This window comes from Kitasatospora sp. NPDC059646, assembly GCF_042734615.1.
In the GTDB taxonomy this organism is placed as follows: Bacteria; Actinomycetota; Actinomycetes; order Streptomycetales; family Streptomycetaceae; genus Kitasatospora.
The window spans coordinates 1-55513 of sequence record NZ_JBHWDS010000024.1 but is presented as its reverse complement, the minus strand read 5'-3'; the positions used below and the strand labels follow the sequence as shown (position 1 = coordinate 55513).

50 protein-coding genes (1 of these 50 cut by a window edge) are annotated in these 55513 nt (G+C 74.9%); 21 read left to right on the top strand and 29 right to left on the bottom strand.

The genetic code is table 11. The annotated features are described in order from the left end of the window. From ACFV1L_RS19030 to ACFV1L_RS19020, 3 genes are all read left to right on the top strand, one after another. Positions 1–562, top strand: the 3' portion of a protein-coding gene (locus ACFV1L_RS19030; protein WP_380367229.1) for an EamA family transporter. The gene continues 395 nt to the left of window position 1, outside the view; 562 of the gene's 957 nt are visible here — the last part of the coding sequence; the start codon falls outside the window, past its left edge; it ends in the stop codon at positions 560–562. Between the two features lie 161 nt (positions 563–723). Then, positions 724–1812, top strand: coding sequence for a sugar ABC transporter substrate-binding protein (locus tag ACFV1L_RS19025; protein ID WP_380367228.1), 1089 nt, complete (start codon positions 724–726; stop codon positions 1810–1812). 190 nt (positions 1813–2002) lie between these two features. Then, positions 2003–2527, top strand: a complete 525-nt coding sequence (locus tag ACFV1L_RS19020) for a hypothetical protein (protein WP_380367226.1) — start codon at positions 2003–2005, stop codon at positions 2525–2527. Between the two features lie 177 nt (positions 2528–2704). On the opposite strand, the gene ACFV1L_RS19015 is transcribed toward ACFV1L_RS19020, so the two are convergent. Next, positions 2705–3346 (bottom strand): TetR/AcrR family transcriptional regulator, encoded by a 642-nt coding sequence (locus ACFV1L_RS19015; protein WP_380367225.1) that lies wholly within the window; start codon positions 3344–3346, stop codon positions 2705–2707. Positions 3347–3383: 37 nt separating this feature from the next. Between ACFV1L_RS19015 and ACFV1L_RS19010 the strand changes: the two genes are divergently transcribed. Next, positions 3384–3710 carry a rhodanese-like domain-containing protein gene (locus ACFV1L_RS19010; protein ID WP_380367223.1) on the top strand — a complete coding sequence of 109 codons (327 nt, stop codon included), beginning with the start codon at positions 3384–3386 and terminating at the stop codon, positions 3708–3710. A gap of 24 nt (positions 3711–3734) precedes the next feature. On the opposite strand, the gene ACFV1L_RS19005 is transcribed toward ACFV1L_RS19010, so the two are convergent. Then, positions 3735–4652: a DMT family transporter gene (locus tag ACFV1L_RS19005; RefSeq protein WP_380367221.1), complete on the bottom strand. Its 918-nt coding sequence runs from the start codon at positions 4650–4652 to the stop codon at positions 3735–3737. 44 nt (positions 4653–4696) lie between these two features. Between ACFV1L_RS19005 and ACFV1L_RS19000 the strand changes: the two genes are divergently transcribed. Continuing rightward, complete coding sequence (locus ACFV1L_RS19000; protein WP_380367220.1) at positions 4697–6112, top strand: PLP-dependent aminotransferase family protein; 1416 nt, start codon at positions 4697–4699, stop codon at positions 6110–6112. A gap of 113 nt (positions 6113–6225) precedes the next feature. Here the strand turns inward: ACFV1L_RS19000 and ACFV1L_RS18995 are convergent, their stop codons facing one another. Next, entirely contained in the window at positions 6226–7074 is an 849-nt protein-coding gene (locus ACFV1L_RS18995; RefSeq protein WP_380367219.1) for an EamA family transporter, read from the bottom strand. 191 nt (positions 7075–7265) lie between these two features. Between ACFV1L_RS18995 and ACFV1L_RS18990 the strand changes: the two genes are divergently transcribed. Together ACFV1L_RS18990 and ACFV1L_RS18985 are read left to right on the top strand one after the other, a co-directional pair. Next, positions 7266–8120 carry an Fpg/Nei family DNA glycosylase gene (locus ACFV1L_RS18990; protein WP_380367218.1) on the top strand — a complete coding sequence of 285 codons (855 nt, stop codon included), beginning with the start codon at positions 7266–7268 and terminating at the stop codon, positions 8118–8120. A 149-nt stretch (positions 8121–8269) separates the two neighbouring features. Beyond that, positions 8270–9202 carry a 1-phosphofructokinase family hexose kinase gene (locus ACFV1L_RS18985; protein WP_380367216.1) on the top strand — a complete coding sequence of 311 codons (933 nt, stop codon included), beginning with the start codon at positions 8270–8272 and terminating at the stop codon, positions 9200–9202. A gap of 244 nt (positions 9203–9446) precedes the next feature. On the opposite strand, the gene ACFV1L_RS18980 is transcribed toward ACFV1L_RS18985, so the two are convergent. Both ACFV1L_RS18980 and ACFV1L_RS18975 read right to left on the bottom strand, forming a co-directional pair. Next, a complete protein-coding gene (locus tag ACFV1L_RS18980; RefSeq protein WP_380367214.1) occupies positions 9447–10439 on the bottom strand; it encodes a YdcF family protein in 993 nt (330 codons plus the stop codon). A gap of 122 nt (positions 10440–10561) precedes the next feature. Then, positions 10562–12619: an MDR family MFS transporter gene (locus tag ACFV1L_RS18975; protein WP_380367212.1), complete on the bottom strand. Its 2058-nt coding sequence runs from the start codon at positions 12617–12619 to the stop codon at positions 10562–10564. A gap of 122 nt (positions 12620–12741) precedes the next feature. On the opposite strand from ACFV1L_RS18975, the gene ACFV1L_RS18970 reads away from it, so the two are divergent. The 3 genes from ACFV1L_RS18970 to ACFV1L_RS18960 are packed head-to-tail and all read left to right on the top strand — an operon-like array spanning position 12742 to position 14978. Further along, positions 12742–13269, top strand: a complete 528-nt coding sequence (locus tag ACFV1L_RS18970) for a SigE family RNA polymerase sigma factor (protein ID WP_380367211.1) — start codon at positions 12742–12744, stop codon at positions 13267–13269. A 32-nt stretch (positions 13270–13301) separates the two neighbouring features. After that, complete coding sequence (locus tag ACFV1L_RS18965) at positions 13302–14510, top strand: hypothetical protein (protein WP_380367209.1); 1209 nt, start codon at positions 13302–13304, stop codon at positions 14508–14510. A 60-nt stretch (positions 14511–14570) separates the two neighbouring features. Continuing rightward, positions 14571–14978 carry an HIT family protein gene (locus ACFV1L_RS18960; protein WP_380367208.1) on the top strand — a complete coding sequence of 136 codons (408 nt, stop codon included), beginning with the start codon at positions 14571–14573 and terminating at the stop codon, positions 14976–14978. Positions 14979–15054: 76 nt separating this feature from the next. On the opposite strand, the gene ACFV1L_RS18955 is transcribed toward ACFV1L_RS18960, so the two are convergent. Further along, positions 15055–15978: a helix-turn-helix domain-containing protein gene (locus tag ACFV1L_RS18955; RefSeq protein WP_380367207.1), complete on the bottom strand. Its 924-nt coding sequence runs from the start codon at positions 15976–15978 to the stop codon at positions 15055–15057. Between the two features lie 103 nt (positions 15979–16081). On the opposite strand from ACFV1L_RS18955, the gene ACFV1L_RS18950 reads away from it, so the two are divergent. Beyond that, positions 16082–17080: a LacI family DNA-binding transcriptional regulator gene (locus ACFV1L_RS18950; protein WP_380367306.1), complete on the top strand. Its 999-nt coding sequence runs from the start codon at positions 16082–16084 to the stop codon at positions 17078–17080. 62 nt (positions 17081–17142) lie between these two features. Further along, positions 17143–18306 carry an alpha-hydroxy-acid oxidizing protein gene (locus tag ACFV1L_RS18945; protein WP_380367205.1) on the top strand — a complete coding sequence of 388 codons (1164 nt, stop codon included), beginning with the start codon at positions 17143–17145 and terminating at the stop codon, positions 18304–18306. 154 nt (positions 18307–18460) lie between these two features. On the opposite strand, the gene ACFV1L_RS18940 is transcribed toward ACFV1L_RS18945, so the two are convergent. Both ACFV1L_RS18940 and ACFV1L_RS18935 read right to left on the bottom strand, forming a co-directional pair. After that, the gene (locus ACFV1L_RS18940) at positions 18461–18895 is read right to left on the bottom strand and encodes an ATP-binding protein (protein WP_380367203.1); all 435 of its coding nucleotides are present in this window, start codon (positions 18893–18895) and stop codon (positions 18461–18463) included. 218 nt (positions 18896–19113) lie between these two features. Further along, on the bottom strand, positions 19114–19596 hold the full coding sequence (locus tag ACFV1L_RS18935; RefSeq protein WP_380367201.1) for an Lrp/AsnC family transcriptional regulator: 483 nt from the start codon (positions 19594–19596) through the stop codon (positions 19114–19116). A 112-nt stretch (positions 19597–19708) separates the two neighbouring features. On the opposite strand from ACFV1L_RS18935, the gene ACFV1L_RS18930 reads away from it, so the two are divergent. Together ACFV1L_RS18930 and ACFV1L_RS18925 are read left to right on the top strand one after the other, a co-directional pair. Further along, the gene (locus ACFV1L_RS18930; RefSeq protein WP_380367200.1) at positions 19709–20860 is read left to right on the top strand and encodes a trans-sulfuration enzyme family protein; all 1152 of its coding nucleotides are present in this window, start codon (positions 19709–19711) and stop codon (positions 20858–20860) included. Positions 20861–21010: 150 nt separating this feature from the next. Beyond that, the gene (locus ACFV1L_RS18925; protein WP_380367199.1) at positions 21011–22345 is read left to right on the top strand and encodes an erythromycin esterase family protein; all 1335 of its coding nucleotides are present in this window, start codon (positions 21011–21013) and stop codon (positions 22343–22345) included. A gap of 13 nt (positions 22346–22358) precedes the next feature. On the opposite strand, the gene ACFV1L_RS18920 is transcribed toward ACFV1L_RS18925, so the two are convergent. From ACFV1L_RS18920 to ACFV1L_RS18905, 4 genes are all read right to left on the bottom strand, one after another. Continuing rightward, positions 22359–23165, bottom strand: a complete 807-nt coding sequence (locus tag ACFV1L_RS18920; RefSeq protein WP_380367197.1) for a DUF1028 domain-containing protein — start codon at positions 23163–23165, stop codon at positions 22359–22361. 122 nt (positions 23166–23287) lie between these two features. Then, the gene (locus tag ACFV1L_RS18915; protein ID WP_380367304.1) at positions 23288–23674 is read right to left on the bottom strand and encodes a GNAT family N-acetyltransferase; all 387 of its coding nucleotides are present in this window, start codon (positions 23672–23674) and stop codon (positions 23288–23290) included. Then, positions 23655–24263 carry an FMN reductase gene (locus ACFV1L_RS18910; protein WP_380367302.1) on the bottom strand — a complete coding sequence of 203 codons (609 nt, stop codon included), beginning with the start codon at positions 24261–24263 and terminating at the stop codon, positions 23655–23657. The genes ACFV1L_RS18915 and ACFV1L_RS18910 overlap by 20 nt, the downstream gene beginning before the upstream one ends. 5 nt (positions 24264–24268) lie before the next feature. After that, positions 24269–25360: an LLM class flavin-dependent oxidoreductase gene (locus ACFV1L_RS18905; protein WP_380367195.1), complete on the bottom strand. Its 1092-nt coding sequence runs from the start codon at positions 25358–25360 to the stop codon at positions 24269–24271. 248 nt (positions 25361–25608) lie between these two features. Here ACFV1L_RS18905 and ACFV1L_RS18900 point away from each other — a divergent pair, with 248 nt between their 5' ends. Then, on the top strand, positions 25609–26262 hold the full coding sequence (locus ACFV1L_RS18900) for a TNT domain-containing protein (protein ID WP_380367193.1): 654 nt from the start codon (positions 25609–25611) through the stop codon (positions 26260–26262). Between the two features lie 7 nt (positions 26263–26269). Here the strand turns inward: ACFV1L_RS18900 and ACFV1L_RS18895 are convergent, their stop codons facing one another. After that, positions 26270–26791, bottom strand: coding sequence for a PadR family transcriptional regulator (locus ACFV1L_RS18895; RefSeq protein ID WP_380367192.1), 522 nt, complete (start codon positions 26789–26791; stop codon positions 26270–26272). Between the two features lie 228 nt (positions 26792–27019). Here ACFV1L_RS18895 and ACFV1L_RS18890 point away from each other — a divergent pair, with 228 nt between their 5' ends. Continuing rightward, positions 27020–27886, top strand: a complete 867-nt coding sequence (locus tag ACFV1L_RS18890) for a S1 family peptidase (RefSeq protein ID WP_380367190.1) — start codon at positions 27020–27022, stop codon at positions 27884–27886. 96 nt (positions 27887–27982) lie between these two features. Here the strand turns inward: ACFV1L_RS18890 and ACFV1L_RS18885 are convergent, their stop codons facing one another. Genes ACFV1L_RS18885 through ACFV1L_RS18870 form a run of 4 tightly spaced genes read right to left on the bottom strand, consistent with a single transcriptional unit; the run spans position 27983 to position 33878 of the window. Beyond that, positions 27983–30793 (bottom strand): AAA family ATPase, encoded by a 2811-nt coding sequence (locus ACFV1L_RS18885; RefSeq protein WP_380367188.1) that lies wholly within the window; start codon positions 30791–30793, stop codon positions 27983–27985. Beyond that, positions 30793–31833: an effector-associated domain EAD1-containing protein gene (locus ACFV1L_RS18880; protein ID WP_380367187.1), complete on the bottom strand. Its 1041-nt coding sequence runs from the start codon at positions 31831–31833 to the stop codon at positions 30793–30795. The genes ACFV1L_RS18885 and ACFV1L_RS18880 overlap by 1 nt, the downstream gene beginning before the upstream one ends. After that, positions 31830–32939 carry an effector-associated domain EAD1-containing protein gene (locus ACFV1L_RS18875; protein ID WP_380367186.1) on the bottom strand — a complete coding sequence of 370 codons (1110 nt, stop codon included), beginning with the start codon at positions 32937–32939 and terminating at the stop codon, positions 31830–31832. Before ACFV1L_RS18875 ends, ACFV1L_RS18880 begins: the two co-directional genes overlap by 4 nt. 27 nt (positions 32940–32966) lie before the next feature. Further along, positions 32967–33878, bottom strand: coding sequence for a hypothetical protein (locus ACFV1L_RS18870; RefSeq protein ID WP_380367185.1), 912 nt, complete (start codon positions 33876–33878; stop codon positions 32967–32969). A gap of 140 nt (positions 33879–34018) precedes the next feature. Between ACFV1L_RS18870 and ACFV1L_RS18865 the strand changes: the two genes are divergently transcribed. Continuing rightward, positions 34019–34564 (top strand): hypothetical protein, encoded by a 546-nt coding sequence (locus ACFV1L_RS18865; RefSeq protein WP_380367183.1) that lies wholly within the window; start codon positions 34019–34021, stop codon positions 34562–34564. 75 nt (positions 34565–34639) lie between these two features. Here ACFV1L_RS18865 and ACFV1L_RS18860 read toward each other — a convergent pair whose 3' ends face one another. After that, on the bottom strand, positions 34640–35542 hold the full coding sequence (locus ACFV1L_RS18860; RefSeq protein ID WP_380367181.1) for a S1 family peptidase: 903 nt from the start codon (positions 35540–35542) through the stop codon (positions 34640–34642). Positions 35543–35712: 170 nt separating this feature from the next. Continuing rightward, positions 35713–37719, bottom strand: coding sequence for an FAD-dependent oxidoreductase (locus ACFV1L_RS18855; RefSeq protein ID WP_380367179.1), 2007 nt, complete (start codon positions 37717–37719; stop codon positions 35713–35715). A 131-nt stretch (positions 37720–37850) separates the two neighbouring features. On the opposite strand from ACFV1L_RS18855, the gene ACFV1L_RS18850 reads away from it, so the two are divergent. After that, complete coding sequence (locus ACFV1L_RS18850; RefSeq protein WP_380367177.1) at positions 37851–38243, top strand: RNA-binding S4 domain-containing protein; 393 nt, start codon at positions 37851–37853, stop codon at positions 38241–38243. 7 nt (positions 38244–38250) lie between these two features. Here ACFV1L_RS18850 and ACFV1L_RS18845 read toward each other — a convergent pair whose 3' ends face one another. After that, complete coding sequence (locus ACFV1L_RS18845) at positions 38251–38739, bottom strand: hypothetical protein (protein WP_380367176.1); 489 nt, start codon at positions 38737–38739, stop codon at positions 38251–38253. A gap of 178 nt (positions 38740–38917) precedes the next feature. On the opposite strand from ACFV1L_RS18845, the gene ACFV1L_RS18840 reads away from it, so the two are divergent. After that, positions 38918–39331: a YchJ family protein gene (locus tag ACFV1L_RS18840; protein WP_380367175.1), complete on the top strand. Its 414-nt coding sequence runs from the start codon at positions 38918–38920 to the stop codon at positions 39329–39331. On the opposite strand, the gene ACFV1L_RS18835 is transcribed toward ACFV1L_RS18840, so the two are convergent. Together ACFV1L_RS18835 and ACFV1L_RS18830 are read right to left on the bottom strand one after the other, a co-directional pair. Further along, on the bottom strand, positions 39318–40355 hold the full coding sequence (locus ACFV1L_RS18835; RefSeq protein ID WP_380367173.1) for a GNAT family N-acetyltransferase: 1038 nt from the start codon (positions 40353–40355) through the stop codon (positions 39318–39320). The genes ACFV1L_RS18840 and ACFV1L_RS18835 overlap by 14 nt on opposite strands. Before the next feature lie 13 nt (positions 40356–40368). Then, positions 40369–41301: a polysaccharide deacetylase family protein gene (locus ACFV1L_RS18830; protein ID WP_380367172.1), complete on the bottom strand. Its 933-nt coding sequence runs from the start codon at positions 41299–41301 to the stop codon at positions 40369–40371. A 256-nt stretch (positions 41302–41557) separates the two neighbouring features. Here ACFV1L_RS18830 and ACFV1L_RS18825 point away from each other — a divergent pair, with 256 nt between their 5' ends. Next, the gene (locus tag ACFV1L_RS18825) at positions 41558–44065 is read left to right on the top strand and encodes an ATP-dependent Clp protease ATP-binding subunit (protein ID WP_380367171.1); all 2508 of its coding nucleotides are present in this window, start codon (positions 41558–41560) and stop codon (positions 44063–44065) included. On the opposite strand, the gene ACFV1L_RS18820 is transcribed toward ACFV1L_RS18825, so the two are convergent. From ACFV1L_RS18820 to ACFV1L_RS18810, 3 genes are read right to left on the bottom strand one after another with little or no spacing between them, the layout of a single operon-like run. Beyond that, positions 44052–44237, bottom strand: a complete 186-nt coding sequence (locus ACFV1L_RS18820; RefSeq protein ID WP_380367170.1) for a response regulator transcription factor — start codon at positions 44235–44237, stop codon at positions 44052–44054. The two genes, ACFV1L_RS18825 and ACFV1L_RS18820, sit on opposite strands and share 14 nt — an antisense overlap. After that, positions 44234–46150, bottom strand: coding sequence for a hypothetical protein (locus tag ACFV1L_RS18815; protein WP_380367168.1), 1917 nt, complete (start codon positions 46148–46150; stop codon positions 44234–44236). The genes ACFV1L_RS18820 and ACFV1L_RS18815 overlap by 4 nt, the downstream gene beginning before the upstream one ends. 50 nt (positions 46151–46200) lie before the next feature. Beyond that, the gene (locus ACFV1L_RS18810; protein ID WP_380367167.1) at positions 46201–46326 is read right to left on the bottom strand and encodes a hypothetical protein; all 126 of its coding nucleotides are present in this window, start codon (positions 46324–46326) and stop codon (positions 46201–46203) included. A 337-nt stretch (positions 46327–46663) separates the two neighbouring features. On the opposite strand from ACFV1L_RS18810, the gene ACFV1L_RS18805 reads away from it, so the two are divergent. Further along, a complete protein-coding gene (locus tag ACFV1L_RS18805) occupies positions 46664–47305 on the top strand; it encodes a hypothetical protein (protein WP_380367166.1) in 642 nt (213 codons plus the stop codon). Here the strand turns inward: ACFV1L_RS18805 and ACFV1L_RS18800 are convergent. The 4 genes from ACFV1L_RS18800 to ACFV1L_RS18785 form a co-directional block, all read right to left on the bottom strand. Continuing rightward, positions 47302–48645 carry a DUF2252 domain-containing protein gene (locus tag ACFV1L_RS18800; RefSeq protein WP_380367164.1) on the bottom strand — a complete coding sequence of 448 codons (1344 nt, stop codon included), beginning with the start codon at positions 48643–48645 and terminating at the stop codon, positions 47302–47304. The genes ACFV1L_RS18805 and ACFV1L_RS18800 overlap by 4 nt on opposite strands. A 110-nt stretch (positions 48646–48755) precedes the next feature. Next, positions 48756–50162 carry a dihydrolipoyl dehydrogenase gene (gene lpdA / locus ACFV1L_RS18795; protein WP_380367162.1) on the bottom strand — a complete coding sequence of 469 codons (1407 nt, stop codon included), beginning with the start codon at positions 50160–50162 and terminating at the stop codon, positions 48756–48758. A 71-nt stretch (positions 50163–50233) separates the two neighbouring features. Continuing rightward, positions 50234–51541, bottom strand: a complete 1308-nt coding sequence (locus tag ACFV1L_RS18790; protein ID WP_380367161.1) for a M1 family metallopeptidase — start codon at positions 51539–51541, stop codon at positions 50234–50236. Then, positions 51538–55377: a Pls/PosA family non-ribosomal peptide synthetase gene (locus ACFV1L_RS18785; RefSeq protein ID WP_380367159.1), complete on the bottom strand. Its 3840-nt coding sequence runs from the start codon at positions 55375–55377 to the stop codon at positions 51538–51540. The genes ACFV1L_RS18790 and ACFV1L_RS18785 overlap by 4 nt, the downstream gene beginning before the upstream one ends. Between the last annotated feature and the right edge of the window lie 136 nt (positions 55378–55513).

Genomic DNA, 55513 nt, shown 5'->3' with positions numbered 1-55513 from the left:
GCTGTGGGTGGTGCTGCTGCGGCGGGCGTTCGGCACCCGGACCGGGCCGGCCACCCTGGCGGGCGTGCTGGTCGGCCTGGTCGGCCTGGCGGTGCTGACCGCGCCGGGCCTGACCGGCGAGGTGGAGCTGTCCGGGATGCTGCTGGTGGTGGCGGCCGCGGTGGTGTGGGCGCTCGGCTCGGTGCTGGCGGGTCGGCTGCCGATGCCGGCCGACCCGTTCGTGGCGAGCGTGTACGAGATGCTCGCGGGCGGCGTGGGTGCGCTCGCGCTGTCGTTCCTGCGGGGCGAGCCGGGCGGCTTCCACCCGGCGGAGGTGTCCACCGCGTCCTGGCTGGGGCTGGCGTACCTGGTGCTGTTCGGCTCCATCGTCGCCTTCACGTCTTATGCCTGGCTGTTGCAGCGCGCGCCGCTGCCGCTGGTCGCCACCTACGCCTACGTGAACCCGGTGGTGGCGGTGTTCCTCGGGTGGCTGGTCCTCTCCGAGTCGCTGACCTGGCCGATCCTGCTCGGCGGCGCGATCGTGGTCGGCGGTGTGTTCCTGGTGGCCCGCAACGAGCGCTGAACGCACACCGCGTCGACCTTCCGACTTGCCTTCAAGAAGGTAACGACTTGGTTCCGCCCCCCCGACCAATGATTTACTTCTTGACGACACATGATGGGTGGGCTTGACTCCCCTTCACCTCGCCGCAGGGACGCGGCGCTGTCAGGGAGGCACCACCCACCATGAATTCGATGACGCGTCGACTCGTCATCGGCACAGCCGCCGTGTCGATGACGATGTCGCTCGCCGCCTGCGGGAACGACAACTCCGCGTCGGCCTCGGGCAACCAGGCGATCGGCCTGCTGCTGCCCGAACGCGCCTCGTCCACCCGGTACGAGGCGTTCGACAAGCCGCTGATCGAGGCCGCCGTCACCGGCCAGTGCACCAAGTGCAGCATCGACTACGCGAACGCCGACGGCGACGAGACGACCCAGAAGAAGCAGTTCGACGCGCTGCTCGCCCGCAAGGTCAAGGTGATCCTGCTCGACCCGGTGAACGCCGCCGTCACCGCGCCGTGGGTGGACGAGGCCGCCAAGAAGGGCACCAAGGTCATCGCGTACGACCGGCTGGCCGCCGGCAAGGTCGCCGCGTACATCTCCTTCGACAACCAGCGCACCGGTGAACTCCAGGGCCAGGGCCTGCTGGAGGCGCTCGGGCCCAAGGCGTCGAGCGCCGAGATCGTGATGATCAACGGGGCCGACACGGACCCGAACGCGGCCGACTTCAAGACCGGCGCGCACCGGGCGCTGGACGGCAAGGTCAAGCGGATCGCCTACGAGCAGTCCGGCGAGTGGAAGCCCGAGGTGGCCGCCGCCAAGGTCAACGAGGCGATCGCCAAGCTGGGCAAGAACGGCTTCCAGGCCGTCTACTCCGCCAACGACGGCATGGCCGGCGCGATCATCGACGCCCTGCACAAGGCCGGCCGCACCGACGTGCCGGTCGGCGGGCAGGACGCCTCGCTGGACGCTGTCCGACGGGTCCTCACCGGCGAACAGGCGTACACCATCTACAAGCCGTACCAGCCGGAGGCGGAGGCCGCCGCCAACATGGCGGTCTACCTGGTCAAGGGCATCGACGTCACCTCGGTGGCCTCCACGATGACCAATTCGGGCGACAACCAGATCCCCTCGATGCTGCTCAGCCCGGTCGTCGTCACCAAGGCGAAGGTCGCCGAGACCATCGTCGCGGCCGGCCTGTACAAGGCCGAGGAGATCTGCAGCCCGCAGTACGCGGCGGCCTGCCGGGCCGCGAACATCCCCGGCTCCTACTGACCGGGGCGGGCCGCGCGCCGCGCCTTGTGCGGGGGCGTCGCGCGCGGTCCGTTCCCCCGGCTCCGCGACGGGGGCGGCTGCGCAGGGTGGCCGGGAGATCACAGGACGGCGGCGAACCGGTGGCCCGGTACCCAAGCGTCCGCTCCGCGTGGTCCACTGGGCACCTTGCCGAGCGAGGGGAGCGTGCGACATGACCCAGAACCTGACCCTGGACCTTGACCTGCAGACCGACTACTTCCGGGCCGCCGACGCGACGGCCGTGCAGAAGGTGATGGCCGCCAAGGACGGGAAGCCCGCCGAGGCCTTCGAGTCGGTGCGGGCCAAGCGGATCGATCCGACCACCGTGCTGCGCCGCCTGGTCGCCGCCGTGGAGACCAAGGAGTTCGAGGCCGGCGGCGCACCCGACCGCTCGGTGTGGCCGACCGGACCGCAGCCCTGGGCACCGGACGAGGACGGCACCGCGCCCACCGAGATCGACCAGGAGGACCCGTGGATGACCGGGCCCTGGGTGGTCGAACTCGCCGACGAGACCCGTGACACCCTCGCCCTCATCGACCGCAAGCGCCTGCCCGAACTCGCCGCCCGCTGGGCCCGCGCCGAGGAGCTCCGGCCCCTCGCCACCGCCGAACTCGTCCAGCTCATCCACCGCCTGGGCGTCCTCGCCCGCCGCGCCAAGAAGGCCGACCAGCACCTGTACTGCTGCCTCTCCGGCTGACGCTTCCGCTTCCTCGGGGCCTGCCTTCGAACCCGCGGCGGGGGTGAAGGCGGGCCCTGGCACCGCCGCCGTCCGCCCCGCCCCCCCCGCGACGGCCCGACCGGCCGGGCGACGTCCTCTAACCGGCCGTCCTTCCGGGGCCCCGCCCTCCCGGAGCCCCGCCCTCCCGACGCCCCGTCAGTCCGCCGCGGTGAACGCGGCCCGGACCGAGCGCTCGGCGCCCTCGCGCAGCCGCCGCTCGCCGAGTTCGGGCAGCAGGGCGGTGACGTGCTCGGCGGCCAGCGGCGCGAGCAGGGCGTGCGCGGTGTGCTCGGGGTCGGGCGTCCCCGCCAGCAGCACCGTCAGGTGGCGGTGCCAGAACCGGTACGCGCCGATCCGGTACCGCGCGCCCGGCGCGGCCGTCTCCGACATCCGCACCAGTGCCAGGTGCGGCAGCAGGTAGTCCAGGTACGCCGCCACGAACGCGGCCGCCCGCTCCTCCGCCGGCGCGCCGGGGCCGAGCGGTGCCGGCCCGCGCAGGATCCCCTCCTGGAGTTCCCGCTCCCGGGCGTCCAGCAGCGCCACCGCCAGCCCCGACTTGTCGCCGAAGCGCCGGAACAGGGTGCCCTTGCCGACGCCCGCGGCCGTCGCCACCTGGTCCATCGACACCGCGTCCACCCCGTGCTCGGCGAACAGCCGGCCGGCTGCCGCCAGCACTGCCGCGCGGTTTCGGGCGGCGTCGGCGCGTTCCTTCGGCGGCGGGGTGCGGAGGAGTTCCAGCGGCGGCGCCGCCTCCGCCCTTGCCGAACCGGACTGCGGTCCGTTAACGTTCTGAGCCATAAGAGGACTGTAGTCCGAATCCCTTGGAGATGGTGACATGACCGCTCTCATCACCCGTGACGACCTGGCCGCCGCGATCGACGCCGGCACCGTGACCGTCGTCGACACCCTGGCCGGCGAGTACTACGCCCGACAGCACCTCCCCGGCGCCCTCGCGCTCCACCCGTCCGAGGTCGACAGCCGGGCCGCCGCCCTGCTCCCCGACCGCTCCGCCGCGATCGTGACCTACTGCTCCAACCCCGCCTGCGCCAACAGCGGGCAGGTCGCGGACCGCCTCACCGCCCTCGGCTACACCGACGTCCGCAAGTACCGCGAGGGCATCCAGGACTGGGTCGAGGCGGGCCTCCCCACCGAGTCCGCGTGACCCCGGCGGTCCGCCGGGTTCCGCTCAACTCCCGGCGGGCCGTGCGGCATTGCCCGCGCGCTGGGTGACGGCGATGCAGGCGACGACGGCGAGGGCGGTGGGGACGGCGGCGCCGGGCAGCCGTTCGCCGAGGAGCAGGACCGCCCAGCAGAGGGTCAGCAGCGGCTGGACGAGTTGGAGTTGGCTGGCGCGGGGGACGCCGATCGCCGCCATCCCCCGGTACCACACCACGAAGCCGCCGAACTGGGAGACCGCGCCCAGGTAGGCGAGGCCGGTGACGCCGTGCAGGCTCCAGTGAACGGGCTCGGCGGCGAGGGCGAGGGCACCGGTGGCGGCCGTGACGGGGAGCGCGGCGGCCAGGCTCCAGGCGATCACCTGCCAGCCTGGCATGGTGCGGGACAGCCGGCCGCCCTCCGCGTAGCCGACCGCGCAGATCAGCAGGGCGCCGAGCAGGTACAGGTCGGCGGTGCCCAGGCCCGCGCCGTGGCTCTGCCGGACGGTGAACGCCAGCACCGCGGCCGCCCCCGCCAGCGCGGCGAGCCAGAACGCGCGGGGCGGGCGGGAGCCGGCCCGCAGTGCGGCGACGGCCGCGGTCGCGAGCGGCAGCAGGCCGATCACCACCGCGGAGTGCGCGGTGGAGGAGATCCGCAGCGCGAACGTGGAGAGCACCGGGAAGCCGATCACGCACCCGGCGACGACGGCGGCCAGGCCCGGCCACGCGGCCCGCAGCGGCACCTTCGCCCCGGACGCGACCAGGCAGGCCGCGGCGAGCAGCCCGGCCAGCACTCCGCGCAGGCCGGTGAGCGTCCACGGACCGAAGCCCTCCAGCGCCCAGGTGGTCGCGGGGAAGGTGAAGGAGAAGCAGAGCGTTCCCAGGGCGGCCTGGACGGTGCCGCCGACCGCTACTGGCGACGGTGCGATAGCGCTATTCTGTGCAGACATGAATGACGGTAGCAGTCAGGCTGCGCTGATCGGAAGGCCCGTCAATGACCGTGCAGGAGCTGACCGACGCGCTGCGCAGCACCGTGATGCGCTACTCACCGGGCGAGCGGATCCCCAGTAGCAGGGAGCTGGTGGAGCGCTACCGGGTCAGCCCGGTGTCGGTGTCCCGGGCGATCCGCGAACTGGTCGCGGAGGGCGTGGTGGTGACGCGTCCGGGCGCGGGGGTGTTCCGGGCCGAGCCCCGGCCCGCGTCCGCCGCGCAGGGCGACTTCTCCTGGCAGGAGGTCGCGCTCAGCGCCGAGGCCGGCGCGCCGCCGGCCCGGACGGTGGACGCCTCCGGTGTGCTGGCGGCGCTCGCCCTGGCCCCGCCGGAGGTGGTCGACCTGAACAGCGGCTACCCGCATCCGTCGCTGCTCCCGGAGCGGGCGCTCGCCGGCGCGCTCTCCCGGGCGGCCCGCCGGCCCGGCGCGTGGGGCCGGCCGCCGCTGGAGGGCCTGCCGGAGCTGCGCGGCTGGTTCGCCCGCGAGGTCGGCGGCGGAGTCACCGCGGCGGAGGTGCTGATCACGGCGGGCGGCCAGAGCGCGCTGACCACGGCGCTGCGCTCGCTGGCCCCGCCCGGCGCGGCGGTGCTGGTCGAATCCCCCACCTATCCGGGTCTGTTGGCGATCGCCCGGGCCGCGGGGCTGCGTCCGGTGCCCGTCCCGGTGGACGAGGACGGGGTGCGGCCGGAGCGGCTCGCGGAGGCGTTCGCGGTCTCCGGCGCGCGGCTGTTCGTCTGCCAGCCGCTGTTCCAGAACCCGACCGGCGCGGTGCTCGGCGCCGGGCGGCGGCGGGCCGTGCTGGCCGCCGCGAAGCGGGCCGGGGCGTTCGTGGTGGAGGACGACTTCGCCCGGCTGCTGGCCCACACCGACGCCCCCGAACTGCCGCCGCCGCTGGCCGCCGACGACCCGGACGGCACGGTGGTCCACCTGCGCTCGCTCACCAAGGCGGCCGCCCCCAGCCTGCGGGTCGGCGCGCTGGTCGCCCGCGGCCCCGCGCTGGCCCGGCTGCGCGCCGTCCAGGCGGTGGACTCCTTCTTCGTCCCGCGCCCGCTCCAGGAGGCCGCCCTGGAGCTCGTCACCTCGCCCGACTGGCCGCGCCACCTGCGCTCCCTGGCACGGGAGCTGACGGCCCGACGGAACCTGACCACCGCCGCCCTGGCCCGCCGCGCCCCGGAACTGCTGCCCGAGCGGATCCCGTCCGGCGGCTTCCACCTGTGGCTGCCGCTGCCGGCCGCGGTCGATCCGGCCGCGTTCACCGCCGCCGCCCTGCGCCACGGCGTCGCGGTCTCCCCCGCGCGCGGCTACTTCACCGCCGAACCGGCCCCGCGCACCCGCGTGAGCTTCGCCGCCGCCGAGAACCACGCCCAACTCACCGACGCCGCCCACCGCCTGGCCGCCGCCCTGGCGTCACTCGGCTGAGACCCCGTCCCGTCCGACGGGCGACGGTCCGGCGCACGGCGGCCACCCCGCCCGGCACGGTCGGCCGTCGGCGCTCCCCGACGGTGCGGGAAGCCCACCGGCCCGACCCGTCGTCAGCGGGCGAGTTCCAGCAGCGCTATGCCGGTGAGGACGGTGGCGCTGGCGGCCAGGCGCAGCGGGCCGAGGCGTTCGCGGAGGACGAGGGTGCCGATCAGGGCGGCGATGACGATGGAGGTCTCGCGGAGGGCGGCGATGGTGGGCAGGTCGCCGACCGTCTGGGCCCACACCACCAGGCCGTACGCGGTGAGCGACATCAGGCCGCCGGCCAGCGAGGCGGTGCGGCCCCGGCGCATCGCGGGCAGCAGGGTGCGGCCGCGGACGGCGAGCACGGCGGCCAGGACGGCCAGGCCCTGGAGGAGGAACATCCAGGCGATGTAGCCGCCGGTGGAGTCCGCGACCCGCACCCCGTTCCCGTCCACCACGGTGTAGCCGGCGATCAGGACGCCGGTGCCGAGCGCGGCGGCCAGCGCCGGGAGCTGCTCGCGGCGCGGCCACCCGCCGGCCAGGGCCAGCCCGGCCAGACCGAGCGAGATCACCGCGACGGCGACGGCCTGTCCGGCCGGCACCGGGTGGTGCAGGACGGTCGCGGCGAGCAGCGCGACCACCGCCGGAGAGGTGCCGCGGGCGATCGGGTACATCTGGCCGAAGTCGCCCAGCCGGTAGGCCCGGGCCAGCAGCAGCTGGTAGCCGACCTGCAGCGCGGTCGAGGCCAGCAGGTACGGCAGGGCGCGGGCCCCGGGCAGCGGCACGCACAGCGCGAACCCTGCGCCGAAGGCCACGAACACCACGTTCATCAGCGCCACGCCCGCCAGCCGGTCGCGCACCCCGTGCACCAGCGCGTTCCACACCGCGTGCAGCAGCGCGGCGGCCAACACCACGACCGGGACGGCGTCCTGGCTCACCCGCATCTCCCTCCCGCGGCTCCCCGACCGCAGACCCACCGGCCGCCGGCGGCCGGCCACCACCGCCGGCCGGCCGACAACCGGACCTCAACTTGTACAGACAACTTAGCGTGCCCCGCCCCGACCACGACAGCCGCCCCCGCCCGCCGCTCCGGTGGCCCGCCCCGCCCGGGCGGGGCGAGACTGGACGGGTGCCCGAACTCCCCGAAGTACAGGCGCTCGCCGAGCGGATGACCGCCGCCTGCGCCGGACGCGTCCTGGACCGCGTGGACGTGCTGTCGATCCAGGCGCTGAAGACCTTCGACCCGCCGGTGCAGGCGCTCACCGGACGGGCCGTCAGCGGCGTGTCCCGGCACGGGAAGTTCCTCGACCTGGCCACCGACGGCGGCCCGCACCTGGTGGTGCACCTGGCCCGGGCCGGCTGGGTGCACCGGCGGGCGTCCTTCCCGGCCAAGCCGCCCGGCCGCCGCGGACCGCTCGCCCTTCGGCTCGCCCTGGACGACGGCAGCGGCTTCGACCTCACCGAGCAGGGCACCACCAAGCGGCTCGCCGCGTACGTGGTGACGGACCCGCAGCAGGTGCCCGGCATCGCCCGCCTCGGCGTCGACGCGCTGGCCGCCACCCCGGAGCAGCTCGCCGCGCTCGCCGCCGGGGCCAAGCAGCGGCTGAAGACCTTCCTCACCGACCAGACCGTGCTGGCCGGCATCGGCAACGCGTACTCCGACGAGATCCTGCACACCGCGAAGCTCTCCCCGTACGCGCTGGCCGCCTCCCTGGACGCGGAGCGGCTGGAACGGCTGCACGCCGCGATCCGGCACGAACTGGGCGGCGCGCTGGAGCAGTTGCGGGCGGCGCCGGCCGAGGGGCTGAAGTCGGAGAAGAAGGCCAACCTGGCGGTGCACGGCCGGGCCGGCGAGAGCTGCCCCGTCTGCGGGGACACGGTGCGGTCGGTCAACTTCGCCGACTCCTCGCTCCAGTACTGTCCGACCTGCCAGACCGGCGGGCGGGTGCTGGCCGACCGGCGCCTGTCCCGGCTGCTCAAGTAGCGGGAGCCGGGCGGGGGGCGGGGTGGCCGCCCGCGTGGAGTGGCCGGCCGGGGCAGCCGTCCGCCGGGTCGATTTGCTCGAATATGCGCGAATATCGCTATGATCAAGCAACTTCGCACAGTCAGTCGAGTTCCCTGGGGGCGTCCGTCGTGATTCTCACCGTCACACCCAATCCGGCGCTGGACGTCACCTACACCGTCCCCTCCTTCCGCCCGCACAGCAGCAACCGGGTCACCGGCGTCGCCGCCCAGGCCGGCGGCAAGGGCGTCAACGTGGCCCGGGTGCTCACCGCGCTGGGCCGCCCGGCCCGCTGCGTCCTGCCGCTCGGCGGCCCCACCGGCGAAGCGGTGCGCGCCGAACTCGCCGCCGCCGGGCTCGACCACGCCGCCGTGCCGATCGCCGGGGACACCCGCCGCACCGTCGCCGTGATCGACCCCGCCGACGCCACCATGCTCAACGAGGCCGGCCCCGAACTCGGCCCCGCCGAGTGGGACGCCCTGGTCGCCGAGACCCGGCGCCACCTCCCGCAGGCCACCGTCCTGGTCCTCTCCGGCAGCCTCCCGCCCGGCGCGCCCGCCGACGGCTACGCCCAACTGGTCACCCTGGGACGCACGTTCGACATCCCCGTGGTGCTCGACGCGGACGGCCCCGCACTGCTCGCCGCCCTGCCCGCCCGCCCCACCGTCATCAAGCCGAACGCCGCCGAACTCACCACCGCCACCGGCCTGCCCGACCCGCACGACGCCGCCCGCACCCTGCTGCGCCGCGGCGCCGAAGCCGTCCTCGCCTCGCTCGGCCCCGACGGCCTGCTCGCCGTCGACACCCACGGCGCGTGGCGCTGCGCCCCTCCCGCCCCCGTCACCGGCAACCCCACCGGCGCGGGCGACTCCACCGTCGCGGCCCTCGCCGCCGGCCTCTCCGGCAACGCCGGCTGGCCCGCGATCCTCCCCGACGCGGTGGCCCTCTCCGCCGCCACCGTCCTCCACCCCCGCGCCGGCCGCTTCGACGACGCCGCCTACCGCCGCCTCCGCCACACCCTCACCGCCGACCGCATGGGCGCGGTCTCCCCTTTCGCCTGGTGACTCCCCCGGCCCACGGCACCGCGCCCGCACCGGGGACGCCGACCGGGGACCGACGGACAACAACAACGCCCGGGCAAGGCCGCTGACCGATCGTCGGTGGACCCGGCACCACCCGGGGCGACGGGGCCGGACAGCCGGCGGCCGCCGGCGGCCGCCGTCAGCGGCACGTCATCGAGGACGGCCCGCAGCCGCCCGGGGCCGCCGTGCCCGACGACCTGCGCCGTTCCCTCGACGGACGGCCCGGCTACGCGGAGACGGAGACCAGGACCAGGAAGGCGCAGACCGCGAGGTTGATCCAGCGGTGGGTGGAGATCACGGCGACGAACTCGCGGATGGTGGCGCTGGGCCAGAAGTAGGCGGCGGTCGGGGAGCCGGCGACCTGGCCGTTGACGGACTGCTGGCGGGCCAGGATGGCGGTGCGGAAGGCGTGGAAGTTGTTGGTGACGACGAGGCAGCGGTAGTCGGGGGTGGCGGCGGCCATCAGGTCGCGGCTGAACCGGAGGTTCTCCTCGGTGGTGCGGGAGCGGTCCTCGCGGATGATCCGGTCGGCGGGGAAGCCGCGGTCGACGAGGTGGGCGGCCATCGCGTGGGACTCGGGGAGCTGTTCGTCGGGGCCCTGGCCGCCGGAGGCGATGAGCATCGGCGGCCGGCCGGTCGCGGCCTGGCGTTCGTACAGGGCGCGGGCCCGGTCGAGGCGGCTGGCGAGCAGCGGGGGGACGCGGGTGCCGCCGAGCAGGCCGGAGCCGAGGACGACGATGTAGTCGACGTCCTCACGGGGGGTCAGCCGTCCGTACAGGTAGGCGTAGCCGATGAAGCAGAGGAAGAGGAAGGACAGGTAGCAGGCGAGCAGGAAGACGGTGCGGGCGACGGTCACCAGGACCGGCGAGTCGGCCTGGGTGGCGGCGATCAGCAGGGCGACGACGGCCAGGATGCCGACGCCGCAGAGCAGCGAGAGCAGGTTGGCGAGTCGGCGGCCCTCCTTGCGGAGCATCTTGAAGCCGTTGGCGATCAGCAGGGCGGCGAGGACCAGGGTGGCGAGGGCGGGGGCGAGGACGACCGCGATCAGGACGACTTCGGCGAGGACGGAGTCGGCCTGCCCGAGGGTGACCAGCAGGGCGAACGAGAGGAAGGTGACGGCGAGTCCGAGGTACACGGCGTTGCTGAAGCGGCGCCGGTCGCGCAGCACGCCGAATCCGGCCAGCAGCAGGAACAGGATCGCGGGGGCATACAGGAGCATGGGCTCAAGCCTAGGGACCGGCGCGGCGCCGACGGCCTGACGCCCTGTGAAGCCGGAGCCGCCGGTCCGACGGCCGGTGGAACCCCCGAGTAATGTGACGGCCGGTCAGGTGCGTGCGGGCCTCACCGGCCGGCGAGGACCTTGGGCTGCGGGAAGCCCTCGGCGAGGTCCTCCGCGATCATGCGTTTGGCGATCGCGTCGGCGGCGGCCCGCAGTTCGGCGCTGCGGGGCCGGCCGCGGTCCTCCTCCAGGCGTTGGCACAGCCACTGGGACCAGGCGTCGCTGATGGTCGCGGCTTCGGCGGCGCCGGCCGCGGTGTGCGCGTAGAAGCCGTTGTGGGCCTCCAGGAAGCCTTCGTCGACCATCCGGTCGAAGACCGGCTGGAGGACCTCCGGGGGGATCCGGCGGCGGGCGGCGATCAGGTTGAGGGTGGCGTGGCCGACCAGGCGGGTGAACAGGTCGACCTGCATGACGGCCCAGGCGCCGGCCATGTCGAGGCGGGTTCCGGAGGAGTGGACGATCCGGCGGGCGGTGTCCAGGCTCGCGCCGCCGAGGAGTTTGGCGACGGCCAGTTCGAGCAGCCGGGAGGAGTCGCCGGAGGACGGCTGGGCGAAGCCCTCGCCCATGTCGGTGGAGCTGGCCCGGGCGGAGTCGCGGAGGGTGACCTGCTTGAGGAACAGCGAGATGACGAAGCCGAGCAGCGCGACCGGCACCGTCCACAGGAAGACGGTGTGCAGCGAGTCGGCGTACGCCTGGATGACGGGTTCGGCGGCGGCCGGCGGCAGGCCCTGGACGCCGTGCGGGCTCTGCGCGGCGAGGCCGATCTGTTCGGGGTTGCCGCCGCTGGCGCGGACGGCCTCGGCGATGCCGTCGGAGAGGTTGGTGCGCAGCGTGTTGGTGTAGATGGTGCCGAACACGGCGGTGCCGAAGGAGGAGCCGAGGGTGCGGAAGAAGGTGACGCCGGAGGTGGAGGTGCCGAGGTCGGCGTAGTCGACGGTGTTCTGCACGGCGATGGTGAGGACCTGCATGCACAGGCCGATGCCGGTGCCGAGCACGAACATGTACAGGCTGGCCAGCCAGGCGCTGGTGCCGGGGTTCAGCAGCGACAGCAGGTACAGGCCGGCCGCCATCACCAGCGAGCCGACGATCGGGAAGATCCGGTACTTGCCGGTCTTGGAGACCATGTTGCCGCTGAAGACGGAGGCGATCAGCAGGCCGAGCACCATCGGCAGGGTGCGAACGCCGGAGACGGTGGCCGAGTCGCCGTCCACGTACTGGAGGAAGGTCGGCAGGAAGGTCATCGCGCCGAGCATGGCGAAGCCGACGATGAAGCTGAGCACCGAGCAGACCGTGAACACGGGGTTGCGGAACAGCCGCATCGGCAGGGTGGGTTCGGCGGCGCGGGTCTCCACCCAGCAGAACAGGCCGAGCGCGACCACGCCGCCGGCGAACAGTCCGATGATGACGGGCGAGCCCCAGGCGTACTCGTTGCCGCCCCAACTCGTGGCCAGGATCAGGGCGCTGGCGCCGACCGCGACCAGCGCGATGCCCAGGTAGTCGACCACCGGGCGGGCGGCGGAGCGGACCACCGGGATGGAGCGGGCGGCGGCGATCACCACCACGACGGCGATCGGCACGTTGACGTAGAACGCCCAGCGCCACGTCAGGTGGTCGGTGAACAGTCCGCCGAGCAGCGGTCCGACCACGGTGGCGACGCCGAACACCGCGCCGATCGCGCCCTGGTACTTGCCGCGTTCGCGCAGCGGGATGACGTCCGCGATCAGTGCCATCGAGGTGACCATCAGGCCGCCCGCGCCGACGCCCTGGACGGCGCGCCAGGCGATCAGCAGGGTCATGTTGGTGGCCAGGCCGCACAGGAACGAGCCGGTGATGAAGACGATCGCGGAGACCTGGAAGACCACCTTGCGGCCGAACAGGTCGCCCATCTTGCCGACCAGCGCCGTGGTGACGGTCTCCGCCAGCAGGTAGGACGTCACCACCCAGGACATGTGCGCCGCGCCGCCGAGGTCCGCGACGATGGTGGGCAGGGCGGTGCCGACGATGGTCTGGTCGAGGGCGGCCAGCAGCATGCCGAGCATGATGGTGCCGAACACGACGTTGCGCTGCCGCCGGTCGAGGACGGGCGGGGCCGCCTGGCTGGTCTCCCTGGTGGTGGTCACCACCGTATCGTCACACTTCGCCCCGGACTGTCCGTTTCGACACCCCGCATCGAACAAGAATGCTCGTCCGATGATGCGATTGACGGTGCGACAAGAGTGAACGCCCACCGCGTTAGAGGGGCATGGACAGCACGACGACGACCGGGAACGACGCCGGACCCCCCGAGTTCCGCGCCTTCGCGGCCGCCCGCAGCCGCCACCTGGTCCGCACCGCGTACCTGCTGACCGGCGGCGACGCCCACCTCGCCGAGGACCTCGCCCAGGAGGCGCTCGGCAAGCTCTACGGCAACTGGCGGCGGATCTCCCGCATGGCGAACCCGGCCGGATACGCCCGCACCGTCCTGGTCAACACCTTCCTCAGCCACCGGCGCCGGCGCAGCAGCCGCGAACACGTCACCGACACCTTCGCCGAGACCGCCGCACCGCCCGCCGACCCCGCCCTGCGCGTCACCCTGCTCCAGGCGCTCGCCGAACTGCCCCAGCAGGACCGGGCGGTGCTCATCCTCCGCTACTGGGAGGACCTCGGCGTGGAGGAGACCGCCGCCGCGCTGCGCCTCACCCCGAGCGCCGTCCGCTCCCGCGCCTCCCGGGCCCTGAGCCGGCTGCGCACCCGCCTCGGCGGGCAGTTCGACGAGCTCGCCCGCCCCTGACGTCCCCTCACCACCGCTCCAGGAGCCAGCCGATGACCTCCGAAGAGGACTTCACCCGCGCCCTGCGGGACCACGCCGACCTCGCCCCCGACCCGCCGACCGAACTGTTCGCCCTCGCCGCCGAACGCCGCGGCCGCGCCCGGGTACGCCGCCGCCGCACCCTCGGCGCCTCCGCCCTCGCCCTGGTCGCCGCCGCCGGGTGCGCGCTGGCCCTGCTGCCCGGGCACACCCCCGCCCGCGTCCGCACCACGCCCGCCGCACCCGCCGTCGACGGCGCGTTCATGTCCACCACCCTGCGCTCGCTGCTGCCCCCGGACGGGCAGGCCACCGACGCCTCCGGCACCCCCGTCGAACTGGTGCTGCCCGGCCAGGCCCCGATGGCCTGGCTCGACTACGACGACGGCCACGGCCCCGCCCGGGTGCTGCTGAGCATCGACCGGCTGGCCGCCCCGCTCTCCGACGGCGCCCCCGCCCTGCAGTGCCCGGACGCCCTCGCCGAACCCACCACCACCTGCCGACGCGCCACCCGCCCCGACGGCTCCCGCCTGACCACCAGCACCAAGGCCCCGCGCTGGGACGGCGACGACCGCGCCTGGACGGTGACCTACGCCGCCGCCGACGGCCGGGCCGTCACCGTCCACGAGATCGCCTCCGCCACCCCGAGCCGTCCCGCCCGCGAGCAGCCCCCGCTGACGGAGGCCCAACTGCAGGCCATCGCCACCTCCGACGCCTGGCGGCCCGCCTTCGCCGCCCTGCCCGCCTCCACCGTTCCGCCCGCCGCGCCGGTGTCCGGGCCGGCCGTCCTCACCGCCCTGCGGGCCGCCCTCCCGGCGGGCGTCGCGTTCGACCCCGGCCCCGGCGTGCAGGACACCCCGGGGCGGGTGCACGGCGCCGTCACCCACGGCGGGCGCACCGGGCAACTGGTCGTCTCCGTCGAACACGGCTGGCACCGCGGCTTCCGCGACGCCCCGCCCACCGCCTTCCGCAGCCTGACGCCCGCCGAACCCACCCGGCAGACCCCCGACGGCGCCCTGTTCGCCGTCACCCGGCTCGACGTCACCGGCCCGGACGGGACCAAGGGCGTCCAGTGGACCGCGCACGCGCTGCTCGCCGACGGCACGCTCGTCACCGCCGAACTGTGGACCGACGGCGCCGGCCACCGGATCACCGCCGACCCGGCCGCACTCGACCGCGACCAGCTGACCGCCCTCGTCACCGCACCGTCCTGGGCGCGCGCCTGACCCGCCGTCACCGGGCGCGCCGGACCCGTCCGGCGCGCCCCGACCCGCGATGATGAGGCGATGGACTGCCTGTTCTGCCGCGTCGTCGCCGGCGACGTCCCGGTCGAATCCGTCTTCGCCGACGAGCACGCCGTCGCCTTCCTCGACCACCGACCGCTCTTCCCCGGCCACCTGCTGGTCGTCCCGCGCCGCCACGTCCCCACCCTCACCGACCTCACCGAGGACGAGACCGGTCCCTACTACACCCGCGTCCGCCGCCTCACCGCCGCCGTCGAACACGGCATGGACGCCGCCGGCAGCTTCGTCGCCGCCAACAACCGGATCAGCCAGTCCGTCCCCCACCTGCACACCCACATCGTCCCCCGCAACCCCAAGGACGGCCTCCGCGGCTTCTTCTGGCCCCGCACCCGCTACCGCGACGACGCGCACGCGACCGAGACCGCAGCCCGCATCCGCGCCGCCCTCTGACCCCACTCGCCCGAGCACCCCGACCGCACCGCTCCCCCAGCACGGGCCCCCGGCCCCGCCGGGGGCGGCGTTTCCGTCAGATCCCGGCCCAGGTGTCGTCGGCGGCGCCTCGGACGGTGGTGCGGAAGGCGATGGGGGTGGTGCCGGTGCGCTGGTGGAAGAACTTGGCGAAGTTGGCGGCGTCGGCGAAGCCGAGGCGGTCGGCTATGCGGGCGGCGGGGGTGTCGCTGTGGGCGAGGAGGCGTTTGGCTTCGAGGACGACGCGGCGGTCGACGAACTCCTTGGCGCCGATGCCCGCGGCGGCGAGCGTCGCGCGGGAGAGGGTGCGCGGCGAGTAGCCGAGGGCTTTCGCGTAGTCCTCGACGCGGCGGGTGCGGGTGAAGTGGTGTTCGACGGCGTGCCGGAAGCGGCGGTAGGTCTCGCCGGGTTCGGCGGTCGCGCTGCCGCAGGGCGTCGCGGGGTTGGCGAGGCGGAGGAGCAGCGCGGCGAGGAGGTGGCGGAGCAGCGCGTGGTGGATCTCGGCGGGCAGGTCCGCGCCGGAGGCGAACTCGCGGTGGAGGTGGTGGAGCGCCGCGCGCAGCGCGTCGCGGTCGGTGCCGGTGGTGTGCAGGACGGCGGCGGCGAACGGGTCGTCGAGGCGGGCGGCGGCCACGGTCGCGGGGTCGGGGAAGCCGGGTTCGAAGAGGACGAGGGTGCCGTCGGCGTCGCCGAGTTCGCCCCACTGCTGGACCTGTCCGGGCCGGACCCAGAGCCAGCTGCCGGGGTGGACGGCGTGTTCGGTGAAGTCGACGGTGTGGTGGAGGGTGCCGCGGTCGAGGGTGAGCAGGTGGTGGAAGGCGGGCCGTTGGGGCCGGTGGAAGTCGCGGCCGGTGGCGGTGGCGCGGCGGGCCCGCAGTTCGGCGAGGGTCATCACTTCGACGCCGGCGGGTCCGCCGGGCGGCGCGGCGAACGGGACCTCGGGGATCGCCGTCCCGGAGGCCGGGTTGTCGCTGCCTCGCATCGTCACCACCCACCACTCGCAGCCAGGCTACCTCCGGTGGATCTTCTGCCGGGAGGGCGGCGGTACGGTCGTCGGGGACGACGGGCGGAACGGGGTGGCGGGCATGGAGCGGCGGTTGACGTTGCACGACGTGGCGCGCGAGGCGGGGGTGAGCGCGAAGACGGTGTCGCGGGTGCTGAACGGGGAGGGGCCGGTGGCGGCGGCGACCCGGGCGCGGGTGCTGGCGGTGGTGGAGCGGGTGGGTTTCCGGCCGAACCTGTTGGCGCGCAGCATCCGGACGGGCGGCCCGGACGCGACGGTGGGGCTGGTGGTGCCGGATCTGGCGAACCCGTTCTTCGGGGCGTTGGCGGGCGGGGTGGAGGAGGCGGCGCGGGCGCGCGGTCTGACGGTGCTGCTGGGGTGTTCGGGCGGTGATCCGGCGCGCGAGGCGGAGGTGGTGGGCGCTTTCCTGGCCCGTCGGACGGCGGCGCTGCTGGTGGTGCCGGCGGCGGGCGGGGAGGCGTCGGCGCAGGCCCGTGCGGCGGGGGTGCCGCTGGTGTTCGTGGACCGTCCGGGGCCGGACGCGGACTGCGTGCTGTCCTCGAACCGGGCGGGCGCCCGGGAGGGCGTGGCGCACCTGCTGGGGCGGGGCCACCGCCGGGTGGCGTTCCTCGGCGACCTGCCGGCGGAGCTGTACACCCGCCGCGAGCGCCTGGCGGGCTACCGGGAGGCGCTGCGCGGCGCGGGGATCGGCCCGGGCGGGGAGCTGGTCGCGGATGCCCGGACGGCGGCGGACGCGGAGCGGGCGGTGCTGCGGCTGCTGGCCCTGCCGGACGCGCCGACGGCGCTGTTCGCGTCGAACGTGAACGCGGCGACGGGCGCGGTGCTGGCGCTGGGCCGGGCGGGCCGCCGCGACGTGGCGCTGCTGGCGTTCGACGACCTGCCGCTGGCGGAGGTGCTGGACCCGCCGCTGTCGGCGGTGGCGCAGGCCCCGGCGGAGCTGGGTGCGGCGGCGGCCCGGCTGGCGCTGGCCCGGCTGGACGGGGATGCCTCGCCGCCGCGCACGGAGACCGTCCCGACCCGGCTGGTGGTGCGCGGCGGGCGCCCGGCCGCGCACCCTTGACCGTCCGGCGGCGGCGGATGGAGGGTGGCCGCCACGATCGGTCACCACCCGGAGGAGCGCGGATGGCCCCGCAGTTCGGCGACTACCAGAACGAGATCTACTTCGAGGCGCTGTTCGGCGTCGCGCCGAGGTTCCCGATGACGTTCGCGGGCCTGGCGGAGCGCGCGCGGGCGGCGTTGGCCCCGGACGTGTGGTCGTACGTGGCGGGCGGTGCGGGCGACGAGCGGACGCAGCGGGCGAACGTCGCGGCGTTCGAGCGCTGGGGGCTGGTGCCGCGGATGCTGGTGGGCGCGAAGGAGCGGGACCTGCGGGTGGACCTGTTCGGCCTGGAGCTGTCGTCGCCGCTGTTCCTGGCTCCGGTGGGGGTGCTGGGGCTGTGCGCGCCGGACGGGCACGGGGATCTGGCGGCGGCCCGGGCGGCGGCCCGCACCGGGGTGCCTATGGTGGCGTCGACGCTGTCGGTGGACCCGTTGGAGCGGGTGGCGGCGGAGCTGGGCGACGCGCCCGGGTTCTTCCAGCTGTACACGCCGACGGACCGGGCGCTGGCGGAGTCGCTGGTGCACCGGGCGGAGGCGGCGGGGTTCAGGGGCGTCGTGGTGACGCTGGACACCTGGGTGACCGGCTGGCGGCCGCGCGACCTGGGCAGCGGCAGCTTCCCGCAGCTGCGCGGCCACTGTCTGGCGAACTACACCTCCGACCCGGTGTTCCGGGCCCGCCTGAAGGATCCGGACGGGGATCCGCGCGGCGCGGTGATGGACTGGGTGCAGGTCTTCGGCAACCCGCTGACCTGGGACGACCTGCCGTGGCTGCGGTCGCTGACGGATCTGCCGCTGATCCTGAAGGGCCTGTGCCACCCGGAGGACGTCCGGCGGGCGAGGGACGCGGGCGTGGACGGCGTCTACTGCTCGAACCACGGCGGCCGGCAGGCGAACGGCGGGCTGCCGGCGCTGGAGTCGCTGGCCGAGGTGGTCGCGGCGGCGGACGGCCTGCCGGTGCTGTTCGACTCGGGGGTGCGCAGCGGCGCGGACGCGGTGAAGGCGCTGGCGCTGGGTGCGACGGCGGTGGGCGTGGGCCGGCCGTACGTGTACGGGCTGGCGCTGGGCGGCGAGGCGGGGGTGGTGCACGTGCTGCGGTCGCTGCTGGCGGAGGCGGATCTGCTGATGGCGGTGGACGGCTACCCGTCGTTGGAGTCGTTGCGGGCGCCGGGGGCGCTGCGCCGCTGCTGACGTCCCGTCGGACGGCCTTATTGCAACTTACTTGCAAGAACGGACTGCATGCAGCAGAGTGGAGCCGCGGGGTCGTCCTCCGATCGTCTTCCCAACCGGCGCCCGCCGGGACACGGCGCCGGCCCCGCGCCAACGTCCTTGCCCCGCCGCGGTGTCAGACGAGCGGCAGCCGCACCACCATGGTCTTGCCGCCGCCGTCCGGGTCGGCCAGGGTCGCGGTGCCGCCGCCGGCCAGCAGCGCCGTCTCGTGCACCAGGCTCAGGCCCCAGCCGCCGCTGCCGTCCTGGTGCGGGGTCTCCCGGCGGCTCGGGCAGTGCGGGTGGCGGTCGTGCACCCGGATCGTCAACTCGTCGGGCTCGAAGTCGAGTCGGAGGGTGGTGCGGGGCGAGCGCGGGGCGGCGTGCCGGACCGTGTTGGTGACGAGTTCGCTGACCACCAGCAGCACGGCGTCGGTCAGCGGATGGTCCGCGGCCAGGCCGCGGGCGGCCAGCTCCGCGCGCACACTGCGGCGCGCCTGGGGCACGGAGGCGGGCACGGTCGGCAGGCTCAGGCTGTACCGCACGGTCAGGGTGGGGTCCGCGACAGCCATGGTCGGTCCCTTCACGACGGGGCGACCGGGCGGGAGCGGGGGCGCCGTCGTCCGGCCGCGTCGGGGCTCGGCGGCACTGCCCCGTCCGCGAGAACCGGACAGATCGCCGATAACCAGTACGGTACGGCCGAACCGCCCGAACTGCGGCGGCGGATGCTGGACAGTGGCCACAACTCGCCACCGCCGCCCGCCGGCGGCCACCGGCTTCCGACGGACCGTCAGATCACGGGCGTGACACCCGGTATCCGCTCGAACACCAGGTTGGTGCGGGTCTGCGCGACCGCCGGGTGGGTGGTCAGGTGGTCGACCACGAAGCAGCGCAGCGCCTCCGGGTCGGCGACGGCCACGTGCAGCAGGTAGTCCTCGCTGCCGGCCATGTGGAACACCGCCAGCACCCCCGGCAGGTGCGGCGCGGCGGCCCGGAAGCTGCCGTTCTGCTCGCGGGTGTGCGCCCGCAGCCGCACCGAGATCATCGCCTGCAGCGGCAGGCCGGCCGCCCGCAGGTCGACCTCCGCGTGGTAGCCGCGGATCACGCCGCGTTCGCGCAGCGCCCGCACCCGGGCCAGGCAGGTGGAGGGGGCGATCCCGACCCGTTCCGCCAGCGCGTTGTTGGCCGTCCGGGCGTCCGCCAGCAGCGCCCGGACGATCGCCCGGTCGGTCTCGTCCAGCGCCGCGGCGCGGGCCCGTGGAATGTTCGGCACGCGCCCAGCCTGGCGGTCCGTACCGAACATCCGCAAGACCGCACCCCGCCCCTGCCGAACGATCGTCCGCGGCTGTGGCCTTCTGCCGCCCGCAACTTCACCATCGTCGCCCATGAGCCGACTCGACACCCGAGCCGTGCACGCCGGCCGCGACGACCTCGCCCGCCTCGGTGCGCACGTCCCCCCGCTCGACCTGTCCACCACCTACCCGGTTCCGGACCTCGCCGCCGGCGGCGACGCCTACCAGGCGCTGGCCACCGGCGGCCGGCCGCCCGCCGAGGGCGGGCTGGTCTACCAGCGCCTGTGGAACCCGACCGTGGCCCGCTTCGAGCAGGCCCTCGCCGAACTGGAGGGCTGCGCCCAGGCGGTGGCGTTCTCCTCCGGCATGGCCGCGCTGACCGCCTGCCTGCTGGCCGCCGCCGCGGAGGGCCGCCGGCACGTCGTCGCGGTGCGCCCGCTGTACGGCGGTTCCGACCACCTGCTCGCCTCCGGCCTGCTGGGCACCGAGGTCACCTGGGCGACCCCCGGCACCCTCGCCGGCGCCGTCCGGCCCGACACCGGGCTGGTCGTGGTCGAGACCCCGGCCAATCCGACCCTCGACCTGGTCGACCTGGCCGCGGTCGCCGACGCCTGCGGCGACGCGCCGCTGCTGGTCGACAACACCTTCGCCACACCGGTGCTGCAGCGGCCGGCCGAGTTCGGGGCCGCGCTGGTGCTGCACTCGGCCACCAAGTCGATCGGCGGCCACGGCGACGTGCTGGCCGGCGCGGTCGCCTGCACCGCCGCGTGGGCGGAGCGGCTGCGCCGGGTGCGGGCCGTCACCGGCGCGATCCTGCACCCGCTGGCCGGGTACCTGCTGCACCGCGGCCTGCAGACCCTGCCGCTGCGGGTGCGCGCCGCCTCGGCGGGCGCGGCCCGGCTCGCCGACTGGCTGGCCGAGCAGCCGGAGGTGTCCGCCGTGCACTACCCCGGCCGCTCCGGCTCCCCGCTGCTCGGGCGTCAGCTCCTCGGCGGCGGCAGCACCTTGGCGTTCGAGGCGGCGGGCGGCTTCGAGCACGCCGCGGCGATCGCCGAGCGCTGCGAGCTGATCACGCACGCGGTGTCGCTCGGCGGCGTCGACACCCTGATCCAGCACCCGGCCTCGCTCACCCACCGGCCGGTCGCCGACGCCCACAAGCCCGTCCCCGCGCTGCTGCGGCTGTCCGTCGGCCTGGAGGACCCGGCCGACCTGGAGGCCGACCTCGCCAAGGCGCTCCCCTGGTAGCAGCACCCCCGACGGGGTGTCAGCCGGCACCGGGTGCGGGGGATTTCCCCCGCACCCGTTCGGTGGCCCGCCCCAGCGCGCCGGACCCCGCGGCCGAAGCATGATCGTCACCGGGGCCGCGCCCGGCGGCCCGGACAGGGAGACCCGACCATGACGGCCCACCGACGACCCATCAGCAGGCGTGGACTGCTCACCGGCACCGCGGCCCTCGCGCTCCCCGCGCTGCACCTCCCGGCCGCCGCCGCGGCCGACCGGACGGACCGGCAGGAGCGGCCCGTGGTGCAGCAGTTGACGGCCGCCGCCTACCCGCTGGACGCCACCGGCCCGGTCGGCGGCACCGCCGACCTCCGGCCGCTCGGCGAGCTGATCGGCGACTCGCTGGTGGTCGGCCTCGGCGAGGCCACCCACGGCTCGCACGAGTTCTTCACCCTCAAGCACCGGGTCTTCCGGTACCTGGTGACGGAGCGCGGCTTCACCGCCTTCGCACTGGAGGCGAGTTGGACGGCCGGCCTGGAGATCGACGAGTTCCTGCAGGGCGGCGACGGCGACGCCCGCCGGGTCGCCGACCGCGCCTTCGCCGGATCGCCGTGGCACCGCGAGGAGTTCGCCGACCTGATCGGCTGGATGCGGGACCACAACCGCCGCAACCCCGGCCGCCCCGTGCACTTCCTCGGCGCCGACCTGGGCCTGCCCGCCCTCGGCGACCGCGTCTTCCGGAAGGTCCTGGACGCCGTCCGCGCCGCCCGACCGCAGGACGAGGCCCGGATCGCCGACCTGTACGCGCCGCTGCGTCCGCTGGACGACGCCATCGGCTACCTCGGCCGGCCCCTCCCCGAACGCCGCGCGAACGCCGAACTCGCCCGCCGGGCGCTCGCCTCGGTGTCCGCCGTGGACGACGACCGGGCGGTGCAGGACGCCCGGGTGATCGCCGACACCTTCGAATTCCTCTCCATGGACCCCGGCGACCCGGCGTCGGTCTCCGCGGCCGAGCAGCTCCGCGACCGCGCGATGGCGCAGAACGTCCTGTGGTGGCAGCGGCGCACCGGCCACCGGATCCTGCTCTCCGCGCACAACGGCCATGCCGGCTACGCCTCCACCATGCCGGAGCTCTACCCGGACCCGCAGGGTGCGCAGCTGCGCCGGGCCCTCGGCGGCCGCTACACCGCGATCGGCACCACCTTCGACCGGGGCTCCTTCCTCACCACCTCCGAAGGCGCGGGCGGCGCCTGGCAGCCGGTGAGCGTGCCGCCCGCCGCGCCGGGCAGTGTCGAGCACACCCTCGACCAGGTCCGCCACCGCGACTTCTACCTCCCGCTGCGCCGGCTGCCGGCCGCCGCGCGCGGCTGGCTGGCGACCCCGCACCCGACGTACGACGCCGGCACCACGTTCACTCCGGAGCCGCTGCCGGTGCTGGCCCCGGCCGCCGCCTACGACGTGCTGGTCCACCTGCACGAGGTGACGGCGGCGCGGGAGTTGACGCCCTGACGGGCCGGGCGGGTCAGCCGGCGGCGGTGGTGCGCAGGTGGTCCAGGACCAGCGGGTCTATGTGGGCGTCGACCAGGCGGCCTTCGAGGTTCTCCACGCCGGCCCAGGTGTCCAGGTCGGCGTAGCCGAGGCCGGCCAGCAGGGCGGTGACCTCGGTGGCGAGTTCGCCGTCCAGCGGCAGCAGGGTGGCCGGGTCGGGGGTGCCGTGCAGGACCTCGTGCAGGGCCAGCAGGCGGCGCAGTTCGGCGACCGGGTCCGGGTGGTCGTCGACCCGCAGGTCGTGGGAGGTGTCGCCCCAGCCGCCGACGCCCCGGCCCGGGTCGACCACGTACAGCGCGGCGCTCTGCCGGCCGCGGGAGTCGCCGCCGGCCGCGTCGCCCGCGGCGAGGGCGGCCACCAGCCGGTCGGCGAAGGGGAGTTCGGCGGAGGCCAGCCAGACGGCCTCCATGTCGCGGACCACCTCGGGCCCGGTGAGGATGTTGCCCTGGATCGCGTAGTCGGGGCCGGCCACGCCGCCCGCCCAGGCCAGGCACTGCTCACCGGTCCGACTGGCGGCGCTGTCGGGTCCGACCACGCCGATCTGGCGGTGCGCCCGCCCGTCGTCGGCGGCGAGCAGCGCCGCGACGGTGCCGTCCGGCGAAGTGCCGGTGCGCAGCATGGCGATGCCCTGCGGTCGGTAGGCGACGTTGGCCCAGGCCTGGCTGGCGAGTGCGCCGGTGCCGGCCTCGGCGGCCGGCACCAGGGCGCCGACGGAGAGGAACTTGCTGGCCACGGCCACGCCGTAGGCGTCTCCGTGTCGAGCGACGATCGAGAAGGTCACGGGGCCCGACGATAGTCGTGGCCGAACCTTCCGTCCACGGTCCGACGGCCCGTCGGCACATTCCGGCAAGCCGCGCAGCGGGTGCCGGTCTCGTCCCCGGCACCCGTCGCCCGCGCGGCGGCTCAGAGGTCGAACTTGGCCCGCTTGTCGGCCGGCACCAGGTCGACGTACTCGGGGTGCTTGCCGATCCAGCCGCGGATGAACGGGCAGTACGGCAGGACGCTCTCGCCGCGCTCGCGGACGGTGTCCAGGGCGGCGCGGGCCAGCTTGCCGCCGAGGCCCTGGCCCTCGAACGCGGAGTCGATGACGGTGTGGACGAAGGCGATCTGTCCGCCGTCGCGCCGCTGGTACTCGGCGAACCCGGCCAGCCCGGCGTCGGTGCGGATCTCGAAGCGGGACTGCTCGGCGTTGTCGGTGACCTGGGGTTCCATCGGTGCTGCTCCTGGTTCTCGAGGGTGCTGGGTCGAACGATAGGGGGCCGGCGGCGCGTCAGTGTGCGCGCAGCGCAGCGAGTTGTTGCTCGAAGGGCACGACCTGCTCGACCGCGGGGGCCGCCGCGGGGCGGGCGCCCAGCAGGGCGGCGAGTTCGCGGGCGGCGCGGTCGATCCGGCCGGCCAGCGAGCCGTCGGCGCCGTTCGCGCCCCAGTCCTCGGAGGCGGCGAACACCGCGGTGGGCACGACCACGGCGCGCAGGTGGGCGAACAGCGGGCGCAGGGCGTGCTCCAGGGCGAGGCTGTGCCGGGCGGTGCCGCCGGTGGCGGCGATCAGCACGGGGGTGCCGGCCAGGGCGTCCTTGTCGAGCACGTCGACGAAGGACTTGAAGAGTCCGCTGTAGGAGGCGGAGAAGATCGGTGTGACGGCGATCAGGCCGTCCGCCTCCTCCACCGCCCGGACGGCGTCGCGCAGGGCGGGCGGCGGGAAGCCGGTGACCAGGTTGTCCGCGACGTCCCGGGCGAGTTCCCGCAGTTCGACCACCCGGACGTCCACCTCCCGTCCGGCGCCGCGCAGTTCGCGGGCGGCGGCACCGGCCAGGCGGTCGGCGAGCAGCCGGGTGGAGGACGGGACGGACAGGCCGGCCGTCACCACGACCAGTTTCAGCGCGCTCACTTCGCTGCCTCCTTCTCCTGCCGGGCCGTCACCAGGGCGGCGTGGGTGGGTCCGTCGGGGACCTCGGCGGGCCGGTTCTCGGCGAACTCGGCGCGCAGCACCGGGACGACCTCCTCGCCGAGGATGTCGAGCTGTTCCAGGACGGTCTTCAGCGGCAGGCCGGCGTGGTCCATCAGGAACAGCTGCCGCTGGTAGTCGCCGAAGGTCTCGCGGAAGGCCAGGGTCTTCTCGATGACCTCCTGCGGGCTGCCGACGGTCAGCGGCGTCTGCTCGGTGAACTCCTCCAGCGACGGGCCGTGGCCGTAGACCGGGGCGTTGTCGAAGTAGGGGCGGAACTCGCGGACGGCGTCCTGGGAGTTCTTGCGCATGAACACCTGGCCGCCGAGGCCGACGATCGCCTGCTCGGGGGTGCCGTGGCCGTAGTGGGCGTACCGCTCCCGGTAGAGGTTCACCAGGCGCTGGAAGTGCTCCTTGGGCCAGAAGATGTTGTTCGCGAAGAAGCCGTCGCCGTAGTAGGCGGCCTGTTCGGCGATCTCGGGGCTGCGGATGGAGCCGTGCCAGACGAACGGCGGCGTGCCGTCGAGCGGGCGCGGGGTGGCGGTGAAGGACTGCAGCGGGGTGCGGAAGCGGCCCTGCCAGTCGACGTCCTCCTCGCGCCACAGCTGGTGCAGCAGCGCGTAGTTCTCGATCGCCAGCGGGATGCCCTGCCGGATGTCCTGGCCGAACCACGGGTAGACCGGGCCGGTGTTGCCGCGGCCCATCATCACGTCGACCCGGCCCTCGGCGAGGTGCTGGAGCATCGCGAAGTCCTCGGCGATCTTCACCGGGTCGTTGGTGGTGATCAGCGTGGTGGAGGTGGAGAGGATCAGCTTCTCGGTGCGGGCCGCGATGTACCCGAGCATGGTGGTCGGCGAGGACGGGACGAACGGCGGGTTGTGGTGCTCGCCGGTGGCGAACACGTCGAGGCCGACCTCCTCGGCCTTGAGCGCGATGGCCACCATCGCCTTGATCCGCTCGTGCTCGGTGGGGGTCCGACCGTTGGTGGGGTCGGTGGTCACGTCGCCGACGCTGAAGATGCCGAACTGCACCGCTCTCAACTCCTTCTCGGTTGATTCAACATTCAACCACCCGAGAGAACCACTCGCCACTCCGATCTGTTCCCGCCACGATTCCTCCCCGGTTGACCGAAACGCCGACACTCTGAGCAGTTGATCGGATACACAGAGTTGACCGATCGTCAGACATTCCGCTTACCTGGGGCACGCCACCGGGCACGGACGGTCACGCACCCCTCCGGCGCCCTCCCCCGCCCGTCCGCCTGCCACCGGAGTCGTCCGTGCGCCTGCGCCAGTTCCTCGCCCCGCTCGTCGCCGCCGTCGCCCTGTTCGCGTCCGCCGCGACCCCCGCGGCCGCCGCCGCCCCGGCCGAACTGCGGATCACCCTCACCACCGAGTGCTCCGCCGACTTCCGGCACGGCGACTCCCGGCTCGGGCCCGACCAGCTGCCCACCGCCGGACCGGTCGGCCTCCAGCTGATCGGCTACCTGCGCACCGGACTCCTCACCGAACAGCAGTTCCTCGCCACGTACTACGACAGCGCGGCCGGCGGCTGGACGTACCCGCCCTCCGACGGCTACCTGCTGATGCCCGACGGCACCCCGATCGCGTACGACACCACCCTCCGGCCCGGCCAGAACATCGACCGCTACGGCAGCGAGTACGGCTCCTTCCTCGCCCCCGAGGGCCTGCCGTACGCGACCCGCTCCATCCCGCCGTCCAGCCTGGACGGCAACCCCGCCGCCGGCTGCAACTACCACGACTACCGGGTGCTCAAGGCCTTCGCGGTGCACTCCGGGCCGATAGCGCCCTGGTTCGGCCAGCCCGGCCTCGGCCTCCAGTACCAGCTGGACGCCGCCCTGGTGCCGGACGCCCCGAGCCGGATCAACGTCGCCTGGCTGGTCGCCAACGGCTATCTGGCCCGCCTGGCCTGACGCTCCGTCAGCTCTCCTCCAGCGCCTGGGCCAGCCAGGCCAGCCAGAACGACTCCAGCTGGATGCCCGCCTGCAGCACCAGGTGCTGCAGGCGGTTCTCCGTCCCGGCCCGCTCCGGCGGGAAGTCGCGGCGCTCGATCGCCCGGTACTCGTCCAACTGCGCCCGGTGCAGCTCCCGGTGGCGCGCCAGCTCCTCCGCCAGGCCGTCCACCCCGAGCACCGCCGCGGCGCGCAGCCGCAGCAGCAGCGGGTCCCGGATCGGCTTCGGGTCCTGCGGCTGGCCGACCCACTCGCGCAGCCGCGCCCGGCCGGCCGGCAGCACCTCGTACTCCTTGCGCTGCCCCCGCCCGGCCCCCGGCGCCGAGGCCCGCACCAGCCCCTCGCGCTCCAGCCGCCCCAGCTCGCGGTAGATCTGCTGGTGCGTCGCCGACCAGAAGAAGCCGATCGACCGGTCGAACCGCCGGGTCAACTCCAGCCCCGAGGACGGCTTCTCCAGCAGGGCGGTGAGGATCGCGTGCGGCAGTGACATGCGGCGATCGTACGGGCCGCCGGACCGGGGCCCGGCCGCGGCACCCGCGGCAACGGGTTCGGTCGGAGGTCTTGTGCCGCTCCGGCCGGTGGCGAATACTCCTTCGCAGCGCTTGTCAGGGGCAGATCAGAACTGGGTCCTGTGGTCGACCGGACCGCGATCGCCGCCTGCCCGCGCCTCACGGCCCGTCGCTTTCCCGGGCCTCCCCCACCCCTCAGGAGGAGAACTGTGAGGACCACGCGCACCACCCCCACGTCGCCGTCCCGCACCCGCGGCCGGCTGCTCGCCGTCGCCGTCGCCCTCGCCGCGGCCACCGCCCTCGCGGCGCCGACCGCCGGCGCGGCCGCGCCGGTCGCCGACGCCACACTGCTCGCCCAGGTCAGCGCCTCGGTCGAGCAGACCGGCGTCAACGGCATCGCCTGGCACACCGACCAGGCCACCGGCCGGGTCGTCGTGACGGCCGACAGCAGCGTGAGCCCGGCGGCGCTGGCCAAGCTGACCGAGGCCGCCGGCACGAAGCACCTGAAGATCGAGCGCACTGCAGGAACGTTCAACCCGCTGCTCTCCGCCGGTGCGGCCATCTACGGCGGCGGCTACCGGTGCTCGCTGGGCTTCAACGTCGTCAAGGGCGGCGTCTACTACTTCCTGACCGCCGGTCACTGCGGCAACATCGCCAGCACCTGGTACAGCAACTCCGGCCAGACCACCCAGGTCGGATCCACCGTCAGCTCCAGCTTCCCCGGCACCGACTACGCGCTGGTCAAGTACAGCTCGACCAACCACCCCGGCGGCTACACGGCGGCCAGCGCGTACGTCGGCGAGGCCGTCAAGCGCACCGGCTCCACCACCGGCACCCACAGCGGCACGGTGACCGCCCTCAACGCCACCGTCCGCTACTCCGACGGCAGCACGGTGAAGGGCCTGATCCAGACCAACGTCTGCGCGGAGGGCGGCGACTCCGGCGGCCCGCTGTACGACGGGACCAAGGCCCTGGGCCTGACCTCCGGCGGCAGCGGCAACTGCACCACCGGCGGCACCACGTTCTTCCAGCCCGTCACGGCGGCCCTCTCCGCGTACGGCGTCTCGCTGTACTAGGCCCGCTCTTCCGGACCCTGTCGGACCGTCCCTCCCCCGGCCGTGGCGGGCCGGGGAGGGACGGTCCGGCGTCGCGCGCCCGGCAGGGTCCGGAGGTCAGGGGTGGCCGCGCGGCGCCCGGGCGGTCACCCACTGCTGGTAGATCAGGCGCAGCACGGCGGCGACCCCGGCGCTGTCCGCCGTGGTGCTCAACGCCGCGAGCGAGCTCGCCAGTTGGGCCGGGGAGGTGGCGGCCAGCCAGCGCTTCCAGGCGTCGGCGCCGGCCGGCCCGTCGCCCTCGTGGTGCGGCCCGGCCACCAGGGCCGGTGCCGGGCCCGAGGTCTCCGCCCAGCGCTCCAGGGCCCGCGCCAGCCGGTTGCGCTGGCCGGTGGAGAGCTTCCGCAGGCCGATCACCCGCAGGCTCTGCCAGACCAGTTCGGGCCGCAGGTCGCCGACGGCGACGGTGAGTCCGAGCAGCAGCGCCTGGTCCCGGGAGGCGGCCTCCACGCCGGGCCCGTCGCACAGCTCCGCCAGCCTGTCCCGGGCCTCCGCGACCTCGCGGCGGGCCGAGCCGGACGAGCGGCGCACCTGCCGGGCCAGCTGCCAGCGGGTCAGCTGGATCCGCAGCGGCATGAGCGGCTCGCCGCGCCGGTCGGCGAGCCGGGCCGCCTCCGCGAGCAACTGCCGGGCCGTACCGGGCTCTCCGCGCGACACCGCCGAGACGGCCTGGGCGTACACCGCCTCGACCAGGGTCTCGCCGTCGCCCTCCTCGGCCGCCCGGTCCCTGGCGAGGGCGGCGAGCCCGCGGGCCCTGCCGTCGTCGCCGAGTTCGGCCCGGACGCGCGCCTCCAGCAGCAGCGTCCGCGCGCTCGGGACGCCGGAGGGGTGGGTGGCCAGCACGTCCAGCGCGGCGGCGGCGTCGCCCAGCGTCAGCAGCTTGGCGACCTGGACCTCCGCGTGCCGCTCCCATTCCGCGATCGGGACCTGCCGCAGCTTCGCGGGCGCCAGGGTCACCCCCGAGCGGGACGCCAGGTAGGCCTGTCCCCTCGGCGGCAGGTCGTCCAGGGAGCGGATCAGCAGGGCCTCGACGCCGGGCACCCAGCGGGCGTCCAGGGCGGCCACCGGCTCGCCGAGGCTCAGCCGGTGGTAGAGCTCCTCGGCGCGGTCGGCCTGGCCGGTGCGCCCGCGGTAGTACCGGACGGCGGCCCGGTGGATCGCCGCGACCTCCGCCGGCTCGTCCTGCCGCAGCAGCGGGAGCAGCTGCCGCCGGACGTCGCCGCGGTGTTCGAGGGCGCCGTCGGGTGCGCGGGTGAGCAGGGCGACCTCCCGGCCGCAGAGGTCGAACAGCTCCCCGGCCCGGGCGTCGTCCGGGACGTCGACGCCGCAGGGCTCCGCGAGCACCTGCCTGATCACGCCCGGGGTGATCCGCCGCACGACGAGTCCGGGCCCGGCGAGCCGGCGGACGTCGGGGTCCTCGATGTGGTCGAGGACCCGCCGGTAGAGGCGGCCCTGGATCCGGTCGCCGGCCGGGGCCCGGGTGCGCTCCGCCCGGACGTCGGCGAGTTCGGCCCGCCCGCCGCTGCCGAGCAGGTCCGCGGCGAGGCGCAGGCTGAGCGGGTTGCCGCCGACGGCGTCGATCAGGTAGTCGGTGTCCGCGGGGTCCGGGGCGGTGTCCGGCGCCATCAGGGCGGCCAGGTAGCCGCGGGCCGCCTCGCGGTCGAAGTGCGGCACCTCGACCGACCGGGTCGGCCGGTCGACCTCGGCGCGCCCGGCGAGGACCACGCGGAGCAGCGGGCTCCGGCGGGCGAGCTGCTCGAACATCCGCCACAGTTCGGCCAGCGCCTCGGGGCCCTGCCGCTGGGCGGTCTCGAAGTTGTCGATCACCAGCAGGACCGGGCGGCCGGGGAAGGCGTGCGCCAGGAATCCGGTGAAGTCGCGGTAGAGCCGCGGGCGTTCGGCCGGGGCGGTCAGCAGCGTCGGCGAGGCGGTGATGTGGTCGGCGGTGGCGCGGGAGCCCGCGGCGGCCTCGGGGACGGCGGAGGCCAGCCGGTCGAAGTCGGGGGCCTGCGCCCGGCCGATCCAGGCCGCCCGGAAGCGCACCTCGGCGGGCCGCAGCTCCGGGTACTGGATCCGGAGCTGACGGATCGCTTCGAGCAGCAGGCTGAGCGGCTCCTGGGCGAGGATGCCGGGCCGGTCGAGGTCGAGGTGGGCGAACGGCAGCGGCTCGGCGGCGTTCTCGCCGGCCCGGTCCAGGATGAACTTCGCCAGCACCGTGGACTTCCCGATGCCGCCCGGCCCCCGCAGCAGCAGCGGCACGGCCGCCGTCGCCCCTCCGACGTGCTCGGCGAGCTCCTCCAGGATGTCGTCCCGGCCGCCGAAGTGGTCGCCCACCAGCCGGGCCAGCGGGGCCAGCAGTTGCCGGCGCTCGATGTGGCGGTTGATCTCCTCCGGCGGGGGCAGTCCGGGCACCGTCCCGGCGATCCAGTCCGCCACCCGGGCGGTGGCGAGGAGTTCGGTGAGGGACTGCCGGGCGAGCGGCGGCGCGGTTCCGGTCAGGTAGGCGGTGAGGGCCTCCTGGACCGGCCCGTGCGGCTGGTCGGGGTTGGCGGCCAGGGCGCGGCGGACCTCGGCCGGGCCGCCCAGGCCGGCCAGCGCCTCGCGCCGGGCCGAGTCGCGCAGGCGCAGCTCGACGCGGCCGCCCTCGCCGTGGACCGGTTCGCTGACCCGGGCCAGTGCGTCGCGGGCGCCGGCGTCGGGTGCGTGGCCGACCGGGCGGATGGTCTCGGGGTCGAAGCCCGCCAGGACGGCCGCGGCCGCCCGGTAGGCGCGCTCGGCCTCGGTGGGGGCCGCCGCCTGCTCCGCGCGGGCGAGCGAGGACAGCCGCTCGTCGACCATCGCGGCGGTGATCCGTGGCCGCGGCCGCTCCATCACAGCACCACCCGTCCGAACAGGCCCTCTTCGACCTTCCTGATGGCGTTGGACAGTTCGCCCAGCCGCAGCCCGGGGTCGGCCGGCAGCAGCCGGAACACGTGCTCGGCGGCGCGCTCGGCGGCATCCCGGTCGAGGTCCACCTCGGCGAGGTCCGCCAGCCGGAGGAACAGGTCGCGGACCACCTGCTCGTCGACCGGCCGGACCGCCTCGGAGAGCACCGAGTCCAGCGGGCTCAGGTCGAGGCGGCTGTAGCCGAGCAGCACGACCCGCAGGCCCGGGATCTTCTCCCGCAGGGCCGCGCCCGCGAGGAAGGAGATGAGGTTCTCGGTCTCCTCCAGCACCCGGACCCGGTCCACGCTGTCGATGACGAAGACGTACCGGCAGTCCGGCGACGGGTCGCGGCCGAGTTCGCCGACGAGCCAGTCGACCAGGTCGACCGCCTCGCCGCCGTCCTCGGCGGACGGGTCCACCGCCGGGGCGTCCAGGCCGAGTTGGCGGGCGATCGAAGCCATCAGGCCGTAGGGGGTGCACGGCTTGCGCCAGAGGGCGAGGTCGATCAGGACGGGCCGGAAGGTCCCCTCCCGGGCGGCGATGTGGGTGACGAAGAAGTAGGTGAAGGACTTCCCGCAGGGCCGCTGCCCGTTGACCACCAGGACGCGGCTCCGGCTGGCGGACACCAGGTCCTTGAAGTGGCTGCGGAGCAGCGCGCGGTCCACGCAGAGCCGTTGGCCCACCAGGTCCATCAGGAACGGGTCGGGCTGGTCCGGCGGGTCCGCCTGCTTCGCGAGCAGTTCGCCGGCGACCTCGCAGACGCCCGGGTACCGGCAGGCCGCGAACATGGTCAGCAGGTCGGGCAGCCAGCCGGTGCGCTCGGCGTCGTCGACGACGTCCTGGACGAGCGCCTCCATGGTCCGGCCGCCGGGCACGGCCCGCAGGGCGTGCTCGATCCCGCGCAGGTCGAACCGCAGGGCGTCGAGGTCGTACAGCTCGGCGACCACGGTCACCACGCGCTGGAAGTCGGGCCCGGACAGGTTCACGGGACGCTCCCGTGGCCGTCGGGCGGGAAGACCGGGGCGGCCGCCCCGCGGCGGGCGAGCCGCTCGTGGATGGCGGGCAGCGGCACCGCCTCGTTGTACTCGGGGCGGTGCGCCGGGTCGAAGTTGGGGTCGCCGGAGTGGTGCAGCGCCACCAGTTGGAGGTTGCGGTCGAAGCACGGCGCGCCCGAGGAGCCGCCCTCGGTGTCGACGGCGTGGCGCACCCTGGTGCCGTTGGCGTTGACGCCGAGCAGCGCGCCGAGGGCCAGCGTGAGCGGGCGCTCGGCGGGGTGCTGGAGCAGGAACAGGGTGCTGTCGGGCGGCGGGAGGGCGGCGAACCCGGTGATCCAGCCCCGGGCCGGCGCGCCGGGGGCGGCCCGGTCGGGGGCGACGGGGTCCGTCCCGGGGGCGGGGTCGAGGCGGAAGACCGCGTAGTCGAGTTCGTCGTCGGTTGGCAGGCGGCCGCCGGGGTCGAGGGCGGTGTCGACCGTGCTGGGCGGGCTGGCGTCCAGCAGCCAGTCCGCGCCGCGCAGCGGGTACTCGGTGCCCGGGTTGAGCACCGTGCCGTCGTCCGACCTGCGGTGGTCGAGGCGGAGGACGACGGCCGACGGCGGCACGCCGCCGGTGATGACCGGCTCCAGGACGTGATAGTTCGTCATGGCCGTGTCGGGGCCGACCAGCAGCGCCGTGCCGGTCGCCCGGAAGCCCCCGACCGGGTACTCGACCCGGCCCACCACGCCCTCCAGGGCGCCGAGGCGGGTCCGCCAGGCGGCGGGGTCGAGGTAGCCGGGCTCGGTGCCGAGCACCCGCTCCAGGGTGTCCCGCCCCTCCCTGCCGACCGGAGTCAGCTCCAACTGCTCGGCGAACTCGGCGAGTTGCGGGTTCCCCGGGTTGGCTTCGCGCGCCCCCGCGACCAGGGCCGGCAGCCAGCCCTCGCGGTCCGCCGCGTCCAGCACCTCGAACACCACGACGGCGAAGCTCCCGCCGAGCGAGATCCGCTCCCGCTTGCGGGAGAGGTGGAAGCGGAGCATCCGGTCGAACGCGTCGAGGTCGAACGCGTCCTGGAAGGCCTCGCTGGCCTTCTTCAACTCCCGTCCCGACATGGCCATGGCCGTACTCCCTCGGACTCGGTCCGCTCAGCCGACCAGCGTGCGGACCGGGTCGCGGACCGCCGCACTGCTCAGGTACTGCTGGGCCCCGTGGTGGTTGGCGCTGTCGTTGACGACCAGCACGTCCTCGGTGAGCTCGCTCGGCCGGAACTCCGGCCGCACCGTGTGGTCGAGGGCGACCAGGTCGCGGGCGTCGGAGGCGTTGCGCCAGGCGGCCACGCCGGGCGGCACCTCCAGCGGCCGGTCGAGCCGGTCCTGGATCTCGGTGATCCCGAGCGGCGACCCGATGGTCACGAACAGCGGCACCTCGCGGCCGGCCTCCCGCAGCACGTCGTAGGCGACGACGGAGCCGAGGCTGTGGCCCACCACCACGACCGGGCCGTCGGTGCCGGCCAGGGCCCGCCGCGCGATCTCCCGGACCGGCTCGCCGAGTCCCCCGAAGAAGTAGGCGTGCACGTCCTTGAACGCCCGCTGCACCAGCAGCCGGAACACGGCGGTCCGCCCGGACGCGGGCAGCGGGAGCACTTCCAGCGCCCGGCCGTCCTCGCCGGCCCCCAGTGCCTCGGCCGCGTACGTCATGTCGCCGAGCCACTTCTCCAGTTCCGCCCCGTCCGGCCCGGCGGCGGGCGTCCGGGCTCCCTCGAACGCGGACGGCGGGGCGGCCTCGCCGCGCGCCTCGGCGAGCACCGACTCGGCGAAGTCCCCGGGCGGGACGGGCGCGGCCCGGACGGCGACCTCCAGCGGCGTCGCCGCCGGCCGCTCCCCGTCCCCGTCGGTGGCTCCCGGAAGCGGCTGCGGGTAGCGCAGCGGCGCCCAGTAGGCCAGCCGCGAGCGGGCGCCCATCGGCCGGCCGAACAGCGCGTCGTCCCACTGCGCCTTCAGCTCCGCCTCCGGCGGCTTGTTGCCGATCCCGTGGACGTAGACGACTGCCAGCTCCATGGCGCACCTCACATGGAAAGAACGCCCCGACCATCAGTCTCCGTCCGCCCGTCCCCACCCGCACGGCCCCACCGCCACCACCACCGCCCGCCCGGTGTCGGCGCTCCGGGCTACCGTCGGCGCGCGCGGGGATCCACCTGGTGGACACGGACGCCGAGGCGTGGTGCGAGGGACCGGTCGCGGCGGCCCTCGACGAGGAGCCGGCGCGCCGCGGCCTGCCTCCGTACCGGCCGGAGCCGGCGGGACCCGACCCGGGGCCGGACCACGAGGAGAAGCTGATTCCGCCCACGGGCGCCTTCGCCGCGCTGTGCCGCGAGGCGCTCACGCCGGCGGAGCGGTCGAAACTGCTGGACTGGACGGACCTGGTGCCGGTGCCGTTCGACGGGCCGATCGAGCTGCCGGTCCCGTCCGCCCACGGCGACCGCACGGCGGTCTGCTCGGTCCACCGCGTGCTCCCGCTCGCCGAGCGCGTCGCGGACGCGCTGGGACTCCCCGACGACCTCCCCGACGGCTCCCGCTCCACGCACCTCACCAGCTGGTTCCTGGACTTCGAGGAGCACCGGGACACTCTCGCCGCCCGGGCCGGCCGCCGGGCGCGGGACCTGCCCGCCGCGTTCTGCGCCGCGAGGTACCTGCGGGCGGCCCGGCACTGCCTGCACCGGGGCCGCCCGATGACGTCCTGCTGAGGCCGCGACCGCGGGCGGGTCACGCGGCAGGCGGTGCCCGTCCGGGCCGTGCCTCGGTCACGCGGCCGGGGCGGCTCAGTGGCCGAGCGACTCCGCGGGGGCGGCGTTCGCGGGTCCGCGGCCGTGCTCGGCCTTCATGGTCTGCTTGATCCAGTCCGCGTAGGCCGGGGCGCTGGTGTAGAGGCCAGGGCCCTTCGAGCAGGGCACGTCCGGGGCGCCCGGGCCCGAGGTGACGCCGACCAGTTCCCACCGGCCGGCGCGGGACTTCTGGAGCTGCGGGCCGCCGGAGTCGCCGTGGCACGCCATGGCGTCGGGCTTCAGGCTGATCGTGCACAGCCTGGTCGCGCCCGCGTAGCCGGGTGCGCACTCGGCGGGCGCTCCGAGCCGGGTGTTCAACTGCTGGAGCCGCTCGGAGAAGGCGAACTCGCCTTCCACGGTGGTGCCGAAGCCGAGCAGCCGGGTGGGCGTCCCGGGGCGCCCGGCCTCCTTCGCGATCGCGACGGGCTGCTGGGCGACGGGCCGGTCGAGCCGGATCAGCGCGAGGTCGTCCGTGTTGTAGCTCGTCCCGCCGCCGTTCACGTAGCCGGGGTGCACGAAGGTGCGGTCGATCTTCCGCACGGTTCCCCCGGAGGTGCGCCGGTCGCTGCCGACCCGGACGGTGCCGTCCAGTTCGATGCCCTCCCCGGTCACGCAGTGGGCGGCGGTCAGCACCCACTGACGGTCGATCAGCGAGCCGCCGCAGCTGGCGTCCCACACCCCCTGGTCGGGGACCGACATGGGGATCACCGCCATGAAGGGGTAGCGTTCGTCGGCCTCGTCGCCGTTGATGACGGCCCCGGCGCTGCCCGCCATGACGGTGGTGCAGGCGAGGGCGGCGAGGGCTCCTGCGACGAGCGCGCGGGCGGCGGTGCGACGGGATGTCGGGTGGGGCACGGTGGGCTTCCTTCGGTCGGAGAGGCTTGCGTGCCCAGCCTTCATCATCAAGATCCGCCGGCCGATGGTGCCAGCAGGCGAAATCACCGTCGGGGTACCGGGACCGCCGGTGGTGGGGTTCTCCCCCGTGCACCGGGCCGGTCCGGGCGGTGCGACGCCGAGCGGCCGTCGGCCGGGGCGGGAGTCGGCTCCCGCCCCGGCCGGGCGGCGGGCCGTCAGAGCGTCGCGGCCAGGCGGGTGCCCTGGTCGATGGCGCGCTTGGCGTCGAGTTCGGCGGCCACGTCGGCCCCGCCGATCAGGTGGGGTTCGACGCCGCGCTCGCGGAGGGCGTCGACGAGGTCGCGGCGGGGTTCCTGGCCGGCGCACAGGACGACGGTGTCGACGGGGAGGACCTGCTCGGCGCCGTCGACGACCACGTGCAGGCCGGCGTCGTCGATGCGGCGGTACTCGACGCCGGGGACCATCACGACGCCGCGGTGGCGCAGTTCGGTGCGGTGGATCCAGCCGGTGGTCTTGCCGAGGCCGGCGCCGACCTTGCCGGTCTTGCGCTGGAGCAGGTGGACGCTGCGCGGGGCGGCCGGGCGGGCGGGGGCGGTGAGGCCGCCGGGGGTGGTGTGGTCGGCGTCGACGCCCCAGGCGGCGAGGAAGCCGGCGCCGTCGCTGCCCGGGTCGGTGAGGTATTCGGCGACGTCGAAGCCGATGCCGCCGGCGCCGATCACGGCGACCCGGTCGCCGACCTTCGCGCCGTCGCGCAGCACGTCGAGGTAGCCGAGCACGCTCGGGTGGTCGATGCCGTCGATCTCGGGGACGCGCGGGGTGACGCCGGTGGCGAGGACCACCTCGTCCCACCCGGTCAGGCCGTCCGCGCCGACGACCGCGCCGAGGCGCAACTCGACGCCGGTGCGCGCGAGTTCGTGCCGGTAGTAGCGCAGCGTCTCGTCGAACTCCTGCTTGCCGGGGACGCGGCGGGCGACGTTGAGCTGTCCGCCGATCTCGTCCGCGGCGTCGAACAGGGTGACCCGGTGGCCGCGGTCGGCGGCGGAGACGGCGAAGGCCAGACCGGCCGGGCCGGCCCCGACCACGGCGATCCGCTTGCGCAGCTGCGTGGGCGAGAGCACGAGTTCGGTCTCGTGGCAGGCGCGCGGGTTGACCAGGCAGGAGGTGATCTTCGCGCTGAAGGTGTGGTCCAGGCAGGCCTGGTTGCAGCCGATGCAGGTGTTGATGGCCTCGGGGGTGCCGGCGGCGGCCTTGTTGACGAAGGCGGCGTCGGCGAGCATCGGGCGGGCCAGCGACACCAGGTCGGCGTGGCCGGTGGCGAGCAGCTCCTCGGCGAGTTCGGGGGTGTTGATGCGGTTGGTGGTGACCAGCGGGATGCCGACCCGTCCCATCAGCTTCTTGGTGACCCAGGCGAACGCGCCGCGCGGCACCGAGGTGGCGATGGTGGGGATGCGGGCCTCGTGCCAGCCGATGCCGGTGTTGATGACGGTCGCGCCGGCCGCCTCGATCTCCTGGGCGAGCCGCACCACCTCGTCGAAGGTGGAGCCGCCGGGGACGAGGTCGAGCATGGACAGCCGGTAGATCACGATGAAGTCCGCGCCGACCCGCTCGCGGACCCGGCGGACGATCTCGATCGGGAAGCGCATCCGGTTCTCGTACGAGCCGCCCCAGCCGTCGGTGCGGTGGTTGGTCTGCCGGGCGATGAACTCGTTGATCAGGTAGCCCTCGGAGCCCATGATCTCCACGCCGTCGTACCCGGCGGAGCGGGCGAGTTCGGCGCAGCGGGCGAAGTCCTCGATCGTCTGCTCGATCTGCTCCTCGGTGAGCTCGTTCGGGACGAACGGGCTGATCGGGGCCTGCAGGGCGGACGGGGCGACCAGGTCCTCGTGGTAGGCGTACCGGCCGAAGTGCAGGATCTGCAGGGCGATCTTTCCGCCCTCGGCGTGCACGGCGTCGGTGACGGTGCGGTGCTCGGCGGCCTCCTGCTCGGTGGTGAGCTTGGCGCCGCCGCCCCACGGCCGGCCGGCCTCGTTGGGGGCGATGCCGCCGGTGACGATCAGGCCGACGCCGCCGCGGGCGCGCTCGGCGTAGAACGCGGCCATCCGCTCGAAGCCGTGCTCGGCCTCCTCCAGGCCGACGTGCATGGAACCCATCACCACCCGGTTCGGCAGGGTGGTGAAGCCCAGGTCGAGCGGGGCCAGCAGGTGGGGGTACGCAGCAGTCATCGACGCCTCCGGTCAGGATTTGTTACCCAACGGTAGGGGTCGCCCGCCCGACTGTGCAACTAGTTGCACAGACCGTGCCGGCCTTCGCCCGGAAGCCCTTGGCCCGGACGGCGCGGCGATAGAGTCGGGGCATGAGTACGGACGAGGCGAGCGTGCGGATCGACAGCTGGATCTGGGCGATCCGGCTGATCAAGACCCGCTCGGCGGCGGGCGCGGCCTGCCGGGCCGGGCACGTGAAGGTGAACGGGGCGACCGCCAAGCCCGCGCAGCACGTCAAGCCGGGCGACGACGTGCGGGTGCGGGTCGAGGGCCGGGAGCGGATCGTCCAGGTGGTCCGTCCGATCGCCAAGCGGGTCGGCGCGCCCGTCGCCGAGACCTGCTACATCGACAACAGCCCTCCGCCGCCGCCCCGCACCGAGCGTCCCGCCGAGGTCGGTCTGCGCGACCGCGGCGCCGGCCGGCCCACCAAGCGCGACCGGCGCGACCTGGACAAGCTCCGCGACGGCTACCGCCCGTACTTCTGAGCCGCGTTCAGCGGGCCCGCTCCTTGGCGGCGCGCACCTGCTCGGCGAACTCCTCGGCGGTGATCCGCTCCACCGTGGCACCGTACTTCGCGGCCAGCTCGTCGGCGGGCGCGCCGTCGTGCTCGACCAGGTCGACCACCAGCAGCGCCCGCCCGTTGTCCACCCGCGAGGAGAGCACGATCAGGCCCGCGCCGCCGTCGGTCATCTCGGTCTGCTCGGCCGCGTTGCCGATCGCCGCGCCCGCCGCGAAGCCCAGCAGCACGCCGATCGGGCCGCCGAGCAGCCCGACCAGCCCGCCGACCAGGCCGGACCCGACGGTGGGCACGCCCGCGCCGCGGATGTGGCTCTCGGGGATGTCGACGATGCCGTCCGCTCCGCGCTCCAGCACCGCGACCTGGCGCAGCCCCGGCAGGTGCATGGCGTCCTCGTAGGCGCGGCGGCAGGCCTCCTGGTCGGTGAAGCCGAGCAGCAGCACGTGGTGGTGGTGGTCGCTCATCGCAGTCCCCTTCGCCGACCCGTCGTCATGTCCCGCTCCGCGCGGGGCACCTCACCCGCCATCCTGCCCCGCCGGGCCCGGAGCACGCCCACCCGCCGCGCCGGGCGGGGCCCCGGCATCGGGCAGCGGCACGGACGCGGCGGCGGGGGGCGCCCCGGCGGCGGCGATAATGGTCGCCATGGCCCGCCGACGCACCCCCTCCCCCGCCGCCCCGACCACCTGCCCGTGCGGCCTGCCCGCCGCGTACGCCGACTGCTGCGGCCGCCTGCACCGCGGCGAGGCCCCGGCGGGCAGCGCCGAGCAGTTGATGCGCTCCCGGTTCAGCGCGTTCGCGGTGCAGGACGAGCCGTACCTGCTGCGCTCCTGGCACCCGGACACCCGGCCCGCGTCGGTGGACTTCGACCCGGCGCTGCGCTGGGAGCGCCTGGAGATCCTCGGCGCGGCCGACGGCGGCCCGTTCCACCAGGACGGCACGGTCGAGTTCCGCGCCCACTACCGCGAGCGCGGCCGGGCCGGTTCGCTGCACGAGAACTCCCGATTCGTCCGCCACCAGGGCGAGTGGGTGTACCTGGACGGCGTCATCCAGCCCTGACCAGGCGGTGCTTGAGGCCCAGCAGCGCCCCGCCCGCACCGCGCGGCAGCAGCCACCCGGTGTCGGTGCGGTCCTGCGCACCGAACCGGTACTTGTACGGCTCGTCGCCGCGCAGGAAGTCGAAGACCCGCACCCCGTCCGCCGCGCAGCTGCGCACCGCCGCGTCGACCAGCGCCGTGCCGAGCGAGTCGGCGGCCCACCGCTGGTCCCAGCCGGTCTGGTAGTAGGCGAACCGGTCGGCCCACCGGAACCCGTACAGCACGCCGACCGGCTCGCCGTCGCGGCGGGCGACCTGGAACGCCGGACCGCAGCCCGGTACGGCCCCGGCGAGCAGGGCGCGGTGCAGCGGAAGCCGGTCGGCGTCGAAGCTGCTGACCCCGCCGGCGGCGGCCTGCCGGCGCAGCCGGTGCAGGCGCAGCAGGTCGTCCAGCAGTGCGGGCCCGGCGGCGGTCGGCGGCAGCCAGTCGAAGGTGATCCCGGCGGCGGCCAGTCGGCGGTGGGCCCGCCGGTTGGCGGCCCGGAAGTCCCGGGAGCCGAGCCGGTCCGGCCCGGGCGCGAGGTCGAGCCGCGGGCAGGCGGAGCGGGCGACGGGACGGGCCCCGGCCGGCAGCAGGTCGTCGTGCGCGGGGTCGAGGGCGGGCAGCCACAGGGTGCGCCGCCGGGCGCGCCGGGCCAGCCACTCGGCGACCTCGCCCCGCCGGTGCGGCCGGACGGCGGGCCCGCAGTGGTCGGCGGCGCCGGGCCCGGCCCCGAGCAGCGTCAGCACCGGCACGGCGACCGGCACCCGGTGGTGCGGCCGGATCCGGCCGACGCCCAGGGGCAGTACGGCCTCCAGCTGCCCGTCCGGCCCGCGCCACACCGCGATCTCGCCGCGCTGCCCGGCCCCGAGGGTGCGCCACCAGGCCAGCACCCAGTCCGGTCCGGCGAACCACGACCCGTCCGGGTCGTCGGCGACCAACTTCCGCCATTCACCGATGAGTTGCGGGTCGAGGTCGGGGGTGCGCAGGATCTCCGGCGACGTCACGGCAGCTTCCCCCTCAACGCCCGCCGCGGAGGCGGTGGACCGCCGGGTGGAGGCCGGAGAGGATGGTGTCGAAGCGGTCGCGCCCGGTGTGCGAGTTGACGCGCAGGCGGCTGATCCGCAGCCGCTCGGCGGGGGCGAGCGCGGCGTGGCGGTGGTCGAACAGGAACGCGGTGCGGTAGCCGAGGGTGCGCAGCACGGTCTCGGCGCGCGGGTCGTGGTTGCCGTTGGGGTAGGCGAAGGTGGTCGGCGGGCGGCCCAGCCAGGCGGTCAACCGGCGGTGGGCGTCGGCGAGCTGGGTGTGCAGGCGGTCGGCGGCGCAGCGGTCGAGGCAGGGGTGGGACGCGGTGTGGTTGCCGACGGTCAGGCCGCCGTCGGTCAGGGCATGCAGGTCCTCGGGGCTCAACTGCGCCTGCCGGGGCGCGGGTCGGCGCGCGGTGGCACGCAACTCGGCGAGCGCGCCCAGCCGTTCGGCGTCCGGCCGGGTCTTCAGGCGGTGGACGGCGGCGGTCGGACCGAGTCCGCGCAGCGCCTCGGCGCGGCCGCCGTGCCGGACCAGGTGGGCGGCCTCGGTCCACCAGTACGGCCGGTCGGTGCCGATCAGGTCGGTGATCACGTACGCGGCGGCGGGGATGCGCAGGCGGGCGAGGACCGGCAGGGCCTCGGTGAGGACGGTGCGGTCGCCGTCGTCGAAGGTGACCAGCACGCTGCGCGGCGGCAGCGGGCGGCGGTGTTCGGCGGCGTCCGCGACCTGCTCGGGGCCGACCGGGTGGGCGGTGCGGACGAGGCGTTCCATCTGGGCGCGGAACGCGGCCGGGTCGTCGATGCCGTGGTAGGCGAGGACGGCGAGGCGGCGGGCGGCGCGGGCCCGGAAGACCGGCTGGAGCGGGGAGCGCCGCAGCAGCGCGTCGATTCCCCGGCGCCGGGCGGCGCGGTCCGTGGTCGGCATGGTTCCCCCCTCGACCGGTGGCACGGACGGGCACCCCGGGCGGTCGGCCCGGGGTGCCCGTCGGAGTTCAGGTCATCAGCGTCCCATGCGTCGGTAATGCCTGTCCCAAGTTCCTGGAAGGTTCCTGGGAGCGCACCGGTGCACGGACGGCCTGACGGTCCGCCACCTGTCCGGATCGCACCGCTTTGCGGCACATCTGACGTATTGACATAGTTCTGGAGACTGCTGCCCGTCCGCCCATGGGAGTGCCCACACAATGACCATGCCCGGCTTCGGCCCGCTCGGCTCCGACGACGCCTTCTCCGAACTGCTGAACCGCTTCTTCGGCCTGAACCCGGCCGCCGCACCGCCCGCCGTCCAGCGGGTCCCCATCGGGCGGCTGCTCACCGAGTCCGCCCGGGACCTGATCGGCCGGGCCGAGCTGCGCGCCCAGGAGGACGGCAGCGCCGACCTCGACACCCCGCACCTGCTGTGGGCCGCCGCCCTGACCGACCCGGCCCGTTCGCTGCTCGCGCAGGCCGGCGCGGACCCGGACAAGCTCGCCGCCACCGTGGAGCGCACGCTGCCCGCCGGCGAGGCCGACCCGTCCGTGGAGCCGGGCCTGACGCCGGCCGCGAAACGGGTGCTGATCGGCGCGCACGCCCGCTCGCAGGCCGCCGGAGTCTCCTACATCGGGCCCGAGCACATCCTCGCGGCGCTGCTGGGCGACCCGGACTCGGCGGCCGGCCGGCTGCTGGCCGCGCACGGCGCCGACGCCGCCCGGCTGCAGCGCGGCGCGGAGGCCGCGGCCCGCGGCGAGCGCGGCGCCGAGGCCAGGCCGGAGAGCCGGACGCCGACCCTGGACGAGTACGGCCGCGACCTGACCGAGGACGCCAAGCTCGGCAGGCTGGACCCGGTGGTCGGCCGGGCCGAGGAGATCGAGCAGACCGTCGAGATCCTCTCCCGGCGCTCCAAGAACAACCCGGTGCTGATCGGCGAGCCCGGCGTCGGCAAGACCGCCATCGTCGAGGGCCTCGCCCAGCGGATCGTCACCGGCGACGTGCCCAGCACCCTGAAGGACCGCCGGGTGGTCGCCCTCGACCTGTCCGGCCTGGTGGCGGGCTCCAAGTACCGCGGCGAGTTCGAGGAGCGGCTGAAGAAGGTCATCGACGAGGTGCGGGAGGCCGCCGACTCGACCGTGCTGTTCATCGACGAGCTGCACACCGTGGTCGGCGCGGGCGCCGGCGGCGAGGGCGCGATGGACGCCGGCAACATGCTCAAGCCGGCGCTGGCCCGCGGCGAGCTGCACGTCATCGGCGCCACCACCATCGACGAGTACCGCAAGCACATCGAGAAGGACCCGGCGCTGGAGCGCCGCTTCCAGCCGGTGCTGATCCCCGAGCCGTCCGTCGAGGAGACCGTGCAGATCCTGGAGGGCCTGCGCGACTCGTACGAGGCGCACCACCAGGTCCGCTTCACCGACGAGGCGTTGCGCGCCGCCGCCGACCTGTCCGACCGGTACGTCTCCGACCGCTTCCTGCCCGACAAGGCGATCGACCTGATGGACCAGGCCGGCGCCCGGGTCCGGCTGCGCGGCCTGGGCCGCTCCACCGAGGTGATCGGCCGGGAGGACGAACTCGCCAAGCTGCGCCGCGAGAAGGACGAGGCGGTGGCCGCCGAGGACTTCGCCCGCGCCTCCGAGCTGAAGACCCGGATCGCCGACCTCGAGTCGCAGACCGCCGAGATCGAGGAGCGCCGCGAGGGCGTCGTCTCGGTCACCGTGGACGACATCGCCGACGTGCTGTCCCGGCAGACCGGCATCCCGGTCTCGCAGTTGACCGAGGACGAGAAGGCCCGGCTGCTGAAGCTGGAGGACGAGCTGCACGCCCGGGTGATCGGCCAGGACAAGGCGGTGGTCGCGGTCTCCGAGGCGGTCCGGCGCAGCCGGGCCGGGATGGCCGACCCGAACCGCCCGGTCGGCTCGTTCCTGTTCCTCGGCCCGACCGGCGTCGGCAAGACCGAACTCGCCAAGGCCCTGGCCGAGTTGATCTTCGGTGACGAGGACCGGCTGGTCCGCTTCGACATGAGCGAGTTCCAGGAGAAGCACACCGTCTCCCGGCTGGTCGGCGCCCCGCCCGGCTACGTCGGCTACGAGGAGGCCGGCCAGCTCACCGAGGCGGTCCGCCGCCGCCCGTACAGCGTGCTGCTGTTCGACGAGGTCGAGAAGGCCCACCCGGACGTGTTCAACGCACTGCTCCAGGTCCTCGACGACGGGCGGCTCACCGACGCCCAGGGCCGCACTGTGGACTTCCGCAACACCGTCGTCATCATGACGTCCAACATCGGCTCGCAGCTGATCCTCGCGCACCGCGGCGAGACCGACGAGATCCGCGACCGGCTGATGGCCGAGCTGCGCGGGCGCTTCCTGCCGGAGTTCCTCAACCGGATCGACGACATCATCGTCTTCGACGCCCTCGGCGAGGAGGACCTGCTGCGCATCGTCGACCTGATGCTGGCCAACTCCGAGCGCCGGGTGCGCGCGCAGGGCCTCGAACTGGAGGTCACCGAGGCGGCCAAGCGCTGGCTGGTCGACCGCGGCCACCAGCCCGAGTTCGGCGCCCGGCCGCTGCGCCGCACCATCCAGACCCAGCTGGACAACCGGCTCGCCACCCTGCTGCTGGCCGGCGACGTCCGGCCCGGCGACACCATCGTCGCGGACGCCCGGGACGGCGAACTGGTCTGCTCGATCGGCGCGCCCCACCCGGCCGGGGTCAGCGGGACGTGATGCGCGCCGCCCAGTCCGCGAGGGCGGCCCGGTTCGGCTGACCGGCCTTCTCCAGCAGGCTGGCCACGTGCTTCTCCACCGTGCGGGGCGAGATGCTCAGCCGGGCGGCGATCTCCTGGTTGCCGAGCCGCTGCGCGACCAGCAGCACCACCTCGTACTCGCGCACCGTCACCCGCCGTCCGCGCAGCGGCTCCGGAACCTGCTCGGTGCCGCTGCGCCGCTGCGGGACGCTGGCCCCGGCCTCGCGCAGCAGGCGCCGGCAGGCGGCCCCCACGGCCGGCACCCCGGCCCGGTGGAAGTACTCCTCGGCGCTGCGCAGCCACCCCTCCGGCTCGCCCCAGCCGTCGGCGAGCGCCGCCTCGGCGACCAGCCGCAGCCCGAGGTGGCGGGCCATCCCGAACGGGCGGGCCGCCCGGGGGCGGCCTCGGCGACCGCCTGTTCGGCGGCCGCCGCCCGCCCGGCCCGCCCCTGGTGGACGGCGTGGGCGAGCCGCTCGAACTGCCGGTTCCAGGCCAGGGCGGCGGCGTGGTCGGCGGCCGTCCGGGCGGCGTGCTCCTCGGCGGTCTCGGCGCCGGCCAGCGCGCGCAGCAGCGGGTGCAGGCCGTGCGCGCCGTTCAGGTAGAAGACGGAGGGGTGCCGGGCCTCCCAGCGGCGGGCCCGGTCGAACTCGGCGAGGGCCAGCGCCCGGTCCTCCTCCAGCAGCGCGCACACCGCCCGGCAGTTGCCGTGGGCGAGTGGCAGCTGCAGCGACTCCGCGCCGTTCCACCGGTCGAACTCGGCCAGCACCTCGTTCATCTCGGCCCGCCGGCCCTGGTGGGCGGCGACCATCGCCCTGGTCAGCAGCAGGAACTGGTGGTGGTCGACGTTGCGCAGCCGGGCGCTGGCCTCCAGGCCCTGGTCGGTGAGGGCGCGGGCCCGGGCGTAGTCGCCGCGCAGCACGGCGTGCATGGCGAGCGTCGCCTCGGCGGAGCGGACCAGGTCGAGCGCGCCCAGGTCGAGCGCGGCCCGGTGCGCCCGCTCCAGTTGGACCGACTCCCCGACCCGCATGAACTCGTTGACGCCGAGCCGCAGTTGGGCGTCAACCTGCCAGCCGGGGAGCCGGTGCCGGGCGGCCAGGTCGAGCAGCCGGCGCAGGCACCGGTCGGCCCGGTCGAAGCCGTGGCGGCGCTCCAGCAGGGCGAGCAACTGCCATGCCTGACAGGCGACTTCGGCCAGACCGGCAGCCTCGGCCCGTTCGGCGGCGCGGCGGGCCAGCCGCTCGGCGGCGGCGGTCCGCAGCTCGCCCTCCGGCACCTCGCCCCGGTGCCCCGGGACCTCCGGTGCGCCCTCCGCCCCCGCGGGGCCGCCGGCGCCGGCCAGCGCGAGGTGCGCCTCCACCACCTCCAGTGCGCAGGTCCGCTCGGGGCCGGCGTCCGGGCCGAGCAGGGCGCGGACCAGGGCGGCCTGTTCGGCGGCGTCGACGAACCGGCCGGCGGTGACGGCGGCCCGGGCCAGGCGCAGGTGCAGGGCGGCGGTGCGGTCGTCGCCGAGCGCGGCCGGTCCGCCCAGCGGGAGCGTCCGGGCGAGGTCGCGGGCCTGGTCGAACCGGCCGCTGTCGGCCAGGGCGTGCACCAGGTGCTCGCGGATCCCGCTCGCGGCGGCGGTGGCGGCGCCGTCCCCGCCGACCAGTTCCAGGGCGCGCTCCAGCAGGGCGACGGCGGACTCGGTCGCGCCGCCCTGCCGGGCCTCCTCGGCGGCCTCGGCGAACAGCCGGGCGGCGGCCTCCGGCTCGCCCGCGGACTGCCGCAGCACGGCCACCAACTGCCGCCACTCGCCCGGCAGTCCGGGGTAGGCGCGCTCCACCTCGCCGGCCGCGCGCCGGGCGATCGCGGCCCGCTCGCCGGGCAGCAGGTCGGCCAGCAGCGCGTCCGCGACCAGCGCGTGCCGGAACTCGTACCGGTCGGCGACCGGGCCGCTGGGCGACAGCAGCCGGGCGTCGATCCCGGCCCGCAGGTGGATCAGCAGGCTGCGGTCGTCCAGGCCGGTGACCAGTTGCAGCACCGGCAGTGCGAAGCGCCGCCCCAGCACGGCGGCGACGTTGAGCATCTCCCGGCCGGGCGGGTCGGCGATGAACCAGAGGCCGCGCCGCCGGGTGGTCAGCCGTCCGGGACGAGTGCGCGGAACACCGCGAGGTGCGCCGGGTCGGGGCGGTGGCGGTCGGCGCTCTCGTACCAGCGCCGGTCGAACTGCAGGTAGTACTGGAGCGATTGCCAGGAGAGCATGGGCGTTCCCGTCCGGACGAAGCGGCAGAAAAACGGGGTGGGCCCCGGCGGCGCGGCACCGCCGGGGCCCGGGAGACCGCTGGGGTCAGCAGCTGTGCGAGTCGCAGGAGGAGACGCTGATGGCCTCCTGGTCGATCGGGCTGCCCTCGACGGTGACCATCTTCTGCAGTTCCAGGACCTTCGCCATGAGGTGTTCCTCTCGGTTCGTCGTCCGCCCCGCCGGTCGGCCGGTGCGATGGGTCCATCACACGGCCGGCCGCTCCGAAAGCGCTCCGAGACCGCTCCGAGGCCCCTTCCGGGCCTTCGCCGACAGTGCCCCGTGGCAGACTCCGGCACCATGAACATCACTGCGGCGCCCCACAGTTGGGACGAATCCGTCGTGCTCTTCGAGAGCCGCGGCCTGCCGGTCTCCCGTTACGGGAACCTCTACGAGGAGACCTACGACGTCCACACCGGCGCTCTGAGCCTCACCGGCCCGCTGGACCTGGACGCCACCGAGCCGTACGGCACCGGCTTCGTCGTCGACGGCGACCTGGAGGTGACCGGCGCGATCCTCAACGTGGACGACGGCTGCCCGGCGCTGATCGTGCTCGGCGACCTGACTGCCGGGGCGATCCATCTGGAGGGCGACGCCAAGCTCCTGGTCCGCGGCACCGTCCGGACCGGCGCGTTCGTCGGCCACATGACGGACAAGCTGGTGATGATCGGCGGCGACCTGCACGCCGGCGTCACCGTCCTGTCGGCCGGCTTCTTCCCCGACGAGATCAGCGGCGCCCTGACCGGCCCCGTCCTCGCCGCCCCGTACGCCCTCGCCGAGCTGGGCCGCGAGGTCGCCACTCCGTCCGCCGCCGACGTCCTCGTCCCCGAGGTCCTGCGCACGGACCGGGACGAGGACGACGACACCTGCTTCGACGCCCCGGGCGTCCACGGCTCCCGGCTCCGGGCCCGCCTGGAAGCGGGCCTCCCGGTGCTGCGCTAGACGTTCTCGGCCTGGACCTCGCCCGCCGCCACGGCTTCGGCGAGCCGGGCGTGGTCGGCGGTGTTGAGGTCGGCGTAGTGGTGGGCGAAGGCGGCGACGGAGCGGTCGAAGGTGTCGGAGCGGCCGAGGTAGGCGGCGATGGCGATCCGGTCGCCGGAGCGGGCGTGGGCGCGGGCCAGGGCGGTGCCGCAGAGGACGGCGTAGGCGCGCAGGGTGCGGGTGGCCATCGTGCCGGGCTCGGCGGAGCCCTTCATGTCGCGGAGTTGGCGCCAGTAGAAGTGGCGGCCGCCGGGGCCGGTCATCCAGCCGAGGAAGATGTCGCTGGCGGCCTGGATGAGCCGCTGGCCGGCGACCACGCGTTCGCCGTGGTGGCGGTACCGGCTGGGCGTCAGGTACGGCTCCAGGACGGACGCCTGGGCCTCCTTCACCTGGAGGATCAGCGGGTCGTCCGCGTCCCGGCCCTCCAGCAGCACGATGAAGCACCGGGTGCCGACGCTGCCGACGCCGACCACCTTGCGGGCGACGTCGACGAAGCGGTAGCGGTCGAGCAGGCGGCGGCGGTCGTCGGGGAGGCTGTCGGCGTAGTCGGTGAGCAGGCCGCGCACCTCGTCGGTGTCGAAGCCGAGGTGTTCGACCAGCGGGGGCTGGTCCTTGAAGCGGCGGCCGGCGGGGGTGGATTCGGTGAGCTTGCCGGCCGCCTGGAGGCTGTCGCGGCGGCGGGCGGAGGCGAGGTTGGCCTCGATCCGGCGGCGCGGCCTGCCCTTGAGGCTGTCGGCCAGGTGCTGGGCGTCGATGTGCCGGTACCAGACCGTCAGTTCGCCGAGGGCGGCGAGGTCCCGCAGGTGTTCGCGGTAGGCACGGACGGCGTCGAGCACCACCTGGTGGGTGTCCTCGGGGGTGTCGCCGTTCTCCCGGGCGGCGACGGCGAGGCTGGCGGCGAGCCGCTGCACGTCCCATTCGAACGGGCCGGGCAGGGTCTCGTCGAAGTCGTTGAGGTCGAACAGCAGGGTGCGTTCGGGCGAGCCGTACAGGCCGAAGTTGACCAGGTGGGCGTCGCCGCAGAGTTGCACGGTGAGTCCGCTGGTGGGGGCGGTGGCGAGGTCGCCGGCCATCACGGCGGCGGCGCCGCGCAGGAACGCGAACGGGGAGGCGGCCATCCGGCCGGTGCGGATCGGGACGAGTTCGGGGACCCGGTCGGCGGCCTGGTCGCGCAGGACGGCGACCGGGTCGGGCCGGTCGGCGGCGGGCCGCCAGTGGCCGGCGGTGGAGCGCGGGGCGCGCTTGCGGGCGGCGCGGCCGAGTTCGGCGCGTTCGGCGGCCGTCAGCCAGGGGGTGTCCATCGGTGGGGCTCCTCGCGTCCGGGGCGGTGGACGAGAAGACGTACCGCCCCGGCGCCGCTCCGTATCGACGGAGGGCGCCGGGGCGGCACCGGCTCACCCGAACGGCGGACCTACATGTTGATCATGTGTCCGGCCAGTCCGTGGATCGCCTCCTTGACGGCCTCGCCCAGCGTCGGGTGGGCGTGGATGTTGCGGCCGACCTCGTGCACGGTCAGGTCCCACTGCTGGGCGAGCGTCAGCTCCGGCAGCAGCTCGGTGACCTCGGGGCCGATCAGGTGCGCGCCGAGCAGCTCGCCGTGGGTGTTGTCGCAGATCACCTTGACGAAGCCGACGGGCTGGCCCAGGCCGTGCGCCTTGCCATTGGCGGTGAACGGGAACTTCTGCACCTTGACGTCGTGGCCCAGGTCGCGGGCCTGCGCCTCGGTGTAGCCGAACGAGGCGACCTGCGGCTGGCAGTAGGTGGCTCGCGGGACCATCACGAAGTCGATCTCCATGGTCTCGTGCTCGGCGATCGTCTCCGCGGCGACCACGGCCATCGCCTCGGCGGCGTGCGCCAGCATCAGCTTCGCGGTGACGTCGCCGATCGCGAAGATGTGGTCGACGCTGGTGCGGCCCCGGCCGTCGACCTCGATCGCGCCGCGCTCGGTGAGCTTCACGCCGGTGACCTCCAGGCCGTAGCCCTGGGTGCGCGGCACGAAGCCGATCGCCTGCAGGACCTTGTCGGCCTCCAGCACCTCCTGCTTGCCGTCGCGGGTGACGGTGACCTTGACCGGCTTGTTCGGGTCGGAGTCGTCGATCGCGTCGACCCGGGTGGAGGTGAGCACCTGGATGCCCAGCTTGCGGTACTGCTTGGCGAGTTCGGCGGACACGTCGGCGTCCTCCAGCGGCACCATGCGGTCCAGGAACTCGACGATGGTGACCTTGACGCCGTAGTTGTGCAGCACGTACGCGAACTCGACGCCGATCGCGCCGGCGCCCGCGATGATGATCGACCCGGGGAGCTGCTCGGTGAGGATCTGCTCCTCGTAGGTGACGACCCGCTCGCTGAGCGAGGTGCCGGGCAGCAGCCGGGTGGTGGCGCCCGCGGCGATGATGCAGTGGTCGAAGGTGACCAGCTCGAACCCGCCGCCGCGCAGCGCGACCTGCAGGGTGTGGTCGTCGACGAAGGTGCCCCAGCCGTCGTACTCCGTGATGTTGTTCTTCTTCATCAGGTAGTGGACGCCCTTGACCCGGCCGTCGGCGACCTGCCGGGACCGGCTGAACGCCTTGCCGTAGTCGAACGACACCTGGCCCTGCACCTGGATGCCGTAGAGGTCGGCCTCCTTCAGCACGGTGTGGGCGAGTTCGGCGTTGCGCAGCAGCGCCTTGGAGGGGATGCAGCCGACGTTCAGGCAGACGCCGCCCCAGTACTTGGCCTCGATCACGGCGGTGCGCAGGCCGAGCTGGGAGGCGCGGACGGCGGCGGTGTAGCCGCCGGGGCCGGCGCCCAGGACGACCACGTCGTAGTGCGTGCTCATGTTTCCTCCGGAGACTTCGAAGACCACGTTGGCTTCGCGGCCATGGTGTCAGTACATCAGGTCACGAACCGTCAGAGCTCGGGGAGGTCGGGCAGCGCGCGGGCGTGCAGCCAGTCGTCGAGCAGCGGGCGCACCGGACGGTCGGTGCAGCGGGAGGCGTGCGCGGCGAAGTCGTCGGTGGTGACGACGGAGTGCCGGTGGGCGGTGGCCCAGCCGTGCAGCAGCCGGAAGAACGCGGCGTCGCCGACGGCGCAGCGCAGGGCGTGCACGGTGAGGCCGCCGCGTTCGTACACCCGGTCGTCGAACATGTGCCGCCTGCCCGGGTCGCCGATCGCCAGGTCCTGCGGGAGGCCGCGCAGCTGCCGGTGGGCGTCGGCGGCCAGGTGCTGCGCGGTGGGGCCGCCGGTGCGCTCGGACCACAGCCATTCGGCGTACTTGGCGAGGCCCTCGTTCAGCCAGATGTGCCGCCAGTCGGCGATGGTGACGCTGTTGCCGAACCACTGGTGGGCGAGTTCGTGGGCGACCAGGCGTTCCCAGCCGCGCCGCCCGTCGACGTGGTTGCGGCCGAAGGCGGCCATGCCCTGGGCCTCGACGGGGACGTCGAGCTCCTCGTCGACCACGGCGACGGTGTACTCGCCGAACGGGTACGGGCCGAACAGCTCCTCGAACAGCCGCATCATCTGCGGCTGCCGCCCGAAGTCGTGCGCGAACGCGGCGTGCAGGGCCGGCGGCGCCCAGCCGGTCTGCGGGACGGTGCCGGGGGCGCGCCCGGCCAGCGGGAGCTCGCGCAGCGGGGCGACCGCCAGTCCGACCAGGTAGGACGCGGTGGGCGCGGGCTGCTCGTACACCCAGGTGGTCGCGGAGGAGCGGGTGGTGCGGCTGAGCAGGCGGCCGCCGGTGACCACGGCGTACGGGGACGCGGTGGTGACGGCCAGCTGGTAGGCGGCCTTGTCGGCGGGCCGGTCGTTGCACGGGAACCAGGACGGCGCGCCGACCGGCTGCGAGGCGACCAGCGCGCCGTCCTCGATCTCCTCGAAGCCGAGCCCGCCCCAGGGGCTGCGGACCGGGCGCGGGTTGCCGGACCAGTGCACCTCGCAGGTGAAGACGGCGCCGGCGGCCGGCGCCTTGGCGGGCTTGACCCGCAGCTTGCCGTCGCGGTGCGCGTAGTGCGCGGCCCTGCCGTCGACCAGCACCTTGCCGATCCGGAACGCGGCCAGGTCGAGGGTGAACTCGCGCAGCGGCTCCGGGCCGGCTATGGCGGCGATCCGCGCCGAGCCGGCCAGCCGGTTGGGGCCGGGCCGGTAGTCGAGGGCCAGTTCGTAGCGGTGGGCGTGGTAGCGCGGGTCGCCGTTGCGGGGGAAGTACGGGTCGGCGCTCACCGCTGCGGTTCCTCCTCGCCCGACTGCCACGCTTCGATCGGGTTGCCCAGCCAGCGGGTGTCGGCGGGCACCGTCTCGGCGCGCATCACCAGGGAGGCGGGGCCGAGGGTGGTGCGCTCGCCGACGGTGCTGCCGGGGAGCACGATCCCGCCCGGGCCCAGGGTGGATCCCGCACGGAGCTCCACAGTATCGAGCCTCATGATCCGGTCGTGGAAGAGGTGCGTCTGCAGCACGCAGCCCCGGTTGACGCTCACCCCGTCGCCGAGGGTCACCAGGTCGGCCTCGGGCAGCCAGTAGCTCTCGCACCACACGCCGCGCCCGATCCGCGCGCCGATCGACCGCAGCCACAGCGTCATCACCGGCGTGCCGGCGGCGCGGCCGACCAGCCACGGCACGGCCAGCACCTCGGTGAAGGTGTCGGCCAGCTCGTTGCGCCACACGAACCCGGACCACAGCGGGTGCTCGACCGCCCGGAACCGGCCCACCAGCAGCCACTTCGCGGCAGCGGAGACCGCGCAGGCGACCAGGCCGGCGGCCAGCAGCACCAGGCCCGACAGCAGCGGCTGCCCGACGGCGCACAGCGCGGCGGCGGTCAGCACGGCCAGCGCGGCGGAGGCCAGCACCGGGACGATCCGGCCCAGTTCGGTCAGGCCGCGCGCCCAGCGCAGCCGGGCCGGCGGCTCGTAGGTGAGCGCCAGGTCGGCGGTGTCGGCGGCCCGCGGCAGCCTGACCGGCGGCATGCCCAGGTAGGAGCTGCCGCGCTTGGCCTTCTTCGGGGTCGCCGACAGCACCCCGACCAGTCCCCGGTCCGGCACCGCCCGCCCGGGCGCCGTCATGCCGGAGTTGCCGAGGAACGCCCGTTCGCCGATCTCGGCCCGCCCGATCCGCACCCAGCCGCCGCCCAGCTCGTACGGGGCGATCAGGGTGTCGTCGGCGAGGAACGCCCCGTCGCCGACCGTGGTCAGGCTGGGCAGCGCGAGCACGGTCGACACCTCGGCGCCCCGGCCGACCCGCATGCCGAGCAGCCGCAGCCACACGGGGGTGATCAGCCCGGCGTACAGCGGGAACAGCGTCTCCCGGGCCAGGTCCATCAGCTGGCTGACCGTCCAGGCCTGCCAGCCGATCCGGCCGTGCAGCGGGTGGTGGCCGGTGCGCAGGCCCCGCGACAGCAGCCGCACCGCGATCAGCACCTTCGCGGCGTACGCCAGCCCGTAGGCCAGCGTGGCGGGGACCAGGGCGAGCAGCGCGCCCCGCAGCGCCTGCGCCAGGCCGTCGCCGGGGTGCACGAACTGCCCGGCGATCAGCAGGGCGGGCAGCGCGGAGAGCACCGGCAGGGCGGACAGCACGAAACCGGTGGCGCCGTACACGGCGGCCCAGCGGGCCGAGCGCGGCGGGCGCTGCTTGGGCCAGCCGCGCTCGGCCTTGCCGGTCTTCACGGCGGGCGCGCCGGCCCAGCGCTGGCCGGTCGGGACGTGCCCGGTGACGCCGGAGCCGGGCGCCACCTCGGCCCGCTTGCCGATCTTCGCGCCGGGCAGCAGCGTCGAGCGGGTGCCGACCACCGCGCCGGCACCGATCCGCAGTGCGCCGACCTCCAGCCGGTCGCCGTCCAGCCAGTAGCCGGACAGGTCGACCTCGTTCTCGATCGCGCAGCCCTTGCCGAGCCGCAGCAGGCCGGTCACCGGCGGCAGCGAGTGCAGGTCCACGTCCGGCGCGACCCGGCAGCCCAGGGCGCGGGCGTACCGCACCAGCCAGGCCCCCGACAGCTGCACCGCGCCGGACGCCTCGGCGAGCCGCTCGGCCGTCCACAGCCGCAGGTGCACGCTGCCGCCGCGCGGGTACCGGCCCGGGCCGACGCCGCGCAGCAGCAGCCGGGCGCCGCCCGCGGCGATCGCCAGCCGGCCGGGCGCCGAGTACAGCAGCAGCGCGCCGCCGGCCAGCAGCCACCACGGCGCGGCGGGCGCCCACGGGTAGTCGCCGACCAGGTGCAGCACGGTGCCGAGCGCGGCCAGCGCCAGCGACCACTTCAGGCCCGTCAGGGTGGCCAGCGGCAGCATCAGCAGCAGTTGCAGGGCCTGCGCGCGGCGCGGGGTCGGCTCGACGGTGCGCACCGGTCCCCCGGCCTGGGCGGACCGCTCCAGCAGCCGGGCCAGCTTGCGCAGCGTCGGCTGCTGGTAGATGTCGAGGACCGAGACGGCCGGGTAGCGGCCGCGCAGCAGCGTGGTCAGCCGGGCGGCCGCGAGCGACCCTCCGCCGATCGCGAAGAAGTCGTCCCCGGCGCCGCGCACCTGCGTGCCGAGGATCTGCGTCCACTGCTCGGCCAGCCACGCCTCGGTGCCGTACAGCTGCTCGGCGGGGCCGGAGGTCTCCAGGTCGGGCAGCGGCCACGGCAGCGCGTCCCGGTCGACCTTGCCGGACGTCCGGGTCGGCAGGTGCTCGACGGTCGCCAGCAGCGGCACCAGTGCCGCCGGCAGCTCGGCCCGCAGCCGGGCCACGGCCGCCTCGCGGTCGAAGCCCGGCTGCGCCACCAGGTAGCCGACCAGCAGCTGGTTGCCGCCGCGCGCCGTCCGCACCGCCGCCGCCGCGCCCGAGACGGCGGGCAGCGCCTGCAGGGCCGCGTCCACCTCGCCGAGCTCGATCCGCCGGCCGCCGAGCTTGATCTGCTCGTCGGCGCGGCCCAGGAACACCAGCCCCTCGGGTTCGGCCCGCACCAGGTCGCCGCTGCGGTACGCCCGTTCCCAGCCCAGCGAGGCCAGCGGCGCGTACTTCTCGGCGTCCTTGGCCGGGTCCAGGTAGCGGGCCAGGCCGACGCCGCCGATCACCAGCTGGCCGCTGCCGCCCATCGGCACCGGCGTCCCGGCCTCGTCGACCACGGCCAGCTCCCAGCCGTCCAGCGGCAGGCCGATCCGGACGGGCGCCTCCCCGGTCAGCAGCGCGCCGCAGGCCACCACCGTCGCCTCGGTCGGGCCGTAGGTGTTCCACACCTCGCGGCCCTCGGTGACCAGCCGCTCCGCCAGCTCGGGCGGGCACGCCTCGCCGCCGAAGACCAGCAGCCGCACCTCGTTCAGCGACTCGGCCGGCCACAGCGCCGCGAGGGTCGGCACCGTGGAGATGACGGTGATCTCCTGCTCGGCCAGCCACGGCCCCAGGTCGGCCCCGCTGCGCACCTGCGCCCGCGGCACGGGGACCAGGCAGGCGCCGTGCCGCCACGCCAGCCACATCTCCTCGCAGGACGCGTCGAACGCCACCGACAGCCCCGCCATCACCCGGTCCCCGGGCCCGATCGGTTCGTCCTGCAGGAACATCGCCGCTTCGGCGTCCACGAACGCCGCCGCGCTGCGGTGCGTCACCGCGACGCCCTTCGGCTTCCCCGTCGAGCCGGACGTGAAGATGATCCAGGCGTCGTGCTCCGGCCCGGGCGGCTCCGCCTCGTGCCCGGACGGCTTCACCTTCTCCAGCCGCAGGTCCGGCCCGATCACCGCGTTGACGTCCGCCTCGCCGAACACCAGCTCGGCCCGCTCGTCCGGGTCCTCGAAGTCCACCGGGACGTACGCGGCGCCGGCCGCGAGCACTCCCAGGATCGCCACGTACAGCTCGTTGCCGCCCGACGGCACCCGCACCCCGACCCGGTCCCCCAGTCCGACGCCGGCCTGCCCGAGCTTCCGCCGGACCCGCTCGACGGCGGCCAGCAGCGCCGCGTAGCTCAGGGTCTCCCGGCCGTCGTCGAGCGCGGGCTCCTGCGGGTGCGCGGCCGCGGTCGCGGCCAGCACGTCCACCAGTGTGCGCGGCGAAGACGCAGGTCGGGCACGGAACAGCGCGGGGTCGGAATCGGTGATCACGGCGATACGGTCCTCGTTCCGGCTTTCCCAACGGTGAACGGAAAGCCTAAAGGAGGAAAACGTGACATAACGAGCAGGCGCGGGCGGGCCGGACGGACGGCGGGGCCGCGGCCGGCGCCGGTGGTCCGCGCCTGGC

What these genes read in the sequence shown, in the direction of transcription:
- ACFV1L_RS19025 (WP_380367228.1), top strand. Translation starts at nt 724, where the DNA reads ATGAATTCGATGACGCGTCGACTCGTCATCGGCACAGCCGCCGTGTCG.
- ACFV1L_RS19020 (WP_380367226.1), top strand. Translation starts at nt 2,003, where the DNA reads ATGACCCAGAACCTGACCCTGGACCTTGACCTGCAGACCGACTACTTC.
- ACFV1L_RS19015 (WP_380367225.1), bottom strand. Translation starts at nt 3,346, where the DNA reads ATGGCTCAGAACGTTAACGGACCGCAGTCCGGTTCGGCAAGGGCGGAG.
- ACFV1L_RS19010 (WP_380367223.1), top strand. Translation starts at nt 3,384, where the DNA reads ATGACCGCTCTCATCACCCGTGACGACCTGGCCGCCGCGATCGACGCC.
- ACFV1L_RS19005 (WP_380367221.1), bottom strand. Translation starts at nt 4,652, where the DNA reads ATGTCTGCACAGAATAGCGCTATCGCACCGTCGCCAGTAGCGGTCGGC.
- ACFV1L_RS19000 (WP_380367220.1), top strand. Translation starts at nt 4,697, where the DNA reads ATGACCGTGCAGGAGCTGACCGACGCGCTGCGCAGCACCGTGATGCGC.
- ACFV1L_RS18980 (WP_380367214.1), bottom strand. Translation starts at nt 10,439, where the DNA reads ATGCTCCTGTATGCCCCCGCGATCCTGTTCCTGCTGCTGGCCGGATTC.
- ACFV1L_RS18970 (WP_380367211.1), top strand. Translation starts at nt 12,742, where the DNA reads ATGGACAGCACGACGACGACCGGGAACGACGCCGGACCCCCCGAGTTC.
- ACFV1L_RS18965 (WP_380367209.1), top strand. Translation starts at nt 13,302, where the DNA reads ATGACCTCCGAAGAGGACTTCACCCGCGCCCTGCGGGACCACGCCGAC.
- ACFV1L_RS18960 (WP_380367208.1), top strand. Translation starts at nt 14,571, where the DNA reads ATGGACTGCCTGTTCTGCCGCGTCGTCGCCGGCGACGTCCCGGTCGAA.
- ACFV1L_RS18955 (WP_380367207.1), bottom strand. Translation starts at nt 15,978, where the DNA reads ATGCGAGGCAGCGACAACCCGGCCTCCGGGACGGCGATCCCCGAGGTC.
- ACFV1L_RS18950 (WP_380367306.1), top strand. Translation starts at nt 16,082, where the DNA reads ATGGAGCGGCGGTTGACGTTGCACGACGTGGCGCGCGAGGCGGGGGTG.
- ACFV1L_RS18945 (WP_380367205.1), top strand. Translation starts at nt 17,143, where the DNA reads ATGGCCCCGCAGTTCGGCGACTACCAGAACGAGATCTACTTCGAGGCG.
- ACFV1L_RS18940 (WP_380367203.1), bottom strand. Translation starts at nt 18,895, where the DNA reads ATGGCTGTCGCGGACCCCACCCTGACCGTGCGGTACAGCCTGAGCCTG.
- ACFV1L_RS18930 (WP_380367200.1), top strand. Translation starts at nt 19,709, where the DNA reads ATGAGCCGACTCGACACCCGAGCCGTGCACGCCGGCCGCGACGACCTC.
- ACFV1L_RS18925 (WP_380367199.1), top strand. Translation starts at nt 21,011, where the DNA reads ATGACGGCCCACCGACGACCCATCAGCAGGCGTGGACTGCTCACCGGC.
- ACFV1L_RS18895 (WP_380367192.1), bottom strand. Translation starts at nt 26,791, where the DNA reads ATGTCACTGCCGCACGCGATCCTCACCGCCCTGCTGGAGAAGCCGTCC.
- ACFV1L_RS18885 (WP_380367188.1), bottom strand. Translation starts at nt 30,793, where the DNA reads ATGGAGCGGCCGCGGCCACGGATCACCGCCGCGATGGTCGACGAGCGG.
- ACFV1L_RS18875 (WP_380367186.1), bottom strand. Translation starts at nt 32,939, where the DNA reads ATGGCCATGTCGGGACGGGAGTTGAAGAAGGCCAGCGAGGCCTTCCAG.
- ACFV1L_RS18870 (WP_380367185.1), bottom strand. Translation starts at nt 33,878, where the DNA reads ATGGAGCTGGCAGTCGTCTACGTCCACGGGATCGGCAACAAGCCGCCG.
- ACFV1L_RS18860 (WP_380367181.1), bottom strand. Translation starts at nt 35,542, where the DNA reads ATGAAGGCTGGGCACGCAAGCCTCTCCGACCGAAGGAAGCCCACCGTG.
- ACFV1L_RS18855 (WP_380367179.1), bottom strand. Translation starts at nt 37,719, where the DNA reads ATGACTGCTGCGTACCCCCACCTGCTGGCCCCGCTCGACCTGGGCTTC.
- ACFV1L_RS18850 (WP_380367177.1), top strand. Translation starts at nt 37,851, where the DNA reads ATGAGTACGGACGAGGCGAGCGTGCGGATCGACAGCTGGATCTGGGCG.
- ACFV1L_RS18845 (WP_380367176.1), bottom strand. Translation starts at nt 38,739, where the DNA reads ATGAGCGACCACCACCACCACGTGCTGCTGCTCGGCTTCACCGACCAG.
- ACFV1L_RS18840 (WP_380367175.1), top strand. Translation starts at nt 38,918, where the DNA reads ATGGCCCGCCGACGCACCCCCTCCCCCGCCGCCCCGACCACCTGCCCG.
- ACFV1L_RS18830 (WP_380367172.1), bottom strand. Translation starts at nt 41,301, where the DNA reads ATGCCGACCACGGACCGCGCCGCCCGGCGCCGGGGAATCGACGCGCTG.
- ACFV1L_RS18825 (WP_380367171.1), top strand. Translation starts at nt 41,558, where the DNA reads ATGACCATGCCCGGCTTCGGCCCGCTCGGCTCCGACGACGCCTTCTCC.
- ACFV1L_RS18815 (WP_380367168.1), bottom strand. Translation starts at nt 46,150, where the DNA reads ATGCTCAACGTCGCCGCCGTGCTGGGGCGGCGCTTCGCACTGCCGGTG.
- ACFV1L_RS18810 (WP_380367167.1), bottom strand. Translation starts at nt 46,326, where the DNA reads ATGCTCTCCTGGCAATCGCTCCAGTACTACCTGCAGTTCGACCGGCGC.
- ACFV1L_RS18805 (WP_380367166.1), top strand. Translation starts at nt 46,664, where the DNA reads ATGAACATCACTGCGGCGCCCCACAGTTGGGACGAATCCGTCGTGCTC.
- ACFV1L_RS18800 (WP_380367164.1), bottom strand. Translation starts at nt 48,645, where the DNA reads ATGGACACCCCCTGGCTGACGGCCGCCGAACGCGCCGAACTCGGCCGC.
- lpdA (WP_380367162.1), bottom strand. Translation starts at nt 50,162, where the DNA reads ATGAGCACGCACTACGACGTGGTCGTCCTGGGCGCCGGCCCCGGCGGC.